Origin of the sequence: Cellulomonas sp. Leaf334 (assembly GCF_001424195.1) — a bacterium.
Classification (GTDB): domain Bacteria; phylum Actinomycetota; class Actinomycetes; order Actinomycetales; family Cellulomonadaceae; genus Cellulomonas.
In genome coordinates, this window is sequence record NZ_LMOO01000001.1 from 1,367,702 (window position 1) to 1,424,190 (window position 56,489).

Consider the following 56,489-nt stretch of genomic DNA (forward strand, 5'->3'; position numbering starts at 1 on the left):
CGACGCCGTCATGACGGTCTGCCGGGTCGGGTCGTCCTGGTCCAGCTCGGCATAGGTCTTGCCGTCCGAGGCCTCCAACGCGTGGGTGTTGATGATGTCGGCCTGGAACCAGGCCTCCCACGGGGTGTCGACCAGCTGCCCCCCGAACGCCTGGGCGTCGTCCGAGACGGTGATCTTCTCCGCGGCGAGGTTGCTGGCCACCGCTCCCCAGGTCACACCACCGGCGATGATGAAGATGATCCCGAAGATGATCGTCAGCAGCCCCAGAACGCGGACCGCTTTGGAGCTCCCCGTGGTCGTGGTCGTCGTCATGTCTCCCCTTCCGAACCCCCAACGGACGGGCCCGAACCCCCTGGACCCGGTAGGCCGCGAGCGGCCCATGACAAAGCGTCCAACACCACGACTGTAGTGCGATCTGACCTGGACGAATACGGCGAATCGCCGGGCATCGTCAGACGCGGGCGAGGTCCTGCGCGCGGCCGTACTCCGCCTCGGCGGCGGCCAGCACGTCGTCCCACCCGAAACGCGGACGCACGACGCGGTTGTGCGCGAGCATCCCGTCGAGCAGCCGGCCGTCGCGCGCCAGGTGGACGACGGCCTCCGTCATCTCCGCGTCGTCGGACACGAGCAGACCGTCGATGCCGTCCTCGACGAACTCGGCGATGCCCGTACCGCGCCGGGCGACGATCGCGAGCCCTGCGGTGCGGGCCTCGAGCGCGGCGATGCCGAACGCCTCGAGCTCGGCCGGGGCCAGGAACACGTCGGAGTCCGCGTAGGCGGCCCGCACCTGCGGCCGGGTCAGCCGGCCGCGCAGGTCGACCACGTGCTGCAGACCCTGACCCGCCACGGCGGACCTCACCCTGCCCTGCGCGGGGCCGGAGCCGATGACGGTCAGCCGCAACCGGTCCGGCGGCAGCCGCCGAGCGGCCTGCCCGACGAGCTCGACCAGGGGGACGGCCCGCTTGCGGGGTGCCAGGCGCATGGTCGACACGAGCCGCAGCGGCCCGCGCTCACCGGGACGACCCCGCCCTGCGGACAGGGTGGTCGGCGCCCAGACGTCGAGGTCGATCCCGTTGGGCATCACGGACACCTCGGTGCCGAACACCTCCCGCACGCGGGCCGCGGCGGCGTGGCTCACCGCACTGAGGGCGGCCGGTGTCCGCTGCCAGCGGGTGCGCTGCACGAGCGTCCGCAGGGTGCCGACGACACCGTCGAGCATGCAGTGCCACGTGATCGCGGTCGGCAGGCCGACGTCGAGGGCGATCCGGGCTCCGTCGTACGCGAACGGCGAGAGCACCCCGGCGTGGACGTGCACGACGTCGGGCCGCAGGTCAGCGAACGCCTCCCGCATCAGCCGCGGACCGACGGGGTTGACCGGCAGGTCGAAGGGGACCCGCGCCCCGAGGCGGTGGACGTGCACGCCGTCCTCGAGGTCGACGACTCCCCCGCGCTCGCCGCCGACGCCCAGGGTCGCGGTCAGCACGTGCACCTCGTGCCCGGCGGCGACCTGACGCGCGGCGAGGTCACCCACCTGGGACTCGATCCCGCCGGTGCGTGGTGCGTAGCAGTCGGAGACGTGGACGATCAGCACGGGGTCACCGTATCTGCGTGAACCGGACGTCCGTTCACGATCCCGCACACATCACCCGCGTGCGCCCCCGGCAGCCTCGATGCGCGCGAGCGCCTGGGCGTGCACCGTGCGCTCCAGCACGAACGACATCACGGGCACGACGCCCGCCGCCGCCATGGTCGCCAGCCGCCCGAGGCGCCAGCGCATCTTCGACCAGAGGTCGAAGACCGTCACCAGGTAGACGACGTAGATCCAGCCGTGCGCGTACGCGATCCACGCGCCGATGACCGGGTTCGGCGTCCCGGAGGCGTCGACGCCGTTCGCGTGGAACACGTACTTCAGGATCAGCTCGACGCACAGCAGCAGCAGGAGCGTCCCGGTGATCCAGGCCATCACGCGGTAGCGCAGCGTGGCACCGCGGGCCTTGCGGACCCAGGGATCGGTGCTCGTCGTGGTGTCGGTCACTGTCTCGCTCACTCCCACTCGATGGTGCCCGGCGGCTTGCTCGTCACGTCGAGGACCACGCGGTTGACCTCGGGCACCTCGTTGGTGATCCGGGTCGAGATGACGGCCAGCACGTCGTACGGCAGGCGGGTCCAGTCGGCGGTCATCGCGTCCTCGGAGGACACGGGGCGCAGGACGACGGGGTGCCCGTAGGTCCTGCCGTCGCCCTGGACCCCCACGGACCGGACGTCCGCGAGCAGCACCACCGGGCACTGCCAGATGTCCCGGTCCAGGCCGGCGCGGGTCAGCTCCTCGCGGGCGATCACGTCGGCCGCCCGCAGGATGTCGAGACGCTCCGCCGTGACCTCGCCGATGATCCGGATGCCGAGGCCGGGCCCGGGGAACGGCTGGCGCCAGACGATCCCCTCGGGCACGCCCAGCTCCAGGCCGACCGCGCGCACCTCGTCCTTGAAGAGGGTGCGCAGCGGCTCGACCAGGTCGAACTGCAGGTCGTCCGGGAGGCCGCCGACGTTGTGGTGCGACTTGATGTTCGCCGCGCCCTCGCCCCCACCGGACTCCACGACGTCCGGGTACAAGGTGCCCTGGACGAGGTACTTGACCTCCTCGTCGGAACCCTCGACGACCTCCCGCGCCGCGTCCTCGAACACCCGGATGAACTCGCGGCCGATGATCTTGCGCTTGGTCTCGGGGTCGGTGTGCCCGGCGAGCGCCCGCAGGAACCGCTCGCGCGCGTCGACGACCTTGAGCTGCACGCCGGTCGCCGCGACGAAGTCCTTCTCGACCTGCTCGGCCTCGCCCGACCGCAGCAGGCCGTGGTCGACGAAGACACAGGTCAGCTGGTCCCCCACGGCCTTCTGCACGAGAGCGGCCGCCACGGAGGAGTCGACCCCGCCGGACAGGCCGCAGATCACCCGCGCGTCACCGACCTGGGCGCGGATCTTCTCGACCTGCTCCGCGACGACGTTCCCCGCGTTCCAGTCGGGGGTCAGCCCGGCGCCCTCGTAGAGGAAGTTCTCGAGGGCCTTCTGCCCGAGCGGCGAGTGCTTGACCTCGGGGTGCCACTGCACGCCGAACAGGCGCCGGGCACGGTCCTCGAACGCCGCGACGGGGCTGCCGGACGACGTCGCGAGGACCTCGAAGCCCTCGGGCGCGGCGTGCACCGCGTCGCCGTGGCTCATCCACACGGTCTGCGACGCCGGGCTGCCCGACAGGACCGTGCCGGCGGAGGTGACCTCGACGGCCGTGCCGCCGTACTCGCGCTGACCGGTCTGCGCGACCGTCCCGCCGAGCGCCGCAGCCATCGCCTGGAACCCGTAGCAGATGCCGAGCACGGGGACGCCGGCCTCGAACAGTGCCGGGTCCACGAACGGGGCACCGGTGGCGTACACCGACGACGGGCCGCCGGACAGGATGATCGCGGCGGGATCCTTGGCCAGCAGGTCCGCGACGGACGCGGTGTGCGGCACGATCTCGGAGTACACGTTGGCCTCGCGGACGCGTCGCGCGATCAGCTGCGCGTACTGCGCGCCGAAGTCCACGACGAGCACGGGACGGTGGGTGGTGGCGGCCGGGTCAGGCGTCTGCGTCACGCCGCAAGGGTAGTCGGCGCCCGGAGGTGACCGTGCACGGCGAGCGACCTCACGGCTCCGTGACCGGGACGTCGGTGATCCGGAACCGTCCCGGCACGTCGATGTCGACGGAGTCGCCGCCGAGGTCCGGCCACAGCACCGTCACGTGCAGGGACTCGCCCTGCGCGACCTGCTGGTCGAGGAACCGGTCGGCGATCACCGCCCGCCGGTCCGCCTGACCGTCGACCCCCTCCTCGACGACGTAGTCCCCCGGGTAGAGCCGCCCGCCCGCACCCAGCAGGCTGGCCGAGTACGCGCCCGCCGTCGTCGTCAGCGAGCCCAGCCCTCGCTCGAGGTCCCTGCCCTCCGCGAAGCTGCCGAAGAGCCCGACGACCTGGCCCGTGCCCGGGGACGTCCGCTCGACCTCGAGCGAACCCACGAGATAGCCCTCGGCACGCACGACGGAGGTCGCGGTGACGTCGTACCCGGCCGCGTCGAGCTCGACGGACACCGGCTCGCCGCCCGACGACACCGGGGCGTCGGGCTCGGGCACCGGAGCGACCGCGGGGACGTCGACGGCGGCACCCGCGTCCGCCGTCGTGAACCGGATCTCGACGCGGCGGTTGACGGCGCGCTCCTCGGGGGACGACCCGGACGCGACCGGTTCGCTCTCTCCCCTGCCGTCCACGACGACCGTGAAGCCGTCCCCGAGCACGGGCGCGAGTCGGTCGGCCACGGACTGCGCCCGCCGGACCGACAGGTCCTGGTTGTAGGCGTCGGTGCCCACGTCGTCGGTGTGGCCGACCACGGTGACCTCGCCGGCCAGCCCGCTCGTGGCGATCTGCTCGCCCGCGGCGTCGACGACCGCCGCGGCCTCGGGCGTGAGGACGAACTCGTCGGTCGCGAAGAGCACGTCCGAGGCGAGGGTGACGGTGGCGGCGTCCCCCTCGACGCGCGCGGTCGACGAGTCGTCGTACGCCACCGTGAAGACGTCGATGCCGGCGGACGGGTACGTCACGGCGCCCTCCGCACCGAGGTCCTCGGGCGTCGTCGGCAGGGTAGCGACCTCCTCGACCGGGACACCGGCCACGAGCCCGAGGTAGGGGAACAGGACCGCGATCTCGGGCGAGGTCGGCGCGGCGTAGACGACCTCGGCCGTCACCGACGCGCCGGGCGTCAGGGTGAGCAGCTCGTGCGTCGAGACGGACCGGCTCCTCGCGTCCTGGGCCGGGTCCGACACCGTCGACGCCGCCAGGTCGAGCAGCCGCACCTGGCCCAGGTTGAACATCGAGGCCGGGTCGTGCAGCAGCAGGCTGAGCGGGAGGGACGTCCCCTCCGGCGCGTCGGCCGGCATCGTGAAGCCGATCGTCACCAGCGCGGCGTCGCCGGCGACCTGCACGGGCTGCACCGTGATCTCGATCGGCAGCCCGAGGTGCTCGACCTGCACCGTCACCGGACCCGGGGCCGACGACGCGGTGGGGGACGCCGTCGGGGTCGGCGCCGGAGCGGGCGGACCAGCGGTGCAGGCCGCCAGCCCGAGCATGGCCGAGAGCGCGAGAGCGGCTGCCCTGCGGTACTGGTGGTGCACGGTCATCCCTCGACCGGTGCGCCCGCGGCGCGAGAACCGGCCGGCGGCGCGGTGACGCGCCGCAGCACCAGACCGAGGCCGAGCAGGAAGGCCGCGAAGACGAAGGCACGCCACCCCAGCTCGCCCCGGGTCCCGTCGCCCGGGTCGACCGAGGTGCCGACCGTCGTGAGGCCGCCTCCGACGCAGGTGGCCGACGAGGACGCGGGCTGTCCCTGCGTCGTCGTGAGCCAGACCCACGGCCCGCTCCCGTCGACCGCCTCCACCTGCGTCGGGCGACCCTCGACGGGGCCGACCGGCAGCACGTCACCGCCGCCGGTCGTGCAGGTCACCTCGGACAGGTCGACGCCCGGCTGTCCCCACAGCGCCCTGCCGTGGATGGTGTGCCGCACCTCGATGGCAGCGCCGGCCGCGACGGTCTGCAGGATCTCCACGGGCGGTGTCGGCCCCCAGGTCGTCCGGACGAGCGAGAGGACGCCGATCAGGACGAACACCGGTGCCGCGATCAGGGCACCCGTCCCGAGGAGGCGCGCGGTCCGGTGGACGCCCGAGGCCGAGAAGGTCGCTGGAGCGCTCACCGTGCGAGGACGTGGTGGTGGGCCGGCTCGTTGCGCATTCTCTCGACTCTCCATGGTGTGGGCGACGCCGTGCACTCGAGCGTGGGTCGAGGAGCGCCGCCACAATGTACTCGTCCGGCGGGTCGCTCCCGCGGGGCGTGGCCCGGAAAACCGTTCGGCGCTGTCAGTACCGGCCCGTAACGTTGACGCCCGTGCGTTCCCTCCCCCTCGACGACCCCGGCACCCCGCCTCTGAGCGGGCCCGTCGCGCTGCTCTGGTGGCTGGCAGGTCGGCAGTGGGGCATCCTCCTGACCGCCGTCGGGCTCGGCATCCTGCAGTTCGCCGCCCAGGCGTTCACCCCGTACGTCGTCGGCCGGGCGGTCGACGACGGGCTGGAGTCCGGCTTCGGTCCGGACCTGTGGCGCGCGTGCGGCACCCTGCTGGCCATCGGTGCCGTGGTCATCACGACGTCGGCGATCGGTCACCGGTACGACGTGAACAACTGGCTGCGGGCGGCGTTCACGTCGTCGCAGCTGGTCGGCCGGACCGTCGCCCGGTCGGGCCACACGATCACCAAGGAGCTGCCGACCGGTGAGGTCGTCTCGGCCGTCGCCAACGACGCGCTACGCATCGGTGAGGTCTTCGCGCTCGCTGCCCACTTCCTCGGCAGCCTGGTCGCGTACGGCATCGTCGCGGTGCTGATGCTCCGCGTGTCGGTCCCGCTGGGCCTCGTCGTCGTCCTCGGGCTGCCGACGGTCGCGGCGATCCTCGGCCTGCTCGTCAAGCCGCTGTCCCGCCGGCAGGCGGCACAGCGCGAGGCGTCCGGACGTCTGACGACGCTCGGCGCGGACACGGTCTCGGGCCTGCGCATCCTGCGCGGCATCGGCGGCGAGAACGTCTTCACCGGCCGGTACCGCACGCAGTCGCAGGAGACGCGGCGCCGCGGTGTCGAGGTCGCCAAGACGCAGTCGGTCCTCGACGCCCTCCAGGTCCTGCTGCCGGGCGCGTTCGTGGTGACGCTCATCTGGCTCGGCGCCCACATGGCGCTGGCCGGCACCATCACGCCCGGCCAGCTGGTGGCGACGTACGGCTTCGCGGCGTTCCTGTCGTGGCCGGTGCAGAACGCGACACAGATGCTCCAGGCGGCGACGCGGGCGCACATCGGCGCGACCAAGGTGGTCAAGGTCCTGCAGGTCGTGCCCGCCACGGGCGCGACACCGGGCACCGCCGCGGCGCCGGACCGGCACGTGCCGCTGGTCGACGAGGTCAGCGGGCTGCACCTGGAGCCCGGCCGGGTGGTCGCGCTGGTCAGCGCGGACCCCGACGAGTCCGCCCGCATCGCCACGCGGCTCGGCAGGTTCGACGACGACGCCGAGAAGGACACCCCGGTGCGCCTCGGCGGCGTGCTGCTGTCCGACCTCGACAAGGACGTCGTGCGCGAACGGATCGTCGTCGCGGAGGCCACCCCGCACCTCTTCTCGGGGCTCCTCGAGGAGGAGCTCGACGTGCGCGGGTCGGCCACCCAGGACGACCTGCTGCGCGTGATCGCGACGGCCGACGCGCAGGACGTACTCGACTCGGTGCCCGACGGCCTCGCCGGCGAGCTGCCCGAGAAGGGCCGCTCACTGTCCGGCGGGCAGCGGCAGCGCGTCGCCCTCGCCCGGGCGCTGCTCATCGACCCGGAGATCCTGGTGCTCGTGGAGCCGACCAGCGCGGTCGACGCCCACACCGAGGCCCGGATCGCTGCCCGGCTCGCGGACGTCCGGCGCGGCCGCACGACGCTCGTGGTCACCGCCAGCCCGCTGGTGCTCGACCACGTCGACGAGGTCGCGTTCGTGCAGGGCGGTCTCGTGCGCGCCCGCGCCACCCACGACGACCTGCTCGCGCACGGCGCCGACGACCTCGAGGTCGCCCTCGCCTACCGAGCCGTCGTGGGGCGGCAGATGGACGAGGAGCCCGACGAGAGCATCGCGGACGACGAGCGGTTGTACGAGGAACTGATGGTTGGGCAGTCTGCCCGAGAGAACAGGGCCGGAGGACAGTCATGAAGCTCCCCATCGCCGACACGGCGACGGTCCGGGCGTACACGGGCGTCCTCTTCCGCAAGCACCGGCGCCCTCTGATCCTCATCGCGGTGCTGCACACGCTCGCCGCGACCGCGGGGCTCGCGGGTCCGTGGCTGCTCGGCATGCTCGTCGACGCCGTCACCGGCGGCACCACGGCGACGTACATCAACACGCTGATCGTCGTCGGCGCCGTCGCCGTCCTCGCGCAGACCGTGCTCATCCGGTTCGCGCAGCGGGCGTCGATGGTGTTCGGCGAGGAGGTGTTCGCCGAGCTGCGCGAGGAGTTCATCGAGAAGGTCACGGCCCTGCCGCTGTCCGTCGTCGAGCGGGCCGGCACGGGTGACCTGGTGGCGCGCACGACGAACGACGTCAACAAGCTGCAGCACGCGGTGCGCTTCGGCGTCCCGCGGGTGATCGTCGCCGTCGTGACCATCACGCTCACGATCGTGGCGTGCCTGATCCTCTCGCCCGTGGTCTCGCTCGCGATGTTCATCGGCGTGCCCACGCTGCTGCTGATCGTGCGCTGGTACCTCAAGCGCGCCACGCCGGCCTACCAGCGCGAGTCGGCCGCGTACGCGGTGCTGAACGGGACGATCACGGAGTCCGTCGAGGGCGCCCGCACGGTCGACGCCCTGCGGCTGGGCCGACGGCGGACGGGCCGCGTGGACGCCGACCTGCGGGAGGCGTTCGAGGCCGAGAAGGTGACGCTGCGCCTGCGCACGATCCTGTTCCCCGGCATCGACGCGGCGTTCGTCCTGGCGCCGGCCGCCGTGCTGCTGTGGGGCGGCTACCTCGCGTCCGAGGGCTACGTGACGGTCGGCGCGGTCACCACGATCGTGCTGTACACGTACCAGATCACCGGCCCGGTGTGGGAGCTGATCTTCTGGGTCGACGAGATCCAGGTGGCGGCGACCTCGCTCGCGCGCATCGTCGGAGTCCAGCTGGTCGAGCCCGACCGCCGGACGCGTCCGGGCACGCCCGTCGACGAGGACATCGCCTCCCGGGGGCTGACGTACGCGTACCGCGAGGGCCACAACGTGCTGCACGGGATCGACCTCGACCTGGCCGCGGGTGAGCGGCTCGCCGTCGTCGGACCGTCCGGTGCCGGCAAGTCCACGCTCGGGCGGATGCTCGCGGGCATCCACCCACCCACCGACGGCACGGTCACGGTCGGCGGCGTCCCGCTGATCGACCTGCCGCTGGAGGAGCTGCGCGGGCACGTCGCCCTGGTCACCCAGGAGCACCACGTGTTCGTCGGGTCGGTCGCCGACAACCTGCGCCTGGCGCAGGTGGACGCCGACGCGGCCGCGCTCGAGCGGGCGCTCCGGGCGGTCGACGCGTGGGAGTGGGTGCAGGCGCTGCCCGAGGGGCTGGAGACCGAGGTCGGCTCGGGCGGTGCCGCGCTCACGCCGGCGCAGGCCCAGCAGATCGCGCTGGCCCGGCTCGTCCTGCTCGACCCGCACACGCTGGTGCTCGACGAGGCCACGTCGCTGCTGGACCCGCGGGCGGCCCGGCACCTCGAGCGCTCGCTGTCGGCCGTGCTCTCCGGCCGGACCGTGGTCGCGATCGCCCACCGCCTGCACACCGCGCACGACGCAGACCGGGTGGCGGTGGTCGACGGCGGCCGGATCACGGAGATCGGCCCGCACGACGAGCTGGTCGCCGCCGGGGGCGACTACGCCGCGCTGTGGCACTCCTGGCAGCACGACGCCGTCTGAGGGGGACGCCCGTCGAGCCGCACGCAGTCCGTGCGGCTCGATGGGCGGATTCGTCCGAATCGGTTAGGTTGCGTGAGGAACTTCTCATCATCGGAAGGCTCTCGCGTGCACCTCACCCGACGCCGATCGCGGGCGACCGCCGCCCTGGTCGCCTCCGCACTCGCGGTCCCCGCCCTCGCCACCGCGCTCACGGTCGGCACCCCGACGCCGGCCGCGGCGATCAGCTTCTGCGGCGTGCCCGGCGACCCGACGCAAGGGTTCACGGTCCTCGTCGAGGGCGACGCGTCGATGGCCGGCTCGGAGATCGAGGGCACGCTGGGCGTCGGCGGTTCGCTGTCCTGGGCGTCGACGTTCGACGTGCGGCACTCGACCGGCCTGACACCTCCGGACTACGACCTGCCGACGCTCGACGTCGGTGGCACGGACCTGCCGGTGCGTGTCTCGGCCGGCGCGTACGACCTGGCGGTGTCGCAGGGCATCCTGCAGGTGGGCTCGGCTGCGGACGACCCGGCCTGGCCGCGGGGCGAGATGTTCGCCGGCGCGCAGACCTGGACGACCTTCACCCTGCAGGGCCAGGAGGTGTTCATCGCGGACGGCACGAGCCAGGCGCGCGTCGTCCCGCCGAACCCGCCCGCGCCGGCCGACGACCTCGCCGCCTGGGTGGCCGCGAACATCGGACCGGTCGACGTCACCCCGGTGACCAGCGGTTTCCCGACGCTCGACGCCATGGCGGACGCGGTCGCCGACCTGCCCGGGGCGAACACCGGCGTCTCGGCGGTGACGCTCACGGGGAACGCCCCGGAGAAGCAGCTCGAGCTCGTCGACGGTGACCTCAACGTGCTCTCCGTGACGCCCGAGCAGTTCGACGGCGTGACCGCGCTCAACTTCACCGGCGCCGTACCGTCCTCCACCACCGGGCTGATCGTGCGGATGTCCGGCGGCACCGAGTTCAGCATCCCGCGGTTCAACGGCGCGAACGACTCCGGCACGAACAACCTGTTCGCCCCGTGGGTGCTGTGGAGCTACGACGAGACCGGACCGCTGACGATCTCGAGCCAGGACCGGATCACCGGGACGATCCTGGCACCCCGGGCCGACCTGACGCTGGAGAACTCGAGCCCAGTCGAGGGCCAGGTGATCGCCGCGACGCTGACCAAGGCAGGCGGCTCCGGCGAGATCCACCACTACGCGTTCGAGGGGTGCGTCCCGGACGACGCCACGACGGTCGGCACGGTGCAGCTCAGCAAGACCCTGGTGGTGGACGGCACCTTCGACGCCCTGCCCCACAACGTGTTCGTGCAGTACTGGGTCGACGGGGTCCGGCAGCTGCCCGACCTGTCGGTCGAGACGGACGGCACCGTGCTCGGCCCGGCCACGGTCCCGTCAGGGACGGTCGTCGAGCTCGGGGAGGCCACGCCGGCGACCGTGCCGGGCGGAGTCTGGCAGACGCCCGTCTGGACCGTCACGGGAACGACGACGATCGCACCGACCCAGCCGGGCGCCCAGGTCGCGTTCGTCGTCGACGAGGATGCGGAGATCGCCGTGACCCTCACCGACACCCTCGTCGGGCAGGGCCGGTTCAGCGTCGCCAAGTCCGTGGACGACGCCGGGCTCGGTGCACCGGCCAGCTTCACCTTCCAGTGGTGGGTGGACGACGTGCAGCAGTCGCCCGACCTCGTCGTCGCCTCCGACGGCACCGTGCTCGGTCCGGTCGACGTCGCTCCGGACAGCGTCGTCGAGCTGGTGGAGGTCCTGCCCGCGGACCCGGTGGGCGGCACCTGGACCGCCCCGACGTTCGCTGTCACCGGCGGCACGACCGCAACTCCGGAGCACGGTGGCTTCGCGTTCACCGTGGGTCGCGGCAGCGCCGTGAGCGCGGTGCAGGTGACCAACGTGGTCGAGCCCGACGTCGCGCCCGTGCTCGGCGGCTTCGCCGTACGGAAGGTCGTGACCGGCGCTGCGCCAGCGGGCGCCGTCTTCACGGGGACCTGGTCGTGCAGCGCACCAGGCGCCTCCGGCGCGTCCTCCGGCGCGTGGTCCGTGGCGGGCGGCGGCACGGTCGTCGTCGACGGGTTCCCCGTCGGGACCATCTGCACGGTGGCAGAGGACGCGGACCAGCCGGGCGGGGCGTTCACCTCGACGCTCTCCCCCGCCGGCGGCCGGGTGGTCGTCGCCGCCGGGGACCCCGCGGTCGTCGGCCTCGTCACCGCGACCAACAGCTACGCCGACACGTCGGACGACGGCGCCGAGCTCGCGGCGACCGGGGCGGACGGCGTGGACGGCACCGCCCGGGCCGCTGCGCTCGCCCTGCTGCTGGGAGCGGCGCTGACGGTTGCCGCCCAGCGCGCACGTCGTCCTGCGCTGCAGCGAGACTGAACCGGGCGAGCCACCGTCGGTGGAGAATGCACGCATGATCCACCCCCTGACCCTGCGCGGCGGAGTCGTCGTCCCCGACGACGCCCTCGCGTGGCGCTTCTCGCGCTCCAGCGGGCCAGGGGGTCAGTCCGTGAACACGACCGACTCCCGCGTCGAGCTCACGGTCGACCTCGCGCGGATCCCGTGGACGAGCCCGACGCAGCAGGACCGCGTCATGGACCGCCTGGCCAGTCGCCTGCGTGGTTCGCTGCTCACGCTGAGCGCCCAGGAGTACAGGTCCCAGCTGCGCAACCGCGAGGCCGCGCTCACGCGGGCGCACGCCCTCCTCGACGACGCCCTCGCTCCCCCGGGCCCGACGCGCCGCGCCACCCGGCCGAGCCGGGGGTCGCAGGTCCGCCGCGTGCAGGGCGAGCAGAAGCGCCGCGCGGTCAAGGAGCTGCGGCGACGTCCTCCGCTGGGCTGAGACCGGACCCGCGGGCCTCGTCGCGGACGAGCCGGAGCCAGAGCAGCACCGCGAACGCACCGAAGATCCACCACTGGGCGGCGTAGGCGAGGTTCTGGATGTTGAGCCCGGCACCGGGCTTCGTCGGCGGGTCCAGCAGGGTGACCGCGTCGGACTGCGCGGGGTCCGACGCCGAGACCACGAGGTACCCGGTGTAGATCGGGCCGCCCCAGGAGTTGAGCAGCTCGGCCGAGCTGATGGCGTCGGTCTGCCCGTCGGCGACCCCGGTGCCGGCCTGCTCGGACGCCTGCAGGTAACCGGTCACGTCCACGGTCCCGGCGGGAGGTGTGTCAGCGTCGGCGGGTGTCGCCACCCAGCCGCGCACCACGGGGAGCACGGACCCGTCGGTCGTGGTCAGCGGGGTCAGGACGAGCAGGCCGGTCGTGCCGTCGTGCGCGCGGCCGGTCACCAGCAGCTGGCCGCCCGCGTCGTAGGTCCCGGTCACGACGACCTTGCGGCCGACGAGGTCACCGGTGAACGTGGTCTGCGGCACCAGCACGTCGTCGATCGGGACGGCGGCGGCCGCGACGAGCTCCGCGGTGTGGCGTTCTGCCGCGGCGGCGCCGTGCACCTGCGCACGGTCCAGCTGCCACGCGCCGAGGCGGGCGCACAGTGCGGCGGCGGCGAGCAGGAGGACCAGCAGGACGACCATCCGGGGTCGCACAGCCGCGCGGAGCATCGTCGTCGGCGGGCGCCGCTCGGCCTGCTCCCACGCGGGGACGACCCGCTGCGGCTCGTCGTGACCGGACGCGTCCGCGCGCTCGGGCGCGACGGCTGCGGGGGTCTGCTCGGTCACGTCTCACGGTACCTCGCAGAGCGGGTCCGGCCGGAACCGGGCAGAGCCGCCAGGATCGGCCCAGAACCCCGCTGACCTGCGCAGAAACCCCCACCGCCCGCCCCCGGACGTTCGGCGTGCGTTCGCCCACACCTCCTGCGCCGACGCGCGGAGTGCGGTTGTATGACATGTGGGCCCGCGCACGCGACACAGGACCAACGACCCTCGTCCGGGACGTGCGCCCGCAGGAAGGCTGGCACCGCGCCGGTGGCACGCCGGAACGACGACTGGGGAGCGCGCATGAGCACGACGACGTCGGCACGCAGCACGTGGCAGACCGGGAGCGGCACGGTGGTCGACGCCGACACCGTGGCCCGCATCGACAAGTGGTGGCGCGCCGCCAACTACCTGTCGGTGGGGCAGATCTACCTCCTGGACAACCCGCTCCTGCGGGATCCGCTCACGCGTGACCACGTCAAGCCGCGGCTCCTCGGCCACTGGGGCACCACGCCCGGGCTGAACTTCCTGTACGCGCACCTGAACCGGGCGATCGCGGAGCGCGAGCAGTCGACCATCTACGTCACCGGCCCGGGCCACGGCGGACCGGGACTCGTCGCCAGCGCCTATCTCGACGGCACGTACTCGGAGTTCTACTCGGACATCACCGAGGACACCGAGGGGATCCACCGGCTGTTCCGGCAGTTCTCGTTCCCGGGTGGCATCCCCAGCCACGTCGCGCCCGAGACGCCCGGGTCGATCCACGAGGGCGGCGAGCTCGGCTACGCCCTGAGCCACGCCTACGGTGCCGCGTTCGACAACCCGGACCTGCTCGTCGCGACCGTCATCGGCGACGGTGAGGCGGAGACCGGGCCGCTGGCCACGAGCTGGCACTCCAACAAGTTCGTCAACGTCGAGAACGACGGCGTCGTGCTGCCGATCCTGCACCTCAACGGGTACAAGATCGCCAACCCGACCGTGCTGGCGCGCATCCCCGACGACGAGCTCGAGTCGCTCATGGTGGGCTACGGCCACAAGCCGCACATGTTCGTCGCGGGCTTCGACGAGGAGTCGCACGAGGACATCCACCGCCGGTTCGCGACGCTGCTCGACGAGGTGCTCGACGAGATCGCGGAGATCAAGCGCAGCGCGCACGCGGGCAACGAGCAGCGTCCGCAGTGGCCGATGATCGTGTTCCGCACCCCCAAGGGCTGGACGGGGCCGGACTACATCGACGGGAAGAAGACCACGGGGTCGTGGCGGGCGCACCAGGTGCCGCTGGCCAACGCCCGTGACACCCCCGAGCACCTGGACGTGCTGCGGCAGTGGCTGGAGTCGTACCGGGTCAACGAGCTGTTCGACGAGAACGGCCGGCTGCACGACGACATCCGAGCGCTCGCGCCGACGGGTGCCCTCCGGATGAGCGACAACCCGCACGCCAACGGCGGGGTGCTGCTGAAGGATCTGCGCCTGCCGGACTTCCGCGACTACGCCGTGGACGTCCCGGTGCCCGGCGGCTCGATGAGCGAGGCGCCGCGCGTGCTGGGCGACTGGCTGACGGACGTCATCCGGCTCAACCCCGACAACTTCCGGATCTTCGGTCCGGACGAGACGGCGTCGAACCGGCTGCAGTCGGTGTTCCAGACCACGGACAAGCAGTGGAACGCGGAGTTCTTCGGGGCGGACGTCGACGAGCACCTGGCGCGCGCCGGCCGGGTGCTGGAGATGCTCAGCGAGCACCAGTGCCAGGGCTGGCTCGAGGGCTACCTGCTGACCGGGCGGCACGGCCTGTTCAACTGCTACGAGGCGTTCATCCACATCATCGACTCGATGTTCAACCAGCACGCCAAGTGGCTGAAGGTCACCAACGACATCCCGTGGCGCCGCCCGATCGCGAGCCTGAACTACCTGCTGTCCAGCCACGTCTGGCGCCAGGACCACAACGGCTTCAGCCACCAGGACCCGGGGTTCATCGACCACGTGGTCAACAAGAAGGCTTCGGTCGTCCGCGTCTACCTGCCGCCGGACGCCAACACGCTGCTGTCGACGTACGACCACTGCCTGCGCAGCCGGCAGTACGTGAACGTGGTCGTCGCGGGCAAGCAGCCGGCCCCGAACTTCCTGACGATGGACCAGGCGATCGCGCACTGCACGCGCGGTCTGGGCATCTGGGACTGGGCGGGCTCGGAGGTGCCGGGTGAGAAGCCGGACGTCGTCCTCGGTGCCGCGGGTGACGTGCCGACGCTCGAGGTGCTCGCGGCGGCGGACATCCTGCGCCGCGAGCTGCCCGACCTGAAGGTCCGGGTGATCAACGTGGTCGACCTCATGCGCCTGCAGGACTCGCGCGAGCACCCGCACGGGCTGTCGGACGCGCAGTTCGACGGGCTGTTCACGTCCGACCGGCCGGTGATCTTCGCGTACCACGGGTACCCGTGGCTCATCCACCGGCTCACCTACCGCCGCCACGGCCACAGCAACATCCACGTGCGCGGCTACAAGGAGGAGGGCACGACGACCACGCCGTTCGACATGGTCATGCTCAACGACCTCGACCGGTTCCACCTCGTCATCGACGTCATCGACAACGTGCCGTCCCTCGGCAGCTCGCAGGCGAACCTGCGCCAGAAGATGGTCGACGAGCGCCTGCGGGCCCGCGAGTACACCCGTGCGTTCGGCGACGACCTGCCCGAGGTCCGGGACTGGGTCTGGCCCGACGCGCAGGACCAGGCCGACTCGGGGCAGGTCCAGGCGACGCTGTCGACCGGCGGGGACAACGAGTAGCACCCACCTGTCCGTGGGGCGGGCGCCGCTGCCCGCCCCACGGTCCCGTTCCACCCGCACCACCGCATCGGAGACGCCCCCGTGGCCCGCAGCATCTACGTCACGTCCCCCGAGGGGGACTCCGGCAAGTCCATGGTCGCGCTCGGCCTGGTGGACCTGCTGGCCCGCACCGTCCAGCGGGTCGGGGTGTTCCGCCCGGTCGCCAGGTCCACGGACGTCCGCGACTACGTGCTCGAGCTCCTGCTCCACCACGACGGCGTCGACCTCACCTACGACGAGTGCGTCGGGGTGACGTACGAGCAGGTCCTGGACGACCCGGAGGCCGCGCTCGCGCAGATCGTGTCCCGGTACCACGACGTCGAACGGCGCTGCGACGCGGTCGTCGTGGTCGGCACCGACTACACCGACGTCGCCGGCCCGACCGAGCTGGCCTACAACGCCCGGATCGCCGCGAACCTCGGCGCGCCGGTGGTGCTCGTCATCAACGGCGGGCACCGCAAGCCGGCGGTCGTCGCACAGGTGGCCGACGTCGTCGTCACGGAGATGCAGGCCAACCACGCCCAGGTGGTGTCCGTCGTCGCCAACCGGTGCGCCCCGGGCTCGGTCAGCGGCGTGCGCGACGCCCTGCGCGACGGCACCGGGCTCCCGTCCTGGGCGGTGCCGGAGAACCCGCTGCTCACCGCGCCGACGGTGCGCCAGCTGTCCGAGGCGGTGCGCGGGACGCTCATCGCCGGCGACGAGGACCTGCTCTCGCGCGAGGTGCTCGACGTCATCGTCGGCGCCATGTCCGTCGAGCACCTGCTGGGCAAGCTGACCGACGGGTCCGTGGTGATCACGCCGGGCGACCGGTCCGACGTGCTCCTCGGCCTGCTCATGGCGCACCAGGCCGACGGGTTCCCGTCGCTCGCCGGCATCATCCTCAACGGCGGGTTCCGGCCCGCACCGCTGATCGCCCGCCTGGTCACGGGGCTCGGGAGCAGGTTGCCGATCCTGTCCACCGAGCTGGGCACCTTCCGGTCGGCGAGCGCCGTCGGGGACACCCACGGGCGCCTCACGGCCGACTCGCAGCGCAAGGTGGACACCGCCCTGTCGCTGTTCGAGCAGCACGTCGACGGCGCTGCGCTGCTGGCCGCGCTCGACGTCGAGCGGCCCGAGGTGGTCACCCCGCTGATGTTCGAGTTCGCGCTGCTGGACCGGGCCCGGTCCGACCGCCAGCACGTCGTGCTGCCCGAGGGCGGTGACGACCGGATCCTGCGCGCCGCGTCGACCCTGCTGCAGCGTGGCGTCGCGGACCTCACGATCCTCGGCGACGAGCCCGCCATCCGCGCGCGCGCCACCGAGCTGGGCCTCGACCTCGACGACGCCGCGATCATCGACCCGCACGACGGCGAGCTGCTCGAACGGTTCGCCGTCGAGTACACCGAGATGCGCAAGCACAAGGGCATGACCGTGGACCGGGCGCGGGAGATCGTCTCGTCGGTGTCCTACTTCGGCACGATGATGGTGCAGCTCGGGCTGGCCGACGGCATGGTGTCCGGGGCCGCGCACACCACGGCGCACACCATCAAGCCGTCGTTCGAGATCATCAAGACCACCCCGGGCGTCGGCAGCGTGTCCAGCGCGTTCCTCATGTGCCTGGAGGACCGCGTGCTCGTGTACGCCGACTGCGCCGTCATCCCGGACCCGACGGCGGAGCAGCTGGCCGACATCGCGATCTCGTCGGCGGGCACCGCGCAGCAGTTCGGCATCGAGCCGCGCATCGCGATGCTCTCCTACTCCACGGGCGAGTCGGGTTCGGGCGCGGACGTGGAGAAGGTCCGCACGGCGACCGCGCTGGTCCGCGAGCGGCGGCCCGACCTGTCGGTCGAGGGTCCGATCCAGTACGACGCCGCCGTCGACGCGTCCGTGGCCAAGACGAAGATGCCGGACTCGGCCGTGGCCGGACGGGCGACCGTGTTCGTGTTCCCCGACCTGAACACGGGCAACAACACCTATAAGGCGGTGCAGCGTTCCGCAGGCGCCGTCGCCATCGGCCCCGTCCTGCAGGGTCTGCGCAAACCGGTCAACGACCTGTCGCGCGGCGCGCTGGTGCAGGACATCGTGAACACCGTCGCCATCACGGCGATCCAGGCGCAGGGGGACCCGTCATGACCGCGACCAGCAGCCACCCGGGGTCCGTCCTCGTGGTGAACTCCGGCTCGTCGTCGATCAAGTACCAGCTGGTCGACCCGGTCGGGGGCGAGGCGATCGCGTCGGGGATCGTCGAGCGGATCGGCGAGGACGAGGGCTCGGTCCGCCACACGTACGGCGGCACCACCACGGAGCGCACGGACGCGGTCGCCGACCACGGCGCAGGCCTGCGGGCCGTGCTCGCGCTGTTCGAGGAGGTCGGTCCGGACCTCACGCAGGCGCACGTGGTGGCGGTCGGCCACCGGGTGGTGCACGGCGGCGCGGTCTTCGGCGCGCCCGTCGTCGTCGACGACGAGGTGGTCGCCCAGATCGACGCCCTCTCCCCCTTGGCTCCCCTGCACAACCCGCCCAACCTCACCGGCATCCAGGTCGCCCGCGAGCTGCTGCCCGACGTGCCGCACGTCGTCGTGTTCGACACCGCCTTCTTCCGCACCCTGCCCGAGGCGGCCGCCACGTACGCGATCGACCGGGACGTCGCGCGCGAGCACGGCGTGCGCCGGTACGGGTTCCACGGGACGTCGCACCAGTACGTGTCCGGCACGGTCGCGCGCGTGCTCGGGCGCCGGCTCGAGGACCTCAACCAGATCGTGCTGCACCTGGGCAACGGTGCGTCGGCGTCGGCGGTCCGCGGGGGCGTCGCGGTCGAGACGTCGATGGGCATGACGCCGCTCGAAGGGCTGGTCATGGGCACCCGGTCGGGTGACATCGACCCCGCGGTCCTCATCCACCTGCAGCGCAACGCGGGGCTGTCGGTCGACGAGGTCGACGACCTGCTCAACCGCCGCTCCGGCCTCAAAGGGCTGGCGGGCGAGAACGACTTCCGCGAGCTGCACGCGCTGGTCGACTCCGGTGACGAGGACGCGTCGTTGGCGCTCGACGTCTACCTGCACCGGCTGCGCAAGTACGTCGGCGCCTACTGCGCGGTGCTCGGCCGGGTGGACGTCATCACGTTCACGGCCGGCGTCGGCGAGAACGACCCCGTCGTCCGCGCCCGTGCGCTCGAAGGCCTGGAGCCCCTCGGCATCGCGGTGGACCCGGAGCGCAACGCCGGCCGCAAGAAGGAGCCGACGATCATCTCCCCGGACTGGACCAGCACCCTGGTCATGGTCGTCCCGACGAACGAGGAGCTCGCGATCGCCCGCCAGGCGATCAGCACGATCGAGGCGGCCGGCTACGAGGGCACGAGCGACGAGTCGGACCCGACCCCGGCGGCCACGGGCCACGCCTGACGGTCACGCGAACGCCGGATCCCCCGCGAGCAAGCCGTCAGTGCCGCGGCGGCTCGACAAGCAGCACCCATGGCTCGCTCAGCGTCGAGCGGTCAGGCGCTCATGCATCACGGCAGGCGGAGGCGTTTCATCGTGCGCAGGACCTCCGTGTAGACGCGGGGCCAGGTGTCCGTGCCCAGGTCGAAGAGGCGGTGCAGGCCGACGCCGGGGGCGCCCAGGACGCCGTGCGCGCCGTGCTGGACCGCGACCGTCTGGACGCGCGTCGTCTCCCAGAGGCCCTCGCGCCCGTGCCGGCTGCCGATGCCCGACGCACCGACGCCACCCTGGGGCGCTGCGACCGAGCCCCAGGTGGCCACGTACCCCTCGTTGACGTTCACGGTCCCGGTGCGCACCCGGGCGGCGATCGCGGCACCGCGACGGGTGTCCGCTGTCCAGATGCTCGCGTTCAGGCCGAGGTCGCTGTCGTTCATCGCCGCGACCGCCTCGTCGTCGGACGCCACCCGGTAGATGCTCACGACCGGACCGAACGTCTCCTCGCGGGCGAGCCGCGCCTCGTTCGGCACGTCGGTCAGGATGGTCGGCTCGTAGAACCACGGCCCGAGGTCGGTGCGGTGGACGGCCCCGGTGAGGACGGTCGCCCCGTGCCCGACGGCGTCCTCGACGTGCTCGACGACGGTGGCCAGCTGCGCGGCGGACGTGAGCGAGCCCATGTCCGAGCGGTAGTCGAGCCCGGACCCGAGGCGCACCTCGCGCGTCCGCCGGACGAACGCGGCGGTGAACTCGTCGGCCACGTCCTCGTGCACGTAGATCCGCTCGATGCTCACGCAGACCTGCCCGGCGCCGACGAAGCACGCGCGGACCGCCCCCTCGGCGGCGACCTCGACGTCGACGTCCTCCGCGACGTACATCGGGTTCTTGCCCCCGAGCTCGAGGGTGACCGGCACGAGTCGTTCGCCCGCCTGCGCGGCGACGACCCGCCCGGTGCGGGTGGACCCGGTGAAGCTCACGTGGTCGACGTGCTCGACGACGGCCCCCCCGATGGTCGGGCCGTCGCCGACGACCACCTGCAGGAGCCCCTCGGGGAGCCCGGCCTCCTCCATCAGCTCCGCCGCCCACAGCGACGTGAGGGCCGTCTGCGGGTCGGGCCGCAGGAGCACGGCGTTGCCGGCGACCAGCGCAGGCAGCACGTCGCCGAGCGTGAGTGCCAGCGGGAAGTTCCAGGGCGCGACGATCCCGACGACGCCGACGGGGTGCCGCAGCACGCGCACGCTGGTCAGGCCGGGCAGCAGTCCCGGCACCCGGCGCGGCGCGAGGTAGCGGCCGGCGCGCGCCGCGTAGTGCCGGGCGACCAGGGCGATGTCGCAGACCTCCTCGAACGCCGAGACCCGGGCCTTGCCGGACTCCAGCTGGATGAGGTCGAGCACGTCGCTCTGGCGTTCGAGCACCAGGTCGTGCACGCGGGACAGGACGGCTGTCCGGTCGCGCAACGGGCGGGCCGCCCAGAGCCGTTGCGCCGCCCGCGCGTTCTTCGCGGCGCGGGCCACGTCGTCCGGCGTGGACAGGGGGATCGCGGCGATCGGGCTGCCCGTGAACGGCGCGTGCGACGTGAACACCCCCGCGCGGGGCGAGGTCACCACCCGGCGCAGGAGCGGTCGGACGTCGTCCGGCTCGAGCACGTAGGTCGCGAGCGGGTCGGTCTCGGGGTCGTGGAGCTCGATGTGTCCCGGGTCGTGGGCCATAACCGCGAGGGTACGCGCGCGACTGCAGAAATCCGCGCGCGCACCGTCGTCCGGCCTGTCGCGCCTACGCGCCCAACGTCTCCCGCACGTCCGCGTGCAGCAGCCCGACGACGGCGGCTCGCCCCTCGGCAGCCGAGGGTGCCGCGAGCGCGGCGGCCGCCATGGTGGCGCACTCCGCGGTGGTGTGGTGCCGCAGCGCGTACCGGACCGCGGGGACGGCACCGGCGGACATGGACAGGCTGGTCACGCCGAGCCCGACGAGCACCAGCGCGAGCACCGGGTCGGAGGCGGACTCCCCGCAGACGCCGACGGGCTTGCGCGCCTGCTGACCGGCGCGGGCGGTCGCGTCGACGAGGTCGAGGACGGCCGGCTGCCACGGGTCGAGCAGGTCGGCCAGCTCGCCGCGCAGGCGGTCGGTCGCCATCGTGTACTGCGCGAGGTCGTTGGTGCCGAGCGAGACGAAGTCGACCTCGGCGAGGATCTCCTGCGCGCGCAGGGCGGCCGCGGGCACCTCGATCATCACGCCGACCGTCGCGACACCCGCCGCGCGTGCCCGTCGGGCGAACTCCCGCGCCTCGGCTGCGGTGGCGATCATCGGCGCCATGACCCACGGGGTGGTCCCCGTCGCGGCCTGCGCGTGCGCGAGCGCCTCGAGCTGGGTGTCCAGGAGCTCCGGGTGGGTGCGCACCAGGCGGTAGCCGCGCACGCCGAGGGCGGGGTTCTCCTCGTCGGGCTGCGTCGCGAAGGCGAGCGGCTTGTCGGCGCCCGCGTCGAGCGTGCGGACGACGACCTTGCGGTCCCCGAACGACCGCAGCACACGGGTGTACACGGCGGTCTGGTCCTCCTGCGTCGGCGCCGTGGTGCTCTCCAGGAAGAGGACCTCGGTCCGGAACAGCCCGACGCCCTCGACGCCACCACCGGCGACGCGGGCGGCGTCCTCGGCGGTGCCGATGTTGGCGAGCAGCGCGATCGCGCGGCCGTCGGCGGTGGCCCCGGGCGCCGTGTCCGACTCGAGCGTCCGCTCGACGGTCGCCCGCCGCTCCAGCTCGGCCCGCTGGTCCTCGGACGGGTCCACCGTGACCGTGCCGTCGGCCGCGTCGACGGCCACGTCGGCACCGTCCGCGAGCGCGGTCGCACCGGCGACCCGCACGATGCACGGCAGCCCGAACTGTCCGGCGATGATCGCCGTGTGGCCGGTAGGTCCGCCCAGCTCGGTCACGATGGCGAGCACGTTGGTCAGGTCGAGGGCGGCCGTGTCGGCGGGGGCGAGATCCTTGGCGACGATGACGGACGGCCGCTCCAGCGACGGGACGCCCGGCGCGGGCAGTCCCATCGCCGCCGCGACCACGCGGTCACGGACCGAGCGCAGGTCGGTGACGCGTTCGGCGAGGTACCCGCCGGCGTTCTCGAACATCGTCGCGAACATCTCGACGATGCCGTCGATCGCACTGACCACCGGCTCGCCCGCGTCGATGCGGGCGAGGACCTGGGTGCGCAGCGCGCGGTCGTCGGCCATCTGCGCGGTGGCCGCGAGGACGTCCTTGACGGTGCCCGTGGACCGTCCGGACTGCTCCCGCAGGCGGGCGGCGACGTCGGCGAACGCCTGCTCGACGTGGGCGTGCGCGGTGGCGACGTCGGCCGGGACCCCGTCGACCAGCAACGGGGCGTCGGCGGCGACGTGCGGTGCGGGCCGGACCTGGGCGACGGGCCCGACGACGGCGCGTCGCCCGACCCCCACGCCCTGGAGCACGTGACCGATGGCGGCCGTGCTCGCGGCACTCATGATGCTTCCTCCGCGTCGAGGTCGGTCGCCAGGAGGTCCACGAGCCCGTCGAGCGCGGCGTCGGCCCCCTCGCCCTCGGCGGTGAGCGTGACCTCCTCGCCGCTCGGCACGCCGAGCGACATGACGAACAGGATGCTGCCGGCGTCGACCGGCTCGCCGCCCGGGCGGGCGATGGTGACGGGCAGCCCGGTCTCGGCGACGGCCTGCGTGAAGAGCATGGCGGGGCGGGCGTGGAGGCCGACGCGGGAGGCGACGGCGACGGTGCGCTGCGGCATGGGAGTTCTCCGTTCGGGGGTCAGGGTCAGGCGGCGGTGGAGACGAGCGCTTGGGCGTCGGCGGCCTGCTCGGCCGTGACGATCTCGTTCGGCTTGGCGCTCTTCAGGGCGACCACCAGCCCGGCGGTGACGACCATGCCGACGGCGACGGCCATGACGAACCCGAGCGGGTTGGAGATGAGCGGGAGGACCCAGATGCCACCGTGCGGGGCGCGGACGCCGGAGCCGGCCGCCATGACCAGTGCCCCGGTGACGCTCGACCCGACGAGCGAGGACACGATGACGCGCCACGGGTCGGCCGCCGCGAACGGGATGGCTCCTTCGGAGATGAACGAGAGCCCCAGCAGCCACGCGGCCTTGCCGTTCTCCTGCTCGGCGTGCGTGAACAGCTTCTTGCGCACGGTCGAGGCAAGCGCCATGGCCAGCGGGGCCACCATGCCGGCCGCCATGACCGCGGCCATGATCTGGTACTGGACGGCGTCGGTGGCCAGGCCCTCGGTCGCCAGACCGGTGACGGCGAACGTGTAGGCCACCTTGTTGATCGGGCCGCCCAGGTCGAAGCCCATCATCGCGCCCAGGAGGGCACCCAGGAGGACCAGGTTGCCGCCGGACAGCCCGTTGAGCCAGCTGCTCAGACCGTCCATCAGACCGGCGATCGGCTGCCCGAGGATGAGGAACATCACCAGGCCGACGACGAACGACGACAGCAGCGGGATGACCACGACCGGCATCACGCCGCGCACGCCCTTCGGCACCTTCCAGCGGCTGATCCACAGGGCGAGGAACCCGGCCAGGAAGCCGGTCACCAGCCCGCCGAGGAAGCCGGCGTCGACCAGCACGGCGATGGAACCGCCGACGAAGCCGGGCACCAGCCCGGGCCGGTCGGCGATCGCGTAGGCGATGAAGCCGGAGAGCACGGGCACGAGGAAGGCGAACGCGACCGCGCCGGTCCGGAACAGCAGCGCCGCCCAGTCCATGCCGTTCGCGGCGTTGAAGTCGTTGAGCAGGTGCTCCACCGGGATGGCGGTCACGTCGATGACGCCCTGGGCGCCGTCCGCGAACTGCGCGACCATGAACCCGAGGGCGATGAGGATCCCACCCGCGGCGACGAACGGGATCATGTACGAGACACCCGTCATGAGCCACTGCCGGATCCGGGTACCGACCCCGGCGTTCCGGTCGACCTTCGTCACCGGGGCTGCCGTGGGTGCAGCCGGCCCGCCGGCCGGCACGCCCGCCTCGACGGCTGCGACGGCTGCGGCGATGACGCCCGGGGCGTCGTGCACGGCCTTCTTGACGCCGACGTCGATGAACGGCTTGCCGGCGAAGCGGTCCTTGTCCTTCACCTCGAGGTCGGCGGCGTAGATGACCCCGTCGGCCGCGGCGATGATCGCCGGGTCGAGCGGTGTGGAACCCGCGGCGCCCTGCGTCTCGACGTGGACCTCGTGCCCGGCGGCCTTGCCGGCCTGCTCGAGGGCCTCGGCGGCCATGTAGGTGTGCGCGATGCCCGTGGGGCAGGAGGAGACGGCGACGAGCTTCATGCGGGGACCACCTCTCGGGTGACGATCTCGGCCACGGTCGTGGCATCCGGGGCGTCCTTGAGGGACGTGCGGAAGGACTCGTGGACGAGGCGGCGGGCGAGCGCCGCGAGGATCTTGAGGTGGTCGCCGTCGCCCGCGTCGGGGGCGGCGATGAGGAAGACCAGGGTCGCGGGACCGTCGGGCGCCCCGAAGTCGACCCCGGCGGGGACCTTGCCGACCGCGAGGCTCGGCACGGTCACGTGGCTGGACCGGGCGTGCGGGAGGCCGATGCCGCCGGGCATGCCGGTGGCCATCTGCGCCTCGCGGGCACGCACGTCGGCGTGGAACCCGTCGGCGTCGGTCACGCGACCGGCGGCGTGGAGGAGGTCGATCAGCTGGCGGGTCGCGTCGTCGCGGTCCGTGGCGACGAGGTCGACGGCGACCAGGTCCGGGGTGATCAGCGGGGTGCTCACGTCACAGCTCCTTGAGGGCGAGTCGGGGATCGGGGTTCTCCACGACCCGGACGGCGTCCAGGTCGATGTCGGTGGGGCCGGGGACGGCGGTACCGGGCAGCAGCACGGCTGCCCGGCCGAAGGCCACGGCGGTGCGGAGGCGGTCGGCGGGCGACCCGTCCGCGACGAGGAAGCCGGCGAGGGTCGAGTCCCCCGCGCCGACGGTGGACAGCGGGACGAGCGGCGGACCGCCCGCCCACCACACGCCGTCGGCGAGCACGAGCAGGGCGCCGTGCGCGCCGAGGCTGACGAGGACGGCGCGGGTGCACGCCGCGATGACCTCGCGGGCGGCGTCGACGACGTCCCCCACGGTCGTGAGCTCACGCCCGACGAGCTCGGCGAGCTCCTCGTCGTTGGGCTTCACGAGCGTGAGCCCGCCCTGCCGGACGGCACGCGTGAGCGGCACCCCGGAGGTGTCGAGGACGAACGGCACGCTGTACCGGGCGGCCAGGCCCGCGACCTGCACGAAGAACGTCTCCGGCGCGCCGAGCGGCAGGCTGCCCGCGCACACCAGGGCCGCGGGCCGCGTCGCCAGCTGCGTCTCGAGCGCGGCGAGCAGCGCGTCGACCTCGTCCGGCGTGAGCCTCGGGCCCGGTGCGTTGATCTTGGTGGTCACGCCCGTGCCCTCGACGAGCGTGAGGTTGCTGCGGGTGTGGTCCACGAGCGGGACGGCCAGCGTCGGGACGTCGATCTCGGCGAGCATCTCGATGAGGCGGGCACCGTCGGCGCCGCCCGTGGGCAGGACGGCAAGGGTCGGCACGCCGTGCCGGACCAGCACGCGGGAGACGTTGATGCCCTTGCCGCCGGGGTGCAGGTGGCCGCCGTGCGCCCGGTTGACCTCGCCGACCCGCAGCCGGTCGACCTCCAGCGCGCGGTCCAGGCTCGGGTTCGGCGTCAGCGTGACGATCATGCGGTCACCACCCGGGGGCCGGCGGCCTCGAGCTCCTCGACGAGCTCGGGTTCCACCCCGCTGTCGGTGATGATCGTGTCCACCAGGGACAGCGGCACGACGTGCGCGAACTCGACGCGGCCGATCTTGGAGTGGTCCGTGAGCACGACGGTGCGCCGCGCGTTGGCGACGAGCGCCCGCTTCACGGCGGCCTCCGCGAGGTCCGGCGTGGTCAGTCCGTGCTCGACGCTCAGCCCGTTGGTGCCGAGGAACGCGACGTCGGCGTGGATGTCGGCCAGCTCGCGCTCGGCCCACGACCCGACGGCGGCGAGCGTCCGGCCGCGCACCGTGCCGCCGACGAGGTGCAGCGTGAGGTTCGGCCGCATCGCCAGCACCATCGCGACGGGCAGGGCGTGGGTGACGACCGTGAGCTCGCGGTCCGACGGCAGGAGCTCCGCCAGGCGGACCGTGGTGGTGCCGGCGTCGAGGATCACAGCACCGCCGTCGGGCAGCTCGTCGAGGGCGGCCTTGGCGACCCGCTCCTTCTCGCCGGCGAACCGGGTCTCGCGGTCCGCGACGCCGGGCTCGAAGCCGAGGCGCTCGACGGGGATGGCGCCGCCGTGCACCCGCCGGACCAGGCCGTGGCGCTCGAGCACCGTGAGGTCGCGACGGATGGTCTCCGGCGTGACGTCGAGGTCCTCGGCCAGCCGGTTGACGTCGACCCGGCCGTCGGCGCGTGCCGTGGCGAGGATCTGCTGGTGCCGCTCGGGTGCGTACACATCGACTCCGTCGTCCTGCGCGCCGGCCCTGACTCCGGCGTCCACTTCGTCCAGGGTGCGCCCGGTCACACGCCAATGTCAAGAGATACGGACATATTCGGCGGTAACCAAATGTTGATTCGGGCATGATGCCTGATCAGTACGCTTCCCCGGACATGCAGAGACGCCCGGGTACGCCCGTTTCGGGGCGCCACCGGGCGTCGTCGGAAGGATCAGTGCGGCTGGTAGGGGCTCACGACGACCTCGACCCGCTGGAACTCCTTGAGGTCGGAGTAGCCGGTCGTCGCCATCGCGCGGCGGAGCGCCCCGACGAGGTTGAGCGTGCCGTCCGCGGTGTGCCCGGGGCCGAACAGGATCTGCTCCAGCGACCCGGCGGTGCCGACCTCGACCCGCTCGCCGCGGGGCAGCTTCGGGTGGTGCGCCTCGGGTCCCCAGTGCCAGCCACGGCCTGGCGCCTCGGTCGCCCGGGCCAGCGCGGCACCGAGCATGACCGCGTCCGCACCGCACGCGACCGCCTTGACCAGGTCGCCCGAGCGGCCCACTCCACCGTCGGCGATGACGTGCACGTACCGGCCGCCGGACTCGTCGAGGTAGTCCCGTCGGGCCGCGGCCACGTCGGCGACCGCCGACGCCATCGGCGCGTGGATGCCCAGCGAGAGCCGGGTCGTGTGCGCCGCACCGCCGCCGAAGCCGACGAGGACCCCCGCCGCACCGGTGCGCATGAGGTGCAGCGCCGCCGTGTACGTCGAGGCCCCGCCGACGATCACCGGGACGTCGAGCTCGTAGATGAACCGCTTGAGGTTGAGCGGCTCCACGCGGCCCGACACGTGCTCCGCCGAGACCGTGGTGCCGCGGATGACGAAGAGGTCGACGCCCGCGTCGACCACGGTGCGCCAGAACTCGTTGGTGCGCTGGGGCGACAGGGCGCCCGCCACGGTGACACCCGCGGCACGGATCTCCTTGAGGCGGGCGGTGATCAGCTCGGGCTGGATCGGGGCCGCGTAGATCTCCTGCATCCGCGCGGTGGCGCGAGCGCTGTCGAAGGTCGCGATCTCCGCGAGCAGCGGGGTCGGGTCCTCGTAGCGCGTCCACAGGCCCTCGAGGTCGAGGACGCCGAGCCCGCCGGCCTGGCCGAGCGCGACCGCCGTCGCGGGGCTCATCACCGAGTCCATCGGGGCCGCGATGATCGGCAGGTCGAAGTGGTAGGCGTCGATCTGCCAGCCGACCGACACCTCCTCGGGGTCGCGGGTCCGCCGTGACGGGACGACCGCGACGTCGTCGAAGGAGTAGGCGCGGCGTCCGCGCTTGCCGCGGCCGATCTCGATCTCGTTGCTCACCGGGCAAGGCTACCGGGGCGCGGCACCGGTGCCCGATCCCGCGGCACGCGGACCACCCTCCGCGGCAATGTCGGACCTCGGTGCGAGTCTGGACGCAGCACAGCACAGAAGGAGCACCACGAGATGAGCTGGACGGACGGGCCGCTGCTCGGCTTCGACACCGAGACCACGGGCGTCGACGTCGACCACGACCGCATCGTCACCGCAGCCCTCGTCCGTCGCGACGCCGCCGGCACCCACGTCCGCAGCTGGCTGATCGACCCCGGCGTCCCCATCCCGGACGCGGCGGCAGCCATCCACGGCGTCAGCACCGAGCACGCCCGCACGCACGGCCGCCCTCCGCGCGAGGCGCTGGAGGAGATCGCCACCGACCTGGCCGAGGCGCTGCGCGGTGGCGTCCCGGTCGTGGCCTACAACGCCTCCTTCGACCTGTGCCTCCTCGATGCGGAACTGCGCCGGCACCGCCTCAGGACGCTTCCCGACCGGTTGTGCAGCGACGCGCGCCCCGTGATCGACCCGCTGGTGCTCGACCGCGCGGAGGACCGGCTGCGCGAGGGCAAGCGCAAGCTCGTCGACCTCTGCGGCTACTACCAGGTGGTCGAGTCCGGGAACCTGCACACCGCCGACGTCGACGTGGTCGCCACGCTCGACGTGCTGGAGCGGATCGTCGGACGTTTCCCGCACCTCGCGACGCTCGACCTCGACACGTTGCACGAGTACCAGTCGACCGCGCACCAGGCGTGGGCCGAGAGCTTCAACGCGTGGCGCGTCGAGCAGGGTCTCGACGGCCCCGGAGCGTCGGACGTCTGGCCCGCGCGGGAGCCCGTCGGAACCCTCTGGTGAGACGTGGGTCATATCGCGGCTGAGTTCAGCCGGGCGCTGGGTGACGGATCCGACCGATTCGACGACACGCCTCGACGTGGCGATATCTCATCCATGAGTTAACGTCGTCCCCATGACGACGACCATCACCCCGGTCCCGACGAGCACCGGATCCTTCCCGGTCATCCAGGACCCGCTCGCGCACGTCGGCTCCCTGGTCCGCTCGGCCCGCCAGCACCGCGGCCTCACGCAGGCCCAGCTCGCGGAGCGCCTGGCCACCAGCCAGTCCGCGATCCACCGCATCGAGCAGGGCGCGCAGAACGTCAGCCTCGAGATGCTGACCCGCATCGGTGCCGCCCTCGACTCCCCCATCGTCACGCTCGGCGGCCCCCAGCGCACCCACCTGCGTGTCCAGGGCGGCCAGACCCTGAGCGGCCGGATCGACGTCAACACCAGCAAGAACGGCGCCGTCGCCCTGCTGTGCGCCTCGCTGCTCAACCGGGGCACCACGCGGCTGCGGAACGTCGCCCGCATCGTCGAGGTCGACCGGATCGTCGAGGTGCTGCGCTCCGTCGGCGTCCGCGCCACCTGGTCGACGGACGGCCGCGACCTCGAGATCGTCGTCCCGCGCCACCTCGACCTCGACGCCATCGACGTCGACGCGGCCCGCCGCACCCGCTCGATCATCATGTTCCTGGGCCCGCTCCTCGGGCTCGAGGACGAGTTCCGGCTCCCCTACGCGGGCGGCTGCGACCTCGGCACCCGGACCGTCGAGCCGCACCTCATCGGCCTGCGACCCTTCGGCCTGGACGTCACCGCGACCGCCGGCGACTACCACGGTCTCGTCACCCGAGGCGGTGGGCAGGAATTGTCCATCGTCCTCACCGAGCGTGGCGACACCGTCACGGAGAACGTCATCATGGCCGCCGCCGGCCGCGAGGGTGTCACCACCATCCGCAACGCGAGCCCCAACTACATGGTCCAGGACCTGTGCTTCTACCTGGAGCTGCTCGGGGTGCGCATCGACGGCATCGGCACCACCACCCTGCGCGTGCACGGCCTGGCCGCCATCGACGCGGACGTCGAGTACGCGGTCTCCGAGGACCCGGTCGAGGCGATGAGCCTGCTCACCGCCGGCATCGTCACCGGTTCCGAGATCACCGTCGGCCGCGTCCCGATCGAGTTCATGGAGATCGAGCTCGCGACGCTCGCCGAGATGGGCCTGCGCTACACCCTCTCCGACGAGTACGCCGCCGCCAACGGCCGCACCCGCCTGGTCGACGTGACGGTCCACCCGAGCGACCTGCGCGCACCGATCGACAAGATCCACCCGATGCCGTTCCCCGGGCTGAACATCGACAACCTGCCGTTCTTCGTCGCGATCGCCGCGTGCGCCGAGGGTTCCACCCTGGTCCACGACTGGGTCTACGAGGGACGCGCCATCCACCTCACGGACCTCACGCGCCTCGGCGCCGACGTCCGCCTCCTCGACGCCCACCGCCTGCAGGTCAGCGGCCCGACGCACTGGTCCGGTGCGGAGGTCTCCTGCCCGCCTGCCCTGCGTCCCGCGGTCGTCATCCTGCTCGCGATGCTCGCCGCCAAGGGCACGTCCGTGCTGCGCGACGTCGACATCATCGCCCGCGGCTACGAGCAGCTCCAGGACCGCCTGGTCGAGCTGGGCGCTCAGATCGAGACGTTCCGCGACTGAGCGTCGCCCTCCAGATACGTTCGGAGCTCGGCCATCGTGCGGCCGAACGCCGACTGCAGGTCGACCCCGTAGGCGTCCGCCAGCGACATCACGGACCACAGGCAGTCGGCGAGCTCGTGCGCGAGGGCCTCGTCGAGGTCGGCGCGCGGCCGCACCCCGGCCTTGCCCTGGACCAGCTTCGCGAGATCACCGACATCCCCGAGGAACCCGAGCATGAGCTCTTCGTGACTCCAGCTGCGCCCGTACTGCGCGATCTCCCGCGCGGCGTACGCGTCCCGAACGGCCCGAGCTTCGGCCTGCATCTCCTGGAACTCCACGGGCCCCAGTAAAGACCCTGCTGGTCAGCGGCCCGTGTAGTTCGGCGCCTCGACGGTCATCTGGATGTCGTGCGGGTGGGACTCCTTGAGCCCGGCCGCGGTGATCCGGATGAACTGCCCGCGGTCCTGCAGCTGCGGGATCGTGTGCGCGCCGACGTAGAACATCGACTGGTGCAGCCCACCGATGAGCTGGTGCGCCACCGCGGACAGGGGTCCGCGGTACGGCACCTGGCCCTCGATGCCCTCGGGGACGATCTTCTCGTCGGAGGACACGTCGGCCTGGAAGTACCGGTCCTTGGAGTAGGAGATCCGGCCGCGGGACGCCATCGCGCCCAGCGAGCCCATACCGCGGTAGTGCTTGAACTGCTTGCCGTTGACGAACACGAGCTCGCCCGGCGACTCGTCGCAGCCGGCCAGGAGCGAACCGAGCATCACGGTGTCGGCCCCCGCGACCAGGGCCTTGGCGATGTCCCCGGAGTACTGGAGCCCACCGTCGCCGATGACCGGCACTCCGGCGGGCTTGCAGGCGCGCGCGGCGTCGTAGATGGCGGTGACCTGCGGGACCCCGACGCCGGCGACGACGCGGGTGGTGCAGATGGAGCCCGGTCCGACGCCGACCTTGACGGCGTCGACCCCGGCCTCGACGAGCGCCTGTGCACCGGGGGTCGTCGCGACGTTGCCCCCGATGACCTGGACGTGCCGGGTCGCGGGGTCGGCCTTGAGCCTGCGGACCATGTCGAGCATGAGCCGCGCGTGGCCGTTCGCCGTGTCGACGACGAGCACGTCCACGCCGGCCTCGGCGAGCGCGGTGGCCCGCTCCCAGGCGTCGCCGAAGAACCCGATGGCGGCGCCGACGACGAGCCGACCCTCGGGGTCCTTCGTGGCGTCCGGGTACTGCTCGGTCTTCACGAAGTCCTTGACGGTGATGAGCCCGCGCAGGATGCCCGCGTCGTCGACCAGCGGGAGCTTCTCGATCTTGTGCTTGGCCAGCAGGGCCGCGGCGTCGTCGCGCGCGATGCCGACCGGTGCGGTGACCAGCGGCATCGGCGTCATGATGTCGCGGACGCGGCGCGTCTCGAAGTCGCTCGGAGGGACGAAGCGCAGGTCGCGGTTGGTGATGATGCCGAGCAGCAGGCCGTTCTCCGCGATGACCGGCAGGCCGGACACCCGGTAGATGCCGCACAGGTGGTCGAGCTCGGCGAGCGTCGCGTCGGGCGAGACCGTCACCGGGTCCGTGATCATGCCGGACTCGGAGCGCTTCACCAGGTCGACCTGGTGGGCCTGGTCCTCGATGGACAGGTTGCGGTGCAGGATCCCGATGCCGCCCTGGCGCGCCATCGCGATGGCCATGCGCGACTCGGTGACGGTGTCCATCGCGGCCGACAGCAGCGGGACGCGCACGGTGATCTCGCGCGTCAGGCGCGAGGACGTGTCCACCTCGCTGGGGATGACGTCGGTCTCCCCCGGCAGGAGGAGCACGTCGTCGTAGGTGAGCCCGATGCGGGCGAACGGGTCGGCAGGCGAGTGCTCCGTCATCCGGCAAGGATACGCGGACGCACGCGTGCTGAGGTCCCGCCTACTGGATCCGTCCTACTGGATCCGTCCTACTGGATCAAGCCTCTGCGCAGACCGATGGCGACCGCCTGGGCACGGTCGTTGGCGCCGAGCTTGCGGAACAGCCGGCGCGCGTGGGTCTTGACGGTGTCCTCGGACAGGTAGAGCTCGGCACCGATCTGGGCGTTGGACCGCCCGTGGCTCATGCCGGTGAGGACCTCGATCTCCCGCTTGGTCAGCGGGACGCCCGGGATCGCGCCCGTGGTGGGCACGCCGACGGGAGCGCCGTTCGCGTCGGGAGCCGTGACGGAGGGGTTGCCGTTCGACGGGGTGCGCAGGTCGCTGGCCCGGAAGCCGCCCTGGCTGGGCACGTCGACCGACGGCCGCGTCGGGGGCTGGACGGGGAGCACCGGGCTGGCCAGCACGTGGGCGGCCACCGCGGAGAGCTCGGCGCGACCGACGTCGGGCGCGAGGAAGCCACGAGCACCGAGGGCGAGTGCGCGGTCGAGGGCGACGGTGTCGTCCGGCAGCGCCAGCAGCACGATCGCAGCCGACGGCGCCACCGCGCGCAGCCGGCGGATCGCCTCGATCGCGCCGGGCGCCGCGAGGTGCGCGTCCAGCAGCACGACCGTCGGCGGCATCCGCCGCGCGAGGCTCAGCAGCTCGTCGACCGTGGACGCTGCTCGCACCGGACCGAGCGCGGGCACGCCGATGGAGGTCACGACGAGCCGCTCTCGAACGACCGCCGAGCCGTGACAGACCACGACTCCCGCCATGTTGTTTCCCCTCTCGGGCCCCGTGCGGGCCACCCTGAGTCCTATCGGCCGAGGATCACGCTGAAGTTAGCCGGAGAGACCAACCGCACTCTTCGTGGGCGGGGCTTCGTCCGCCTGTGCGCCACCTGGGTGGAATGTCTCCCCCGCTCGGCGGCGATCTCACCCGTCCACGCTCGCGGTCGCGACGGCGAGAACCTCGTGCAGCAGCCCGGTGAACGTCCGTGCCCGGTGGACCGAACGTCCGAGCGGGACCGCTCCCGCGGCCCGGTCGGGCACCATCACGAACTGCGGCAGGGCCGGCTGCTCGCGGGCCAGCCGGTCCACCACCTCGAGGTCGGCGTCGCCACGCTCCCCGAGCATCACGACGGCCCGCGCCCGGGTCATCGCCGTGAGCTCGACCGCGTGATGGGGCCCCACGGGCCCTCCGACGATGCGTGCGTCGACGCCCTGCGCCGCCAGCGCCCCGGCGAGGACGTGCGCGACGAGCGGCCGTGCCTCGCGTGCGGCGACCAGCACCAGGACGACCGGTCGGCGTCCGACGCCGATCGGGACGGGCCGCTCCCGGAGGGCGGCGAGCACCCCGGCGTGGACTGCGAAGGTCGCGTCGACGCCGGGCAGGTCGACGACCGTGCGCCGGGCGAGGGCGGCGAGCACCGGCTCGACCAGGCTCGTCCACCAGAGCACGACGTCGATGGTGCCGTCGAGCGCGAGCAGCCGAGCGCACCGGGCGACGTCGCCGGCGAGCGCAGCGTCGACGACGGCGGTCGGTGTCGTCGGCGACGCGTCGGCGGCGGTCGTGACAGGGCCGGCGACGACGTCCGTCGCGAGCGCGATCCGCGCGGACTCGACCGGGGCGACGCCGTCGAGCGTGAGCCGGCGCATGATCAGCAGCCGCTCGACGTCGGTCGCCGAGTAGCGACGGTGCGCGCCGGCGGAGTGCTCGGACGGCCCGAGCCCGTACCGGCGGTCCCAGGTGCGCAGCGTCGCGGGGGCGACCCCGAGGCGGCGGGCGACTGCGGCGACGGCGAGCGCAGGCGTCGGCGTGGCCGCCGGTTCGTCGTCGTCGCGCGTCACCATGGCGCGATTCTGCCAGGCCGACACGATTCGGCCCGATCTACGCGTGTCGTCGCCGACACGCCGACCTGCGGCAACATCCGCAATCGCGCCATCACGCGAATGTGTGACACACCCTTGAACAACTTCTGGCGCGGTTGTAACGTCCTCCTCAACGCGTCACCCCGGTGGACATCACCGGACATCCGTGTTCACAACTTTTCGGGGCGTCCGCTACCGCGGTATCGCACCAGAGCGACTCAGGAGGAACACACATGGCCGAGATCTCGCGCCTCCCCGGACCGGTGATGGACCTGTGGGAGTGGCAGTTCGACGGAGCCTGCCGTGACGAGGACCAGGACCTGTTCTTCCACCCCGAGGGCGAGCGCGGCTCTGCACGCCGTCGCCGCGCCGAGGCGGCCAAGGCCATCTGCGCGACCTGCCCGGTGATCCAGGAGTGCCTGAAGCAGTCCCTCGCCGTCCGCGAGCCGTACGGCGTCTGGGGCGGCCTCTCCGAGGACGAGCGCGCCGCCGTCCTCGCAGAGCGTGGCCGCGCCACCCGCGTCGGCTGACCTCCGCTCGACCAGAGCCCCCCTCCCCGTCGGCACGACCGGGGAGGGGGGCTCTGGCATGTGCGCACCCCGCAGACGCCGGAAGGCCCCCACGGCAGCTGCCGTGAGGGCCTTCCGAGCGAGCGGGGCGCAGGCGCCCCTCAGCTCACTTGACGACGATCGCGAGGATGTCGCGGGCGGAGAGGATGAGGTACTCCTCGCCCGAGTACTTGACCTCGGTGCCGCCGTACTTCGAGTAGATGACCTTGTCGCCGACGGCGACGTCGAGCGGGATCCGGTTGCCGTTGTCGTCGACACGGCCGGGTCCGACCGCCAGGACCTCGCCCTCCTGGGGCTTCTCCTTGGCGCTGTCCGGGATGACGAGACCGGAAGCGGTCGTCGTCTCTGCCTCGAGCGTCTTGACGACGATCCGGTCCTCGAGGGGCTTGATGGAGACCGACACAGCGGACCTCCCCTTCGCATGTGAGTAGTTCTCTGAGGTTCGTGCGCGCTCATCGACCACGTCGTCGCGGGTGCCGTGGTCTGGAGCGCAGCTGGCACACTCACCGGGAGAGTGCCAGCCATCACTCTAGGAACCGGTTAGCACTCGGTCAAGGCGAGTGCCAACGAGCGGCCCATCACGCCCTGGAGCGAGCCCCTGCGTGCGAGGATCGCGGGATGGATCGCGACGGCATCGCCCAGCTGCTCAGCCCGGCGGGCTGGGCCCTGCTGTCGGCGCTGCCGCCGTACGACGAGAGCCGGACCCTGGCCCTGTCGGAGCGGATGCGCGACGAGGGGATCGACCCCGCCCTGGTGGCCGCCGCCCTGACGCAGTCCCGCCTGCGCGCCAAGGCCGCCGGCAAGTTCGGCACGTTCGCGGACGGCATGCTCTTCACGGCGGCCGGGCTCGAGCAGGCCACCCGGCTCAGCGTCGCGGCGCACCACGCGCGCCGGTACCGCGACGCGGGCAGCACACGGGTCGCGGACCTCACCAGCGGGATCGGGGCCGACGCGATGGCCTTCGCGGGCATCGGCCTGCGGGTGCTCGCGACCGACGTCGACGAGGCCACCGCCGCGATCGCGACCGTCAACCTGCGGCACTTCCCCGACGCCGAGGTGCGCCACGGCGACGGTCTCGACCTGGACCTCGAGGCGGAGGGCATCGACGGCGTCTACGCGGACCCGGCCCGTCGGACGTCGTCGGGCAGCCGCGTGTTCGACCCGGCCGCCTACGAGCCGTCGCTGGACGCCGTGCTCGCGGTCCGCGACCGGGTGCCTGCCCTCGGGCTCAAGCTGGGTCCCGGCATCCCGCACACCGCCCTGCCCGCCGACGCCCAGGCCCAGTGGGTCTCGGTGGACGGCGACGTGGTCGAGGTCGGGCTCTGGTTCGGTCCGCTCGCACCCGAGGGGCCCGGGCGCTCGGCGCTGGTCCTGCGCGACGGCGAGGCGCACGTCGTGCAGCAGACGTCCGAGGAGCGACCCCCGACCGGCACGCTCGGCGGCTACCTGTACGAGCCCGACGGTGCGGTGATCCGGGCCGGCCTCGTGGGTGAGACCGCCGCGCAGGTGCACGGCCGGCTGCTGGACGCCACGATCGCCTACGTGACCTCGGACGCCCTGACCGCCGTGCCCACGGCGACCGCGTACCGGGTCCTCGACGTGATGCCGTTCGGCCTGAAGCGGCTGCGCACCTACCTGCGAGGACGCGACGTGGGCAAGCTGACCATCAAGAAGCGCGGCACCGCGGTCGTCCCCGAACAGCTGCGTCGCCAGCTCGACCTGCGGGGCAGCGCCACGGCGACGATCATCCTCACCCGCGTGGCGGGCAGCCAGCAGGTGCTCGTGGTGGAGCCCGTCTGATGGCTGCGCCGGTCACCGTCCCGTTCGGGCACTCGGAGCGGTCCACCGTGGGCATCGAGTGGGAGGTCGCCCTCGTCGACGCCGACTCCGGGGACCTGCGGCAGGCCGCCGAGGCGATCCTCGCGGCGGTCCAGCCCCCCGGGGGCGGCGAGCACCCGCTGATCACCCAGGAGCTGCTGCTCAACACCGTCGAGATCCGGTCGGGCAAGTGCCGCACGATCGCCGAGGCGACCGCCGACCTGCAGCGGGCGCTCGACGAGGTCGAGGAGGTCGCGACGCCCCTGCGCATCCAGCTCATGGGCGGCGCGACGCACCCGTTCGCCAACTGGGCGCAGCAGAAGGTCACCGACAAGCAGCGCTACGCGACGCTCATCGACCGGACCCAGTGGTGGGGGCGGCAGATGCTGATCTACGGCGTGCACGTGCACGTCGGCATCGAGGACCGCGCCAAGGTGCTGCCGCTGTCCCGGGCGATGCTGACCGTGTTCGCGCACATCCAGTCCCTGTCGGCGTCGTCGCCGTTCTGGGGCGGCCGGGACACCGGCTACGCCTCGAACCGGGCGCTGCTCTTCCAGCAGCTGCCGACGGCCGGCCTGCCGTTCGCGTTCGAGGACTGGTCCCAGCTCGAGCAGTACGTCGGCGACATGATGCACACCGGGGTCATCGACCAGTTCGACGAGGTCCGCTGGGACGTCCGCCCGTCGCCGCGGTTCGGGACGCTGGAGATGCGGATCGCCGACGGCGCCTCGAACCTGCTCGAGGTCGCCGCGATCTCCGCCCTGACGCACTGCTTCGTCGAGCACTTCTCCTCGATGCTCGACCGCGGCGAGACCCTGCCGACGCTCCCGCCGTGGTTCGCGCAGGAGAACAAGTGGCGCTCCGCGCGGTACGGCATGGACGCGATCATCATCACGAACGCGGCCGGCGACGAGGAGCTCGTGACGGACGCCGTCGGACGCTGGCTGGTCGAGCTGGCGCCCGTCGCCGAGCGGCTGGGCTGCGCGGCCGAGCTCGAGCAGGTGCGGGTCATCCTGCGCCGGGGAGCCTCCTACCAGCGGCAGCGGGCCGTCGCCCGACGTCATGCGGGCGAGCTGGACGCGGTGGTCCGCTCGCTGGTCGCCGAGCTGAAGGCCGGACGGCCCCTCTAGCTTTCACGTCTTCGGTCAAGTCCTCGCTTGAGCGTGGCTGATCGCGCCCGGGCTGCGTGGCGTGGGCGTGGTGGTGCGCATGGGTCGTCTCGGCGNCTAGCTTTCACGTCTTCGGTCAAGTCCTCGCTTGAGCGTGGCTGATCGCGCCCGGGCTGCGTGGCGTGGGCGTGGTGGTGCGCATGGGTCGTCTCGGCGGGTGGGGTCGTGGGTCGGCAGGCTGATCAGTCGCCGTCGTGCGGCAGGCTTTCGTCTTCGCCGTGAGGACCCCAGGCCGGGCGGGCGGCAAGCTAGGTTGCGCCGTCGTGCGGCATAGCTATCACGCCGTCACCGCCCGGTCTGGTGCCGATTCTGACGGTAGCGCTGCTCGTCGAACTCGTCTTGTGTCGTCATCATCGCGTGAGCGAGCCGGCAGACGTGGCGGGCCAGGGCAACCCGGATCTGCATCGGCTTCATCCCGCGCGCTGCCAGCTCCTCGTGTCGGTGGATGAACGGTGCGCAATGCATCGACAGACCCCAGGCCATGTTCATCAGGGCGTCGCGGTGTTCGGGAAGGCCTTGGCGGCTGATCGCTCGGCGCCGCTCGATCGTCGAGGACTGGTAGGCCGAGGGAGCCAGGCCGGTCGCGCAGTAGAGCCGCTCGGGCGTGGGGAACCGGGCGATGGGCATGCTGAACGCCGCGAACGCCGCGGCCCGTGCGGTCTTGACCCCAGGCAGGCTGGTCAGGACCTGGCCCTCGGTGTCGGCCAGGAGCACCGCGATGTCCGCGTCGACGATCTCGATGTCTGCGCTCAACGCTCGCCAGCGAGCGACGCTGCGCTCGAGCCGCTCGACCCGGGCCGTGACATCGGCGGGCGGCGGCAGGCAGTCCTTCCAACGTGACGCCCAGAACACGGCGTCTGCCTGGGTGAGCCGCCCGGGCGCCCTGGCGATCAGCGAACGCGCCGCGACCGGTCTGGCGTCGAAGGCGATCAGGCAGTCCAGCACCGCCTGCCCAGCCACGCCGAACAGGTCGAGCTTGCGCCCGTGACCCGGTGGCGCCGACAAGCCCGGACACAACGTGTTGACCTGGTCGTGCAGCCGCTGCTGAGCGACCTTGCGTTCCTGGACCAATGCCCGCCGGGCCCGCACGGTCGCGAGCAGCGCCTCGTGCTGGTCGCCAGCCACCGCCCGGCCGTGGCCTTGGCGGGCCAGATAGGTCAGCGCGGCGCAGTCCCGATCGTCGGTCTTGAACCGGCGCGACCCGAGCTGGGCGCGCGCCGCCGCGGTCTCCGAGGGGGCGAACACGCGCACGGCGCCCGGGAACCGTCGGCCCAGCTCGCTGACCCATGCCCGGTGCAACGCCCCGGTGGACTCGATCGCGAAGATCGGCAGGCCCGCACCAGCGTGCTGACGGACCAGGCGATCGAGTTCCTCCAACCCTGGGCGAAGGACCGACAGCGACAACGGCTCGACCACCAGGCCGCCATCGTCCCTGCTTAACCAGACCCGATTGACCGCCTTACCCGGATCGATCGCGACGACCAGCGTCGTGACCGGCAACGCCTTCTGCAGCAGCAGCACCACGGCACCTCCCACCCGAGGACAACGTCACGACAGACGTTGCCCCTCGGGTGGGTCGAGATCTATCAGCTGTCGTTCATCCTCGTCCCATGGCGACGGCACTGGTGATCGGTGGCAGNAACGCCTTCTGCAGCAGCAGCACCACGGCACCTCCCACCCGAGGACAACGTCACGACAGACGTTGCCCCTCGGGTGGGTCGAGATCTATCAGCTGTCGTTCATGACGCCGACGAGACGGTGAACGACTCCGTCGGGCACGCCTGCGGGACCGAGTCGTCTACGAAGCCTCCGCCGAGCGCGATCGTGTCTCCGTCCTCGTACAGCTCACCTCGCCACTCCAGGCCTTCAGCCTTCATCGAGACGAGCTTTCGCGGGAAGATCGGCACCCACACCTCGCCGGTACCGGCCTCGACCACCGTCACGCAGTCCCCGTCGAGGTCGAGCGAACCCTCGAGCAGTGCCTGGTCACCGACTTCTTCGACCGTGTCATGAGTCGCGACCATCGGCCCGTCGTTGCCGGTGCCGCATCCGGCGAGGGCGAGAGAGAGCAGCAGGAGCGGCGCGGCACCGGGACGGAGCATCGTTTCAGCCTAGCCAGATCGAGACGCCCGAGTTCACGTAACTGAGCTTGGAGTAGATGGCGATGCTGCTGTTCCCACCCTTGTGGATGCCGACCGGAGTGCTGCCGACCAACCACGGCCCTCCGGAGTCGCCCGGCTGGCTGGCGGCGGACACGACCACGAAGACGGCACTGCAGGTGCCTCCGCACATGCTCGAGGGGGGCTGGTACGCGATGCTGGTGATCGTGCCGCACGCCCACCCGGTGGTCTTCCCGCGGTGGCACGCCCACGAACCCTGCGCGACGGATCCAGGCGCTCCGTACTGGAACGTCGTCGACGACGCCCGGAAGTAGCCGCGCACCAGCGAGTTGTGCGAAGCGACCCGGAAGTACGCCAGGTCGGCGAGCGAGTCATAGCGCTGCACAAGCGTTTTACGACGATCTGTGCCGATACTGCGGCGAACCCGTCCTGACTGCACGTGGCCTCACCTGCTACTTGTCTATACCTACTAGCGGGCATAGCCTGAGCGCATGGACGAGCCCCGCGACCCGCAGCTCCTCAAGGGAGTGCTCCCGATGCTCGTGCTCGCCCTCCTGACCGAGCGCGAGTCCTACGGCTACGAGCTGGTCACCCGGCTGCACGAGGGCGGTCTCGACGACCTGAGCGCCGGCACCCTCTACCCCGTGCTCAACCGCCTCGAACGCGACGGGCAGATCTCGTCGCGCCTCGTCGCCTCGTCCGCGGGCCCCGCCCGCAAGTACTACCTCCCCACCGACACGGGGGCCGAGCAGCTCTGGAGCACCGCACGCGCGTGGCAGCAGCTGGCCGTCACCGTCGACCACCTGCTCGCCCGCGCCACCCCGAAGGAGACGTCATGAGCTCGACACGCGACACCCTGGTCCGGGAGCTCTACCTCATGCGCTTCAGCTGGGCCATGCAGGACTACCCCCGGTACAAGCCGATCGTGCGCGAGCTGCGCACCGAGCTCACCGCGACCGCGGCGGAGGTCGGCATGCGGCAGGCGGTCGCCGACCTGGGCCACCCCCGGGTGCTGGCCGACGGCTACCTGAGCGAGCTCGGCCGGCCGGTACCCCGGTGGACCACCGGCGCCGTGTGGGGTGCGCTCGCGGTCGCCGCGGTCGCCTACCTCGCGATGGCGTACGCGGTGGGGACCCTCGACACGATCGAGCAGATGGGCGGGGGCACGCTCGAGCGCGTCTTCCTCGGCGCGACCACGACCTTCGTCGCCGAGAGCAGCACGCTCGCCGTCGAGTCCACCTTCACGTGGCAGGTGCTCGTGTTCTACGCCCTCGTCTTCACGGTGCCGTTCCTGCTGGGCGCCCGCGTGTGGCGGAGCTGGGCGAGTTCTCCCACCGGGCAGACGGTCGCGGCCTGACGGTCAGACCAGGACCTGGGTCAGGGGCATGGACGAGTCGACGGGCAGGTCGAGCGACGACGGGGGCAGCCCGCGCCGCACCACGGCCGCCCCGAGCGCCGCGATCATCGCGCCGTTGTCCGTGCAGTACCGGATCGGCGGGATGCGCAGCGTGATCCCGGCCTCGGCACACCGCTTCGCGGCCATGTCCCGCAGCTGCGAGTTCGCGGAGAAGCCGCCGCCCACCACCAGGGTGTCCACGCCGTGCGCGCGGCACGCCGCGATGGTCTTGGCGGTCAGCACGTCGGCGACCGCCTCGGCGAACGAGGCCGCGACGTCCGGCAGCGGCACCTCCTGACCGGAGTCCTGCCGCGCCTCGACCCACCGCGCGACGGCCGTCTTGAGCCCGGAGAACGAGAAGTCGGCGGCGTGCGCGGCCTGGTCCTTCGCGGCAGTGAGCCCGCGCGGGAAGCGGATCGCGGCCGGGTTCCCCTCGCGCGCCAGGCGGTCGATGTGCGGGCCGCCCGGGTACGGCAGGCCGAGCAGGCGGCCGACCTTGTCGAACGCCTCCCCCGCCGCGTCGTCGAGCGTCGAGCCGAGCTCGGTGACCCGCACGGTGTCGTCGAGGAGCAGCAGCGACGAGTGACCGCCGGAGACGACGAGCGCCATGACCCGCTCGGGGAAGGCACCGTCGACCAGCTCGTCGACGACCGCGTGCCCGATCACGTGGTTGACGCCGTACAGCGGCTTGTCGAGCGCGAGGGCGAGCGCCTTGGCGGCGGACGCCCCGACCGTCAACGGCCCGACCAGCCCGGGGCCGGCCGTCACGGCGATGGCGTCGACCTCGCCGAGCGAGACGTCGGCGGTCGCCAGCGCCCGCTCGATCGTCGGCACCATGGCCTCGAGGTGGGCGCGGGACGCGATCTCGGGGATGATCCCGCCGAACCGCGCGTGCTCGTCGACCGAGCTGGCGACGGCGTCGACCAGCAGGTCGTAGCCGCGCACGAGGGCGACGCCGGTCTCGTCGCACGAGGTCTCGATCCCGAGGACGAGGGGGTCTGCCATGCGCCCAGGATAGGCGGGCGCGGAGCTGTGACGACCGCCACCCCGCTGCTCGGAACAACCGTAGTTGGTTGACGCTTCAACCACACATGACCACTGACACCACAGTCCTCGACGGCCTCGACTTCCCGACGCCCGGCCTGGCCGTCGCGGACGACGTCGCCGACCTCCTGTTCCGCGCGGCCCGCACCGCCGCTGCGTTCACCCCCGACGAGGTCAGCGACGAGCAGATCGCCGCGGTCTACGACCTGGTCAAGTGGGGCCCGACCGCCCTCAACACGATCCCGCTGCGCCTCCTGGTCGTCCGCACGCCCGAGGCCCGCCAGCGCCTCGCCGCCCACATGAGCGAGGGCAACCGCGACCGCGTCCTGGCCGCCCCCGTCTCCCTCGTCCTGGCGGCCGACACGTCGTTCCACACCCACATCCCGACGCTCGCACCGCACATGGCCGCGCTCGCCGACGCCCTCGAGGGCCAGCCCGAGCAGCGCGAGTCGATGGCGCGCACCAACGCGCTCATCCAGGCGGGCTACCTGATCGTCGGACTGCGCGCCGCCGGCCTCGCGGCAGGCCCCATGGGCGGCATGGACACCGACGGCATCGACCAGGAGTTCTTCGCCGACAACGGCTGGAAGTCGCTCCTCGTCGTCAACGTCGGCCACGTCGAGGGCACCGGCACGCACCGTGCCCGCGCCGAGCGGCTCGGCTACGCGCAGGCGTCCCTGACCGTCTGACCCCTACGCCGTCCCGGTCGCGACCGGCCGGGACGGGTCGTTCGACCACTGCGACCAGGATCCGGGGTACAGGGCCGCGTCGACACCGATCGACGCCAGCGCCGCGACCTCGTGCGCGGCCGTCACGCCGGACCCGCAGTACACGGCGACCGGCCCCTCGACGGACCCGAACCGCTCCCGCAGGGCCGCGTCGGACATGAACCTGCCGTCGGGTCCGACGTTCCCGGCCGTGGGCACCGAGAGCGCGCCGGGGATGTGCCCCGCGCGGGGGTCGACCGGCTCGACGTCACCGGCGTACCGCTCTGCCGCGCGGGCGTCGAGCAGCGACCCGTCCCACGCGGCCGCCTGGTCGGCGTCGATCGTCGCCAGCGACCCAGGCTCCAGCACGACGTCTCCGGGCTCGGGCGTCACCGACCCGGCCTCGAGCGGCAGCCCGGCAGCGGTCCAGGCGGCGAGGCCGCCGTCGAGCAGCCGCACGTCGCGCACCCCCGCCCAGCGCAGCAGCCACCACACGCGGGCCGCGGACATCCCGCCGACCGCGTCGTACGCGACGACCGGCCGATCGGCCGTGACGCCCCAGCGACGGGCGGCCGCCTCGAACGCCGCGAGGTCGGGCAGCGGGTGGCGACCCTCCTGCGGCGAGGCCGGGCCGGCCAGCTCGGTGTCCAGGTCCACGAACACGGCACCCGGCAGGTGCCCGTCGAGGTGACGGTCGTGACCGTCCGTCTGCCCCAGCGCCCAGCGCACGTCGAGCAGCACCGGCGGAGCGGCGCTGTCCAGCTCCGCGCTCAGCGCGATGGCATCGACGATGACCGCACTCCTCGTCATGTCGGCTCCTCCCGGCCACGCAGGTCCAGCCGCATGGTCCACGCGTCGATGTTCCCCGGTTGGTAGTACGCCCGGCGCATGCCGAGCCGTTCGAAGCCGGCGCTCTCGTACAGGTGGATCGCGGCGTCGTTGTCCACCCGCACCTCCAGGAGCACGACGGCCGCACCGACCTCCCGCGCCCGGTCCAACAGGTTTGCGAGCATCCGCCGGCCGAGCCCCCGTCCCTGGAACCGCTCGTCCGTGCCGATCGTCATCACCTGCGCGTCGAACCCGTCGAACCACAGACCCGCGTACCCGACGAGCTCGCCCCCGACCGTCGCGCCCACGTACCAGCGCCCGGGGCCGACGATCTCCGCGGCGAGGCTCTCCGGGGACCAGGCGGCCGGGCCGAACAGCTCGACCTCCATGCGCTCCAGGGCGGGGAGGTCCGCGGGGGTCAGGACGCGGATGTCGTCGGGCTGGCCGGTCATCCGAGCACGCGCTTGCGCGCGGCCTGCGGCACGGCGTCGGGTCGACGCAGGTACAGCGGCTCCGTGCCGAGCGCGCGACCGTCCGCCACCCGCCCCAGGGCCAGACGAGCCAGCTCCGCCGGGTCGGGATCGAGGAGCCCGAACCCCTCCAGGTCCACCATGCCCTGCGCGGGCACGGGCTCGGCGCCGGCGACGACGACGGGCCCGGGGCTCTCCGGCCGGGACCGCGGCTCCAGCGCGTCGGCGTACAGCAGCGCGCCGCGCCCGACGGCCAGCGCCCCGGCGGTGCGGGAATCGGCCGCCACGTCCGCCGCCGCCGCGACCTCGGGTGCCACGAGCACCTCGATCCGACCCGCGTCGACGAGTCGATACAGCGCCCAGTACACCTCGCGGCGCCGGGCGTCCGTCGAGACGAGGACGTCCGTACCCGACGGCAGGGTCCGGGACGCCCGCAGCGCCACCGCGTCGAGGCTCGGGACGCCGTGGGCGGGGATGCCGAGGGCCAGCGCGAGGGTCCGCGCGGTGACGAGCCCGACGCGCAGCCCGGTGAACGGCGCCGGGCCCGTACCGACGACGACGGACGTGAGCTCGCGCCGGTCCACCCCGGCGTCGGCCAGGACGGCGGCGATCATCGGGGTCAGCAGCTCGGCGTGGTGCCTCTGCTGCGCGTCCGAGCGCTCGGCCAGGAGGACTCCGGCGTCGTCGGTGAGGGCCACCGCGACGGCGGCGGACGTGTCGAGGGCGAGGACGGGCACGGGGGTCAGCCTGCCACCGGGTCGACGTCGGGCAGCGCGACGTCCGCCCAGCGTGCACCGACGGCCCGCACGGTGACCACGCGCTCCCCCGCGGCGGCGTCGTCGAGGTCGTCGTCGTCCAGCGCTCCCCCGCGCGGGCGCTGCAGCGTGACCTCGAGCCGGTCCTGCGCGAGCGACTCGACCCAGCCCTCGCCCCACTCGACGACGGTCACGGCCTCGTCCAGGCTCGCGTCGAGGTCGAGCGCGTCCACCTCGTCGAGCGAGCCCAGCCGGTAGGCGTCGACGTGCACGAGGGTGGGCCCGTCGCCGAGCGGCGGGTGCTCGCGGGCGATGATGAACGTCGGCGACGCGACCTGGCCGCGGACGTGCAGACCGGCACCGATGCCCTGCGTCAGGGTCGTCTTGCCCGCGCCCAGGTCGCCGGTGAGCACGACGAGGTCGCCCGCCCGCAGGACCTCCGCGAGCGCGCGGCCGTACGCCCGGGTGGCGTCGGCGTCCGGGAGCGTGACCGTGATGCTCATGACACCGCCTCGCTGTCGACGTGCACCCGGGGCACACGTGCGCCGATCCGGGTGACGATCTCGTAGGAGATCGTGCCGGCGGCGACTGCCCAGTCCTGCGCGGTGGGTCCGCCGTCGCGCCCGGTCCCGAAGAGCTCGACGCGGTCCCCCGCCTGCTCGGTCGCCCCGGGACCCAGGTCGAGGACGACCTGGTCCATGCAGACGCGACCGGCGACACCGAGGGTGCGACCGCCGACCCGCACGGGCCCGCCGGGCTGCTCCTGCGTGCCCGAGGCGTGCCGCGGGATCCCGTCGGCGTACCCGAGCGGGACCACCCCGAGCACCGTGTCGTGCGTCGTGACGTACTGGTGCGCATACGAGACGCCGTGTCCGCCGGGCACCGTCTTCACGTTCGCCAGCTCGGCCTCGAGGGTCATCGCAGGCACCAGGCCGTAGTCGTCGTGCCCGCCGAGCTGCGGGACGGGTGACAGCCCGTAGACCGCGATACCGGGCCGCACGAGGTCGTAGTGGACCGCGGGGGTGGTCAGCGTCGCGGCGGAGTTGGCCAGGTGCCGGACCTCGAGCGCGACGCCGGCGTCCGCGACGGTCCGCAGCGCGTCCGCGAACACCTCACCCTGGTGCTCGACGGTCGGGTGCTCGGGCTCGTCGGCGAACGCGAGGTGGCTCCAGAGCCCGACGACCTCGACCGCTCCCTCCGCGCGCAGCCGCAGGACCTCGGGCAGGATCGCGGCGAGGTCGGCGGGGGTCAGCCCGTTGCGGCCGAGCCCCGTGTCCACCTTGAGGTGTGCCCGGGCCGGCCGGCCGGCGGCGCGCGCGGCAGCGGCGAGCTCGTCGAGCGCCCACCGCGCGGACACCGACACGTCCACGTCGGCGTCCACGGCCTCCCGCAGCGGTGCGCCGGGCGCGTAGAGCCAGGTGAGCACCCGGGCGTCGGTGATCCCGCCGCGCCGCAGGGCGAGCGCCTCCTCCACCTGCGCGGCCCCGAGCCACGTGGCACCCCCGGCGACGGCCGCCGCGGCGGTCGGCAGGAGGCCGTGGCCGTAGCCGTCGGCCTTGACGACCGCCATCACCTGCGCGGTGGGGGCGTGCGCGGCGAGCGACCGGACGTTCGAACGGACGGCCGCGAGGTCGACGACGGCGCGTGCGGGGTACCAGCTCACGGCGACCAGTCTCGCACCGGTCGTCAGCCGAGCAGGACGACGACGTCGGCGCGGACGGCCGTCGCCGCGACCAGCCGGGCGTTGTTCTCGTCCGGTCCGTGCGACCAGGCGCGCGCCGCCTCGGGTGACTTGCCGAACGCCTCGTGCCGGGCCACCAGCCGGACCAGCCGCAGTGCGTCGTCGGGCGCCAGGAACCACGACTCGTCGAGAAGGGCGGCGACGGGTGCGAACCCGTGCGCGTCCAGCAGCAGGTAGTTCCCCTCGACGACCACCAGCCGCGCCTCGGGCGGGACGGCGATGGCGCCGGCGACGGGGTTGCGCAGGTCGCGCCGGTACTCGGGCGCATAGACGATGCCGCCCGTCCCATCCGCGATGCGCAGACGCGTCAGCAGCGCCACGAACCCGTCGGCGTCGAACGTGTCCGGCGCCCCCTTGCGGTCCGCGCGCCCGATCCGCTCCAGCTCCGTCTGCGCGAGGTGGAACCCGTCCATCGGCACGACGACCGCGGCCGGTCCGACGGCGTCGGCCACCTGTGCGGCGACCGTCGACTTGCCGGCCCCGGGTGCGCCGACGATGCCCAGGATCCGCCGCGGTCCGCTCGCCAGCAGCTCGTCCAGGCGGGCGAGGAGGTCAGGAGTCAGCGTCACCGGCCCAGCAGCTCCGCGATCGTGCCCGGCAGCGCGTCCGCGACCGCCTGCGCCGAGATCGGGCCGCCGGGGTTGGCGCGGTGGGCGGCGCGGCCGTGCACCAGCGCGGCCGTCGCCGCGAGCGCGGCGGCGAGCGACGGGTCCTCGTGGACCGCGTCGACGGAACCGGCGAGCAGCGCACCCAGCAGGCCCGCCAGCACGTCGCCCGCTCCCGCCGTGGACAGCCACGCGGGCGCGTCGGCCTGCGCGTACGCGGCGCCCTGCGCACCCGCGACGACGGTCACCGGGCCCTTGAGCAGCACCGTCGCGCCGGTCAGCTCGTGCGCCCGCCGTGCCCACCGCAACGGGTCCGCCTCGACCGCGGCCCGGTCGACGTCCTCGCCGCGCTGCACCAGGATCCGCGCGAGCTCGCCGGCGTGCGGTGTCAGGACGGCGTGGGGGCCCACCCGGGCAGGCAGCAGCTCGAGCGCACCCGCGTCGACGACGGCCGCCTCGCCGTGCTCCAGCACGTGCTCGAACGCGTACCCGATGCGTCGCCGCTGCCCGGCGTCGTCCGGTGAGACCCCCGGCCCGAACACCCACGCCTGCACGCGCCCGTGGCCCACGACGACCTCCGGGTGGGCGGCCACCACCACGTCACCGACGTCGCCCAGGTACCGCACCATCCCGACGCCGGCCTGCACGGCCGCGCTCGTCGTGAGCACCGCCGCCCCCTGGTAGGCCCGGGAGCCCGCCACGACGCCGACGACGCCGCGCGTGTACTTGTGCGCGTCGCGCGTCGGTACCGGCCACAGGTCGGCGACGTCGCCGGGCTCGAGCCGGACCACCGCGGGCGCCTCCGGCAGGTCCAGACCGAGGTCGACCAGCTCGACGCGCCCGGCGGCATGGGTGCCGGGCGGCAGCAGGAGGCCGGGCTTGAGCGCGCCGAACGTCACCGTCAGGTCGGCGTCCAGGACGGTCCCGTCGCGACGCCCGTCGTCGACCCCGAGGCCCGACGGCACGTCGACCGCGACGACGAACGGGCGCCCGCGGTCCAGGACCGCCTGGACGAGCTCGCCCGCCGTCCCGCGCAGGCCCGCGCCGTCCGAGCCGATGCCGAGCAGCCCGTCCAGCACCAGGTCGGCGCCGCCGACCAGAGCCGTGGCCTCGTCGACCGACCCGTCGACCCGCAGCACCCGCCCGCCGGCTCGCTGGAGCGCGGCCAGACCCTCCTCGTGGACGCGGGACCCCGTCAGGACCGCATGGACCTCGACGCCGCGCCGGGCCAGCAGCGCGCCTGCGTGCAGGGCGTCGCCGCCGTTGTTGCCCGGTCCCGCGAGGACGACCACGCGCGCCCCGGCGACCGTGCCGCGCCGCTCGCGCAGGACCGAGGCCGTGTGCACGTGCAGCGCGAAGGCAGCCCGTTCCATCAGGGGGACGCCGGCCGCGAGCAGCGGCTCCTCGGCGGCCCGCACCTGCGCGGAGGTCCAGGTCTGCAGCACGTTCCTCATCCTGACGGGTGGGAGCGCATTCGCACGCGGGCACGGGCGACGAGGTCCGATTGCATCGATTCGATCCCACCACGCGCGAGCGCCGCAGCGCAGGTAACGTGCCCCGCATGCGCTTCGGACTCTTCATCCCCCAGGGCTGGCGTCAGGACCTCACCGGCATCGAGCCGCGCGACCACTGGCAGACCATGAGCAGCCTCGCCACCCATGCCGACCAGGGCGACGCCTACGACTCGATCTGGGTCTACGACCACTTCCACGCGACCCCTGAGCCCAACGGCGAGGCGACGCACGAGGCCTGGAGCCTCATCAACGCGTTCGCCGCGAGCACCAGCCGTGTCCGCCTCGGCCAGATGTGCACCTGCATGGCGTACCGGAACCCCGCCTACCTGGCGAAGGTCGCGACCACCGCGGACATCATCTCGGGCGGTCGTGTCGAGATGGGCATCGGCGCCGGCTGGTACGAGCACGAGTGGCGCGCGTACGGCTACGGCTTCCCGTCCGCGGGCGAGCGGATCGCGATGCTCGACGAGGGCGTGCAGATCTTCAAGCAGATGTGGACCAACGGCACCGCGACCCTGGCCGGCACGCACTACCAGGTCGACGGCGCCCAGCTCTCGCCGCTCCCCCTGCAGGTCGACGGTCCCCCGCTGTGGATCGCGGGCGGCGGCGAGAAGAAGACGCTGCGGATCGCCGCCGAGCACGCCGCCTACACCAACTTCGCGGGCGCCCCGGAGGCCTTCGCGCACAAGTCGGAGATCCTGCGCGGGCACTGCGCGGCCATCGGGCGCCCGTTCGACGAGATCACGCGGTCGTCCAACTACAACGTCGTCATCGGCTCCACGCAGGCCGAGGTCGACGACCGCTTCGCCTGGATCGAGGAGCACCTCAGCAACTCGATCCCGAGCTCGGCGCCGCGCGTCGCCGAGGAGTTCCGCAACGGCACCCTCGTCGGCACGCCCGAGCAGATCGTCGAGAAGCTCCAGGGCCTCGAGAAGCTCGGCATGACCTACGCGATCACCTACTTCGCCGAGGCTGCCTACGACCGCTCGGGCATCGAGCTGTTCGAGTCCGAGGTCATCCCGGCGCTGCGCTGAGGGGTCAGTCCCGCTCGGCGACCACCACGGCGGACGCGATCCCGGCGTCGTGCGATATGGACAGGTGGAACCGGTCCACACCGGCGGCGGCCGCCGCGGCGGCGACCGTCCCGCTGACCTCGACCACGGGCTGCGCACCGGCGACCCGCCGGACGGTCGCGTCCTGCCAGCTCATCCCCGCGGGCGCGCCGAGCGCCTTGGCGATGGCCTCCTTGGCCGCGAACCGCGCGGCCAGGGAGGTCTCGGGCATCTCCTGCTCCTCGGGCGTGAACAGCCGCGTCCGCAGCGCCGGCACCCGGTGCAGGGTGTCGACGAAACGCGCGACGTCGACGACGTCGATGCCCACCCCGACGATCACGCGACGATCACTCGACCGTGACCGACTTCGCGAGGTTGCGCGGCTGGTCGACGTCGAGACCCTTGGCCGTCGCGAGCTCGCACGCGAAGACCTGCAGCGGCACGACGGCCAGCAGCGGGGCCAGCAGCGTGGGCGCCTGCGGCACGAAGAAGACCTCGTCGGCGTAGGGCAGGACGTCGTCGTCGCCGTCCTCGGCGATCACCAGGGTGCGGGCCCCACGGGCGCGGATCTCCTGGATGTTGGACACGACCTTGGAGTGCAGGGAGTCGCGTCCACGCGGCGACGGCACGATGACGAACACCGCCTGCCCCTCCTCGATGAGCGCGATCGGACCGTGCTTCAGCTCGCCGGCGGCGAACCCCTCGGCGTGGATGTAGGCGAGCTCCTTGAGCTTGAGCGCGCCCTCCATGGCCACCGGGAACCCGACGTGCCGGCCGAGGAACAGCACCGACTTCGTGTCCACCATCGACCGTGCGGTCTCGCGCACCCGGTCGGCCCGGTCGAGGACGCGCTGGATCTTGTCGGGCATGGCGCGCAGCTCGGAGAGGATCTCCGAGACCTCGTCCGCGTACTTGTTCCCGCGCAGCTGCGCCAGGTACAGGCCCAGCAGGTACGCGGCGGTGATCTGGGCGAGGAACGCCTTCGTGGACGCGACCGCGATCTCGGGGCCGGCGTGCGTGTAGAGCACGGCGTCGGCCTCCCGCGGGATGGTCGAGCCGTGGGTGTTGACCAGGGCGAGCACCTTGGCGCCCTGCTCGCGTGCGTGCCGGACGGCCATGAGGGTGTCCATGGTCTCGCCGGACTGGGACACCGCGACGACCAGCGTGCGCTCGTTGACCACGGGGTCGCGGTAGCGGAACTCGTGCGCCAGCTCGACCTCGACGGGGATCCGGCACCAGTGCTCGATCGCGTACTTGGCGACGTGCCCGGCGTAGGCGGCGGTGCCGCAGGCGACGACGACGATCTTGTCGACCGACCGCAGGACGGACTCGTCGATCCGGATCTCGTCGAGCACGAGCCGGCCGTGCGCGTCGGTCCGGCCGAGGAGCGTGTCCGCGACGGCGTGCGGCTGGTCGTGGATCTCCTTGTCCATGAAGGACGCGAAGCCACCCTTCTCGGCGGCCGCGGCGTCCCAGTCCACCGTGTAGCGACGCGCCTGAGCGGGCTGGCCGTCGAAGTCCGTGACGGTGACGGAGGTCGGGGTGATGGTCACGACCTGGTCCTGGCCCAGCTCGAGCGCCTCACGCGTGTGCGAGATGAACGCTGCGACGTCGGACCCCAGGAAGTTCTCGCCGTCACCGATGCCGACGACGAGCGGCGAGTCGTGCCGGGCGCCGACGACCACGTCGGGGGCGTCCTCGTGGACGGCGAGCAGCGTGAACGTCCCGTGCAGCGTCCGCGCGACGGCGGTCATCGCGGCCGTCAGGTCGCCCGTCGTGGCGTAGGCGCGCGCGATGAGCTGCGCGGCGACCTCGGTGTCGGTCTCGGACGTGAACCGGACCCCGTCGGCCTCGAGCCCCGCCTTGAGGCTGGCGAAGTTCTCGACGATCCCGTTGTGGATCACGGCGAGCTTGCCGGCGACGTGCGGGTGCGCGTTCACGTCGGTGGGTCCGCCGTGGGTGGCCCACCGGGTGTGGCCGATGGCCGCCGTCGACTCCGGCAGCGGCCGCAGGTCCAGCTCTTCCACGAGGTTCGCCAGCTTGCCGGCCTTCTTCGCGGTGGCCAGCGTCCCGTCCGGACTGACGAGTGCGACGCCCGCCGAGTCGTACCCCCGGTACTCGAGGCGCCGCAGCCCCTCCAGCACCACGTCCAGGGGGCGGTCGCTGGCTACCTGGCTACCGACGTAGCCGACGATTCCACACATGGCCGCGAGTCTAGTCGGCGACTGCCGGCCCGCCCTGCCCCCTAGGACGCGGCCCGCAGGACCTCGAGCTCCGCCTGGTCCAGGATGTGCCCGTCCATCTGCACCAGCACGTCGCCCAGGGTGGTCCGCGCTGTGCCGGAGATCTCCTCGTCGAGCGCGTACACCGTGTACACGTACTGGTTTCCCTCGACGCACGGCCCGCCGTAGCTCCCGGTGCCGCGGAAGCTGTCCCCGACGATCCCGCCGTCGACCATCCCGTCGTCGGCGGAGTCCAGCCCCGTGGCGGACGGGTCGATGCCGGTGACGACCCAGTGCACATAGCTCGGGTGCGCGGGATCCGTGAAGGTCACGACGAACGACCGCGTCCCGTCGGGCACACCGTCCCAGGCGAGTGCCGGGGAGCGGTTGTCCCCCGCGCAGGTGGTGCCGTAGACGCCGGTCGCCCAGGCGGGGAGCGTCCCCGCGTCGTCGAGGTCGGGGCTCGTGAGGACGAGGTCGGGGGTCTCTCCCGCGTCCGCGACCCCGGCTCCGCATCCCGCCAGGACCCCGGCCACCAGCACGACGGCCGCCGCACCTCCCCGACGTCCGCCTCTTTCTCGTCCGTCCCGGACCGTGTGCGACATGTCGCCTCCTCGCGCGTCGTTCGCGTCGGGACGTCCGAGCGCGGCATTACGCTGTTATGGCCATAACGTAGTGATGTGACCACAGCGACGTCAACGCTGCCCCTGCGCGACCGGATCCTGGCCGAGACCGTCAAGATCCTCGGCACCGAGGGGCCGGCAGCACTCACCGTGCGCCGGGTCGCTGCCCTGTCGGGATGCTCGACCATCGGGGTGTACACGCACTTCGGCAGCAAGTCCGCGCTCGTCGACGCCGCGATCATGGAGGCGTTCGCCGGACTCGACCACGCCCTGGCGCCGACCGACGAGTTCCACGGCGTCGACCGGCTCCTCCGCGGCGCGCACGCCTACCGCGACTGGGCGCTCGAGCACCCGCTGGAGTACACGGTGATGTTCGCGCCCAGCATCACCGCCAACGACGCCACAGACGCGTCCGCACAGCGTGGCGGCCTGTCGCTCGACGACCACGTCGCCCGCACGCAGGACGCCGTGGACCGCGGTGAGCTCGCCGGCGACACCGAGACGATCGCCCGCAGCATCTGGTCCCAGGTGCACGGCTGGGTCATGACGGAGATCCTGCAGGCGGGCCCGGGCCGGGTCACGCCGACGGCCGCCGCCCGCGCGGAGTTCGACGCGGGCACGCGCGCGGTGCTCGTCGGCTTCGGAGCACCCACCGCCGTCGACCGGGCGCCGACCGTGCACGCGCCCCGCCCCACCACCGTCGCACCGGCGTCGCCCTACGTCGACCTCGACCGCGACGCCTGGACCCGACTCTCCGCCTCCACCCCGCTGCCCCTCACCGACGCCGACGTCGAACGCCTGGCCGGCCTCGGTGACCCGATCGACCTCGCGGAGGTCGACGCCATCTACCGCCCGATCTCCCGGCTGCTCGACCTGCACATCGAGGCGACCCGCGGGCTGCACGCCGCGTCGAGCACGTTCCTGCGCGAGGACGTCGGCGGGACCCCGTTCGTGATCGGCGTCGCCGGCTCCGTGGCCGTCGGCAAGTCGACGACCGCACGCCTGCTGCGCGAGCTGCTGGCCCGGTGGCCCGCGACCCCGCGCGTCCAGCTGATCACCACCGACGGTTTCCTCTACCCCAACGCCGAGCTCGAGCGTCGCGGGCTGATGGAGCGCAAGGGCTTCCCCGAGTCGTACGACCGTCGGGCTCTGCTCCGGTTCGTCTCCAAGGTCAAGGCCGGTCGCCCCGAGGTCCGCGTGCCCGTCTACGACCACCTGACCTACGACATCCTCCCGGGCCGCGAGATCGTCGTGAACCGCCCCGACGTGCTCATCGTCGAGGGCCTCAACGTGCTCCAGCCCGCCCGCCCGACCGCCGAGGGCACGTCGAACCTGGCGGTGAGCGACTTCTTCGACTTCTCGATCTACGTCGACGCCCGCACGAGCGACGTGCGCCGCTGGTACGTGGACCGGTTCCTCGCGCTGCGGCAGACGGCCTTCGCGCGGCCCGAGTCGTACTTCCACCGGTACGCCGCGCTCACCGACGACGAGGCCGTGGAGCGTGCCGAGCGGATCTGGGACTCGATCAACCAGCCCAACCTCCTGCAGAACATCCTGCCCACCCGCAGCCGCGCCACCCTGGTCCTGACCAAGGACAGCGACCACGCGGTGGAGCGGGTCCGGCTGCGAAAGCTCTGAGGGGGCTCAGCCCAGCTCAGCGTTGTGCCGTGGGCTCCGCCGGGATCACGAGCCGGACCGGGTACTGCTCGCGGTCCGTCTCCACGAGCGCGTCCAGCGCGGTCGACACCGCCGGCTGCGGCGAGCCGCAGCGGTCCGTCGGCCACACCGGGCGGATGGCGCGACCGAGGGCGTCGACCAGCCAGAGGGAAGGTGCGGAGACGACCGCGCTGCTGCACGTCCCGCCGCGCTGGGCCGACGGGCGCCGCAGCGCCGCGACGAGCGGGTCCAGGTCGCCCTCGCGACGGCTCGCCGTCAGCGCCACCCACGTCCCGGCCGAGTCCTGCAGGGTTCCGCCCGGTGAGCACACCACGACGCTGACCGGGAGGAAGTCGTCCGGCACGCGGCCGGCCTCGGGGGCGTCCGCGTGCGGGGTGCCCGCGCCACCGGACGCACCGGCGGCGATCAGGCCCAGGTCGGAGAGGACCTGCGAGGAGAGGCAGTCGGCCGCGCCGACGACGACCGCGGTGGGAGCCTCGCGCGCCGCCTGCTCGTCGGGAGCGCTGCACGCGCCGAGACCCAGCAGGAGGGCAGCGGGCAGTGCGAGGCCGACGGCCCACCGCGCACGCACGCCCATCTCGCCCCCTGTCTGCCTCCACCCATGCCGGCCAACACCCCCGGGGGTGTCGTCAGGCACGGGAGCGCCGACCGCGACGTCGACACAGTCAGAGGGTAAGCACAGTCATGGGCGAAATGACACGGTGATACCGGATCGTTAGGCGGCGGGGTCGGATCGTGAGCGTCCTGTGACCGGCGCGCTCGTCTGCGGCACGGGAGCGTCCGACTCGTCGGCCACCCGGAGCGCGGGACGGTGGTGGGTGAGCTTGCGGAGGACCCAGTCGACGACCAGCCCGATCGCGAGCCCACCGATGACGCCGACGGCCACCGCGACGAGCGTGTGGTCGTGCAGCCACGCCCCGGCACCGATCCCGATCAGGGCCGAGTAGCAGCCCCAGGTGACGGCGGCGATCGCAGTCAGGCCCATGAAGCGGCGCCGGCTGTAGGCGACCGCACCGGCGGTCATGTTCACCGCGACGCGGCCGATCGGGATGTAGCGGGCGGCGATGATGAACGCCGCACCCCGGTTCTCCAGCGCGTTCTCCGCCCAGTCGACGGCCGCCTGACCCTTCGGCGACCGCAGGAACCGCAGCTCGCGCACCTTGACCTTGGTGCCGATCTGGTACGCGATCTGGTCCCCGCTCCAGGCACCGGCTGCGGCCACCAGCATGATCAGCGCCAGGTTCGGCGTGCCCTCGGCCATGGCCACCGCGGACAGCGCGATGACGATCGACTCGCTGGGCACCGGCGGGAAGAACCCGTCGATCGTGGCGAACAGATAGAGCACGACGAAGATCCACGGGGAACCTACGAGGGCCAGGGCCCACCCCTCCAGCACGTGACATCAGCTCCTGCGTCGTGCACCCGGCGGCGATCCGCCCGGTGTCGTGCCTCCACGGTAAGTCGCCGTGCCCCCCCGAGACATAGGGGTGACCCCCGGTTCATCCCTGGTGCAGCCCCTATTCATCCCTGGGTCGGACCCCGGCTCCCCCTGCAGACTGGCACTCAGTCCAGCTCGAACGCGAGCGCCCGCGCCGCCGCAGCCGGTCTCGGCTCGGCCGCCCACCGTGCACCGAACTCGTCGGTGGCCGCGAGCGAGCGCAGCTCCGCACGGTCGAGGTACAGGGTCCCGGCCA

54 protein-coding genes and 1 pseudogene (2 of these 55 running past the window's edge) are annotated in these 56,489 nt (G+C 72.8%); 18 read left to right on the forward strand and 37 right to left on the reverse strand.

Annotation, left to right across the window (positions count from 1 at the left end):
* The 6 genes from ASF78_RS06055 to ASF78_RS06080 form a co-directional block, all read right to left on the reverse strand.
* A protein-coding gene (locus tag ASF78_RS06055) for an aromatic ring-opening dioxygenase LigA (protein ID WP_082494816.1) crosses the window boundary here: on the reverse strand, positions 1–312 show its 5' portion. Its footprint begins 258 nt before the window's first position; 312 of the gene's 570 nt are visible here — the first part of the coding sequence; the start codon lies at positions 310–312; its stop codon lies off the left edge, out of view.
* A gap of 139 nt (positions 313–451) precedes the next feature.
* Positions 452–1,591: a glycosyltransferase family 4 protein gene (locus ASF78_RS06060; RefSeq protein ID WP_056585739.1), complete on the reverse strand. Its 1,140-nt coding sequence runs from the start codon at positions 1,589–1,591 to the stop codon at positions 452–454.
* 51 nt (positions 1,592–1,642) lie between these two features.
* On the reverse strand, positions 1,643–2,047 hold the full coding sequence (locus ASF78_RS06065) for a DUF3817 domain-containing protein (protein ID WP_235518408.1): 405 nt from the start codon (positions 2,045–2,047) through the stop codon (positions 1,643–1,645).
* Complete coding sequence (gene guaA / locus ASF78_RS06070; RefSeq protein ID WP_056585743.1) at positions 2,044–3,624, reverse strand: glutamine-hydrolyzing GMP synthase; 1,581 nt, start codon at positions 3,622–3,624, stop codon at positions 2,044–2,046. Before guaA ends, ASF78_RS06065 begins: the two co-directional genes overlap by 4 nt.
* 49 nt (positions 3,625–3,673) lie before the next feature.
* Positions 3,674–5,197, reverse strand: a complete 1,524-nt coding sequence (locus ASF78_RS06075) for an OmpA family protein (RefSeq protein ID WP_056585745.1) — start codon at positions 5,195–5,197, stop codon at positions 3,674–3,676.
* Complete coding sequence (locus ASF78_RS06080; protein ID WP_056585747.1) at positions 5,194–5,766, reverse strand: hypothetical protein; 573 nt, start codon at positions 5,764–5,766, stop codon at positions 5,194–5,196. The genes ASF78_RS06075 and ASF78_RS06080 overlap by 4 nt, the downstream gene beginning before the upstream one ends.
* A gap of 191 nt (positions 5,767–5,957) precedes the next feature.
* On the opposite strand from ASF78_RS06080, the gene ASF78_RS06085 reads away from it, so the two are divergent.
* The 4 genes from ASF78_RS06085 to arfB all read left to right on the forward strand — a co-directional run bounded on the left by ASF78_RS06085 (position 5,958) and on the right by arfB (position 12,368).
* Complete coding sequence (locus ASF78_RS06085; RefSeq protein ID WP_056585749.1) at positions 5,958–7,793, forward strand: ABC transporter ATP-binding protein; 1,836 nt, start codon at positions 5,958–5,960, stop codon at positions 7,791–7,793.
* On the forward strand, positions 7,790–9,529 hold the full coding sequence (locus ASF78_RS06090; RefSeq protein WP_056585751.1) for an ABC transporter ATP-binding protein: 1,740 nt from the start codon (positions 7,790–7,792) through the stop codon (positions 9,527–9,529). Before ASF78_RS06085 ends, ASF78_RS06090 begins: the two co-directional genes overlap by 4 nt.
* 105 nt (positions 9,530–9,634) lie before the next feature.
* Positions 9,635–11,905, forward strand: coding sequence for a collagen-binding domain-containing protein (locus ASF78_RS06095; RefSeq protein WP_056585753.1), 2,271 nt, complete (start codon positions 9,635–9,637; stop codon positions 11,903–11,905).
* 34 nt (positions 11,906–11,939) lie between these two features.
* On the forward strand, positions 11,940–12,368 hold the full coding sequence (arfB, locus tag ASF78_RS06100; protein ID WP_056585754.1) for an alternative ribosome rescue aminoacyl-tRNA hydrolase ArfB: 429 nt from the start codon (positions 11,940–11,942) through the stop codon (positions 12,366–12,368).
* Here arfB and ASF78_RS06105 read toward each other — a convergent pair.
* Positions 12,334–13,203: an SURF1 family protein gene (locus ASF78_RS06105; protein WP_235518410.1), complete on the reverse strand. Its 870-nt coding sequence runs from the start codon at positions 13,201–13,203 to the stop codon at positions 12,334–12,336. The two genes, arfB and ASF78_RS06105, sit on opposite strands and share 35 nt — an antisense overlap.
* 279 nt (positions 13,204–13,482) lie before the next feature.
* Here ASF78_RS06105 and ASF78_RS06110 point away from each other — a divergent pair, with 279 nt between their 5' ends.
* The 3 genes from ASF78_RS06110 (at position 13,483) to ASF78_RS06120 (ending at position 19,379) form a co-directional block, all read left to right on the forward strand.
* The gene (locus ASF78_RS06110; RefSeq protein ID WP_056585756.1) at positions 13,483–15,960 is read left to right on the forward strand and encodes a phosphoketolase; all 2,478 of its coding nucleotides are present in this window, start codon (positions 13,483–13,485) and stop codon (positions 15,958–15,960) included.
* A gap of 81 nt (positions 15,961–16,041) precedes the next feature.
* A complete protein-coding gene (gene pta / locus ASF78_RS06115; protein ID WP_200940521.1) occupies positions 16,042–18,111 on the forward strand; it encodes a phosphate acetyltransferase in 2,070 nt (689 codons plus the stop codon).
* A complete protein-coding gene (locus tag ASF78_RS06120) occupies positions 18,108–19,379 on the forward strand; it encodes an acetate/propionate family kinase (protein ID WP_056585759.1) in 1,272 nt (423 codons plus the stop codon). The genes pta and ASF78_RS06120 overlap by 4 nt, the downstream gene beginning before the upstream one ends.
* Before the next feature lie 107 nt (positions 19,380–19,486).
* On the opposite strand, the gene ASF78_RS06125 is transcribed toward ASF78_RS06120, so the two are convergent.
* The 8 genes from ASF78_RS06125 to ASF78_RS06160 form a co-directional block, all read right to left on the reverse strand.
* Positions 19,487–21,118, reverse strand: coding sequence for a succinic semialdehyde dehydrogenase (locus ASF78_RS06125; protein ID WP_056585761.1), 1,632 nt, complete (start codon positions 21,116–21,118; stop codon positions 19,487–19,489).
* A gap of 64 nt (positions 21,119–21,182) precedes the next feature.
* Positions 21,183–22,901 carry a phosphoenolpyruvate--protein phosphotransferase gene (ptsP, locus tag ASF78_RS06130; protein ID WP_056585763.1) on the reverse strand — a complete coding sequence of 573 codons (1,719 nt, stop codon included), beginning with the start codon at positions 22,899–22,901 and terminating at the stop codon, positions 21,183–21,185.
* Positions 22,898–23,176, reverse strand: coding sequence for an HPr family phosphocarrier protein (locus tag ASF78_RS06135; protein WP_056023565.1), 279 nt, complete (start codon positions 23,174–23,176; stop codon positions 22,898–22,900). The genes ptsP and ASF78_RS06135 overlap by 4 nt, the downstream gene beginning before the upstream one ends.
* A gap of 26 nt (positions 23,177–23,202) precedes the next feature.
* On the reverse strand, positions 23,203–24,717 hold the full coding sequence (locus ASF78_RS06140) for a PTS fructose transporter subunit IIC (protein WP_056585765.1): 1,515 nt from the start codon (positions 24,715–24,717) through the stop codon (positions 23,203–23,205).
* Entirely contained in the window at positions 24,714–25,169 is a 456-nt protein-coding gene (locus tag ASF78_RS06145; protein WP_056585767.1) for a PTS sugar transporter subunit IIA, read from the reverse strand. Before ASF78_RS06145 ends, ASF78_RS06140 begins: the two co-directional genes overlap by 4 nt.
* A gap of 1 nt (position 25,170) precedes the next feature.
* The gene (gene pfkB / locus ASF78_RS06150; RefSeq protein ID WP_056585768.1) at positions 25,171–26,118 is read right to left on the reverse strand and encodes a 1-phosphofructokinase; all 948 of its coding nucleotides are present in this window, start codon (positions 26,116–26,118) and stop codon (positions 25,171–25,173) included.
* Positions 26,115–26,876: a DeoR/GlpR family DNA-binding transcription regulator gene (locus tag ASF78_RS06155; RefSeq protein WP_056585770.1), complete on the reverse strand. Its 762-nt coding sequence runs from the start codon at positions 26,874–26,876 to the stop codon at positions 26,115–26,117. The genes pfkB and ASF78_RS06155 overlap by 4 nt, the downstream gene beginning before the upstream one ends.
* A 212-nt stretch (positions 26,877–27,088) precedes the next feature.
* The gene (locus tag ASF78_RS06160) at positions 27,089–28,213 is read right to left on the reverse strand and encodes a GuaB3 family IMP dehydrogenase-related protein (RefSeq protein WP_055912249.1); all 1,125 of its coding nucleotides are present in this window, start codon (positions 28,211–28,213) and stop codon (positions 27,089–27,091) included.
* Between the two features lie 123 nt (positions 28,214–28,336).
* On the opposite strand from ASF78_RS06160, the gene ASF78_RS06165 reads away from it, so the two are divergent.
* Positions 28,337–29,056, forward strand: coding sequence for an exonuclease domain-containing protein (locus ASF78_RS06165; RefSeq protein ID WP_056585773.1), 720 nt, complete (start codon positions 28,337–28,339; stop codon positions 29,054–29,056).
* Positions 29,057–29,168: 112 nt separating this feature from the next.
* Positions 29,169–30,743 (forward strand): UDP-N-acetylglucosamine 1-carboxyvinyltransferase, encoded by a 1,575-nt coding sequence (locus ASF78_RS06170; protein ID WP_056585775.1) that lies wholly within the window; start codon positions 29,169–29,171, stop codon positions 30,741–30,743.
* Here the strand turns inward: ASF78_RS06170 and ASF78_RS06175 are convergent.
* The 4 genes from ASF78_RS06175 to ASF78_RS06190 form a co-directional block, all read right to left on the reverse strand.
* Positions 30,719–31,060: a MazG nucleotide pyrophosphohydrolase domain-containing protein gene (locus ASF78_RS06175; protein WP_235518413.1), complete on the reverse strand. Its 342-nt coding sequence runs from the start codon at positions 31,058–31,060 to the stop codon at positions 30,719–30,721. The genes ASF78_RS06170 and ASF78_RS06175 overlap by 25 nt on opposite strands.
* 24 nt (positions 31,061–31,084) lie before the next feature.
* Positions 31,085–32,596, reverse strand: coding sequence for an IMP dehydrogenase (guaB, locus tag ASF78_RS06180; RefSeq protein WP_056585777.1), 1,512 nt, complete (start codon positions 32,594–32,596; stop codon positions 31,085–31,087).
* A 68-nt stretch (positions 32,597–32,664) separates the two neighbouring features.
* Entirely contained in the window at positions 32,665–33,390 is a 726-nt protein-coding gene (locus ASF78_RS06185; RefSeq protein ID WP_056585779.1) for a response regulator transcription factor, read from the reverse strand.
* Between the two features lie 159 nt (positions 33,391–33,549).
* A complete protein-coding gene (locus ASF78_RS06190) occupies positions 33,550–34,467 on the reverse strand; it encodes a MerR family transcriptional regulator (RefSeq protein WP_056585780.1) in 918 nt (305 codons plus the stop codon).
* 251 nt (positions 34,468–34,718) lie between these two features.
* Between ASF78_RS06190 and ASF78_RS06195 the strand changes: the two genes are divergently transcribed.
* The gene (locus ASF78_RS06195; protein WP_056585781.1) at positions 34,719–35,015 is read left to right on the forward strand and encodes a WhiB family transcriptional regulator; all 297 of its coding nucleotides are present in this window, start codon (positions 34,719–34,721) and stop codon (positions 35,013–35,015) included.
* Between the two features lie 145 nt (positions 35,016–35,160).
* Here ASF78_RS06195 and groES read toward each other — a convergent pair whose 3' ends face one another.
* Positions 35,161–35,457, reverse strand: a complete 297-nt coding sequence (gene groES, locus ASF78_RS06200; RefSeq protein ID WP_055912235.1) for a co-chaperone GroES — start codon at positions 35,455–35,457, stop codon at positions 35,161–35,163.
* 215 nt (positions 35,458–35,672) lie between these two features.
* On the opposite strand from groES, the gene ASF78_RS06205 reads away from it, so the two are divergent.
* Positions 35,673–36,854 (forward strand): class I SAM-dependent methyltransferase, encoded by a 1,182-nt coding sequence (locus ASF78_RS06205; protein WP_056585782.1) that lies wholly within the window; start codon positions 35,673–35,675, stop codon positions 36,852–36,854.
* The gene (locus ASF78_RS06210) at positions 36,854–38,002 is read left to right on the forward strand and encodes a glutamate--cysteine ligase (RefSeq protein WP_056585784.1); all 1,149 of its coding nucleotides are present in this window, start codon (positions 36,854–36,856) and stop codon (positions 38,000–38,002) included. The genes ASF78_RS06205 and ASF78_RS06210 overlap by 1 nt, the downstream gene beginning before the upstream one ends.
* A 324-nt stretch (positions 38,003–38,326) precedes the next feature.
* On the opposite strand, the gene ASF78_RS06215 is transcribed toward ASF78_RS06210, so the two are convergent.
* The 3 genes from ASF78_RS06215 to ASF78_RS22265 form a co-directional block, all read right to left on the reverse strand.
* Positions 38,327–39,565 (reverse strand): IS110 family transposase, encoded by a 1,239-nt coding sequence (locus tag ASF78_RS06215; protein WP_056585786.1) that lies wholly within the window; start codon positions 39,563–39,565, stop codon positions 38,327–38,329.
* Between the two features lie 215 nt (positions 39,566–39,780).
* Positions 39,781–40,143 carry a hypothetical protein gene (locus ASF78_RS06220; RefSeq protein ID WP_056585789.1) on the reverse strand — a complete coding sequence of 121 codons (363 nt, stop codon included), beginning with the start codon at positions 40,141–40,143 and terminating at the stop codon, positions 39,781–39,783.
* Between the two features lie 4 nt (positions 40,144–40,147).
* Positions 40,148–40,546 carry a hypothetical protein gene (locus tag ASF78_RS22265; protein WP_156374052.1) on the reverse strand — a complete coding sequence of 133 codons (399 nt, stop codon included), beginning with the start codon at positions 40,544–40,546 and terminating at the stop codon, positions 40,148–40,150.
* 106 nt (positions 40,547–40,652) lie between these two features.
* On the opposite strand from ASF78_RS22265, the gene ASF78_RS06230 reads away from it, so the two are divergent.
* Positions 40,653–41,000: a PadR family transcriptional regulator gene (locus ASF78_RS06230; protein WP_056585793.1), complete on the forward strand. Its 348-nt coding sequence runs from the start codon at positions 40,653–40,655 to the stop codon at positions 40,998–41,000.
* On the forward strand, positions 40,997–41,518 hold the full coding sequence (locus tag ASF78_RS06235) for a hypothetical protein (protein ID WP_056585794.1): 522 nt from the start codon (positions 40,997–40,999) through the stop codon (positions 41,516–41,518). Before ASF78_RS06230 ends, ASF78_RS06235 begins: the two co-directional genes overlap by 4 nt.
* 3 nt (positions 41,519–41,521) lie before the next feature.
* On the opposite strand, the gene tsaD is transcribed toward ASF78_RS06235, so the two are convergent.
* Positions 41,522–42,562: a tRNA (adenosine(37)-N6)-threonylcarbamoyltransferase complex transferase subunit TsaD gene (tsaD, locus tag ASF78_RS06240; RefSeq protein ID WP_056585796.1), complete on the reverse strand. Its 1,041-nt coding sequence runs from the start codon at positions 42,560–42,562 to the stop codon at positions 41,522–41,524.
* Positions 42,563–42,648: 86 nt separating this feature from the next.
* Here tsaD and ASF78_RS06245 point away from each other — a divergent pair, with 86 nt between their 5' ends.
* On the forward strand, positions 42,649–43,290 hold the full coding sequence (locus ASF78_RS06245; RefSeq protein WP_056585798.1) for a malonic semialdehyde reductase: 642 nt from the start codon (positions 42,649–42,651) through the stop codon (positions 43,288–43,290).
* A gap of 3 nt (positions 43,291–43,293) precedes the next feature.
* Here ASF78_RS06245 and ASF78_RS06250 read toward each other — a convergent pair whose 3' ends face one another.
* Genes ASF78_RS06250 through ASF78_RS06280 form a run of 7 tightly spaced genes read right to left on the reverse strand, consistent with a single transcriptional unit; the run spans position 43,294 to position 49,161 of the window.
* Positions 43,294–44,118: a sulfurtransferase gene (locus ASF78_RS06250; RefSeq protein WP_056585800.1), complete on the reverse strand. Its 825-nt coding sequence runs from the start codon at positions 44,116–44,118 to the stop codon at positions 43,294–43,296.
* Entirely contained in the window at positions 44,115–44,588 is a 474-nt protein-coding gene (gene rimI, locus ASF78_RS06255; protein ID WP_056585802.1) for a ribosomal protein S18-alanine N-acetyltransferase, read from the reverse strand. Before rimI ends, ASF78_RS06250 begins: the two co-directional genes overlap by 4 nt.
* Positions 44,585–45,343: a tRNA (adenosine(37)-N6)-threonylcarbamoyltransferase complex dimerization subunit type 1 TsaB gene (gene tsaB, locus ASF78_RS06260; protein WP_056585804.1), complete on the reverse strand. Its 759-nt coding sequence runs from the start codon at positions 45,341–45,343 to the stop codon at positions 44,585–44,587. The genes rimI and tsaB overlap by 4 nt, the downstream gene beginning before the upstream one ends.
* A gap of 5 nt (positions 45,344–45,348) precedes the next feature.
* Positions 45,349–45,864 (reverse strand): tRNA (adenosine(37)-N6)-threonylcarbamoyltransferase complex ATPase subunit type 1 TsaE, encoded by a 516-nt coding sequence (tsaE, locus tag ASF78_RS06265; RefSeq protein ID WP_056585806.1) that lies wholly within the window; start codon positions 45,862–45,864, stop codon positions 45,349–45,351.
* On the reverse strand, positions 45,861–47,024 hold the full coding sequence (gene alr, locus ASF78_RS06270; protein WP_056585808.1) for an alanine racemase: 1,164 nt from the start codon (positions 47,022–47,024) through the stop codon (positions 45,861–45,863). Before alr ends, tsaE begins: the two co-directional genes overlap by 4 nt.
* A gap of 23 nt (positions 47,025–47,047) precedes the next feature.
* On the reverse strand, positions 47,048–47,671 hold the full coding sequence (locus ASF78_RS06275) for a nucleoside/nucleotide kinase family protein (RefSeq protein WP_056585809.1): 624 nt from the start codon (positions 47,669–47,671) through the stop codon (positions 47,048–47,050).
* Positions 47,668–49,161 carry a bifunctional ADP-dependent NAD(P)H-hydrate dehydratase/NAD(P)H-hydrate epimerase gene (locus tag ASF78_RS06280; protein ID WP_082494819.1) on the reverse strand — a complete coding sequence of 498 codons (1,494 nt, stop codon included), beginning with the start codon at positions 49,159–49,161 and terminating at the stop codon, positions 47,668–47,670. Before ASF78_RS06280 ends, ASF78_RS06275 begins: the two co-directional genes overlap by 4 nt.
* Positions 49,162–49,268: 107 nt before the next feature.
* Here ASF78_RS06280 and ASF78_RS06285 point away from each other — a divergent pair, with 107 nt between their 5' ends.
* The gene (locus tag ASF78_RS06285; protein ID WP_056585814.1) at positions 49,269–50,255 is read left to right on the forward strand and encodes an LLM class F420-dependent oxidoreductase; all 987 of its coding nucleotides are present in this window, start codon (positions 49,269–49,271) and stop codon (positions 50,253–50,255) included.
* A 4-nt stretch (positions 50,256–50,259) separates the two neighbouring features.
* Here ASF78_RS06285 and ASF78_RS06290 read toward each other — a convergent pair whose 3' ends face one another.
* The 3 genes from ASF78_RS06290 to ASF78_RS06300 are packed head-to-tail and all read right to left on the reverse strand — an operon-like array spanning position 50,260 to position 53,100.
* Positions 50,260–50,613, reverse strand: coding sequence for a holo-ACP synthase (locus ASF78_RS06290; protein ID WP_056585815.1), 354 nt, complete (start codon positions 50,611–50,613; stop codon positions 50,260–50,262).
* Positions 50,614–50,620: 7 nt separating this feature from the next.
* Positions 50,621–52,477, reverse strand: coding sequence for a glutamine--fructose-6-phosphate transaminase (isomerizing) (gene glmS / locus ASF78_RS06295; protein WP_056585817.1), 1,857 nt, complete (start codon positions 52,475–52,477; stop codon positions 50,621–50,623).
* Positions 52,478–52,518: 41 nt separating this feature from the next.
* Positions 52,519–53,100 carry a YbhB/YbcL family Raf kinase inhibitor-like protein gene (locus tag ASF78_RS06300; RefSeq protein WP_082494820.1) on the reverse strand — a complete coding sequence of 194 codons (582 nt, stop codon included), beginning with the start codon at positions 53,098–53,100 and terminating at the stop codon, positions 52,519–52,521.
* A gap of 75 nt (positions 53,101–53,175) precedes the next feature.
* Between ASF78_RS06300 and ASF78_RS22940 the strand changes: the two are divergent.
* Positions 53,176–53,670 (forward strand): annotated as a pseudogene (locus ASF78_RS22940) (TetR/AcrR family transcriptional regulator); the annotation flags it as partial.
* 123 nt (positions 53,671–53,793) lie between these two features.
* Positions 53,794–54,756 carry a type I pantothenate kinase gene (coaA, locus tag ASF78_RS22945; protein ID WP_056588255.1) on the forward strand — a complete coding sequence of 321 codons (963 nt, stop codon included), beginning with the start codon at positions 53,794–53,796 and terminating at the stop codon, positions 54,754–54,756.
* A 16-nt stretch (positions 54,757–54,772) separates the two neighbouring features.
* Here the strand turns inward: coaA and ASF78_RS06310 are convergent, their stop codons facing one another.
* The 3 genes from ASF78_RS06310 to ASF78_RS06320 form a co-directional block, all read right to left on the reverse strand.
* Positions 54,773–55,372, reverse strand: coding sequence for a hypothetical protein (locus tag ASF78_RS06310; RefSeq protein WP_056585822.1), 600 nt, complete (start codon positions 55,370–55,372; stop codon positions 54,773–54,775).
* A 138-nt stretch (positions 55,373–55,510) separates the two neighbouring features.
* Positions 55,511–56,191, reverse strand: a complete 681-nt coding sequence (locus tag ASF78_RS06315; RefSeq protein ID WP_235518415.1) for a DedA family protein — start codon at positions 56,189–56,191, stop codon at positions 55,511–55,513.
* A 167-nt stretch (positions 56,192–56,358) separates the two neighbouring features.
* Positions 56,359–56,489, reverse strand: partial view of a peptide deformylase gene (locus ASF78_RS06320; protein WP_235518416.1) — the final stretch only. The gene runs 496 nt beyond the window's last position; only the last 131 of its 627 coding nucleotides appear in the window; its start codon lies beyond the right edge, outside the window — the gene reads right to left on this strand; its stop codon occupies positions 56,359–56,361.

What these genes read in the sequence shown, in the direction of transcription:
- ASF78_RS06075 (WP_056585745.1), bottom strand. Translation starts at nt 5,197, where the DNA reads ATGACCGTGCACCACCAGTACCGCAGGGCAGCCGCTCTCGCGCTCTCG.
- ASF78_RS06090 (WP_056585751.1), top strand. Translation starts at nt 7,790, where the DNA reads ATGAAGCTCCCCATCGCCGACACGGCGACGGTCCGGGCGTACACGGGC.
- arfB (WP_056585754.1), top strand. Translation starts at nt 11,940, where the DNA reads ATGATCCACCCCCTGACCCTGCGCGGCGGAGTCGTCGTCCCCGACGAC.
- ASF78_RS06110 (WP_056585756.1), top strand. Translation starts at nt 13,483, where the DNA reads ATGAGCACGACGACGTCGGCACGCAGCACGTGGCAGACCGGGAGCGGC.
- ASF78_RS06120 (WP_056585759.1), top strand. Translation starts at nt 18,108, where the DNA reads ATGACCGCGACCAGCAGCCACCCGGGGTCCGTCCTCGTGGTGAACTCC.
- ASF78_RS06125 (WP_056585761.1), bottom strand. Translation starts at nt 21,118, where the DNA reads ATGGCCCACGACCCGGGACACATCGAGCTCCACGACCCCGAGACCGAC.
- ptsP (WP_056585763.1), bottom strand. Translation starts at nt 22,901, where the DNA reads ATGAGTGCCGCGAGCACGGCCGCCATCGGTCACGTGCTCCAGGGCGTG.
- ASF78_RS06135 (WP_056023565.1), bottom strand. Translation starts at nt 23,176, where the DNA reads ATGCCGCAGCGCACCGTCGCCGTCGCCTCCCGCGTCGGCCTCCACGCC.
- ASF78_RS06140 (WP_056585765.1), bottom strand. Translation starts at nt 24,717, where the DNA reads ATGAAGCTCGTCGCCGTCTCCTCCTGCCCCACGGGCATCGCGCACACC.
- pfkB (WP_056585768.1), bottom strand. Translation starts at nt 26,118, where the DNA reads ATGATCGTCACGCTGACGCCGAACCCGAGCCTGGACCGCGCGCTGGAG.
- ASF78_RS06165 (WP_056585773.1), top strand. Translation starts at nt 28,337, where the DNA reads ATGAGCTGGACGGACGGGCCGCTGCTCGGCTTCGACACCGAGACCACG.
- ASF78_RS06170 (WP_056585775.1), top strand. Translation starts at nt 29,169, where the DNA reads ATGACGACGACCATCACCCCGGTCCCGACGAGCACCGGATCCTTCCCG.
- guaB (WP_056585777.1), bottom strand. Translation starts at nt 32,596, where the DNA reads ATGACGGAGCACTCGCCTGCCGACCCGTTCGCCCGCATCGGGCTCACC.
- ASF78_RS06185 (WP_056585779.1), bottom strand. Translation starts at nt 33,390, where the DNA reads ATGGCGGGAGTCGTGGTCTGTCACGGCTCGGCGGTCGTTCGAGAGCGG.
- ASF78_RS06190 (WP_056585780.1), bottom strand. Translation starts at nt 34,467, where the DNA reads ATGGTGACGCGCGACGACGACGAACCGGCGGCCACGCCGACGCCTGCG.
- ASF78_RS06195 (WP_056585781.1), top strand. Translation starts at nt 34,719, where the DNA reads ATGGCCGAGATCTCGCGCCTCCCCGGACCGGTGATGGACCTGTGGGAG.
- ASF78_RS06205 (WP_056585782.1), top strand. Translation starts at nt 35,673, where the DNA reads ATGGATCGCGACGGCATCGCCCAGCTGCTCAGCCCGGCGGGCTGGGCC.
- ASF78_RS06210 (WP_056585784.1), top strand. Translation starts at nt 36,854, where the DNA reads ATGGCTGCGCCGGTCACCGTCCCGTTCGGGCACTCGGAGCGGTCCACC.
- ASF78_RS06220 (WP_056585789.1), bottom strand. Translation starts at nt 40,143, where the DNA reads ATGCTCCGTCCCGGTGCCGCGCCGCTCCTGCTGCTCTCTCTCGCCCTC.
- ASF78_RS06230 (WP_056585793.1), top strand. Translation starts at nt 40,653, where the DNA reads ATGGACGAGCCCCGCGACCCGCAGCTCCTCAAGGGAGTGCTCCCGATG.
- ASF78_RS06235 (WP_056585794.1), top strand. Translation starts at nt 40,997, where the DNA reads ATGAGCTCGACACGCGACACCCTGGTCCGGGAGCTCTACCTCATGCGC.
- tsaD (WP_056585796.1), bottom strand. Translation starts at nt 42,562, where the DNA reads ATGGCAGACCCCCTCGTCCTCGGGATCGAGACCTCGTGCGACGAGACC.
- ASF78_RS06245 (WP_056585798.1), top strand. Translation starts at nt 42,649, where the DNA reads ATGACCACTGACACCACAGTCCTCGACGGCCTCGACTTCCCGACGCCC.
- ASF78_RS06250 (WP_056585800.1), bottom strand. Translation starts at nt 44,118, where the DNA reads ATGACGAGGAGTGCGGTCATCGTCGATGCCATCGCGCTGAGCGCGGAG.
- rimI (WP_056585802.1), bottom strand. Translation starts at nt 44,588, where the DNA reads ATGACCGGCCAGCCCGACGACATCCGCGTCCTGACCCCCGCGGACCTC.
- tsaE (WP_056585806.1), bottom strand. Translation starts at nt 45,864, where the DNA reads ATGAGCATCACGGTCACGCTCCCGGACGCCGACGCCACCCGGGCGTAC.
- ASF78_RS06280 (WP_082494819.1), bottom strand. Translation starts at nt 49,161, where the DNA reads ATGAGGAACGTGCTGCAGACCTGGACCTCCGCGCAGGTGCGGGCCGCC.
- ASF78_RS06285 (WP_056585814.1), top strand. Translation starts at nt 49,269, where the DNA reads ATGCGCTTCGGACTCTTCATCCCCCAGGGCTGGCGTCAGGACCTCACC.
- glmS (WP_056585817.1), bottom strand. Translation starts at nt 52,477, where the DNA reads ATGTGTGGAATCGTCGGCTACGTCGGTAGCCAGGTAGCCAGCGACCGC.
- ASF78_RS06300 (WP_082494820.1), bottom strand. Translation starts at nt 53,100, where the DNA reads ATGTCGCACACGGTCCGGGACGGACGAGAAAGAGGCGGACGTCGGGGA.
- ASF78_RS06310 (WP_056585822.1), bottom strand. Translation starts at nt 55,372, where the DNA reads ATGGGCGTGCGTGCGCGGTGGGCCGTCGGCCTCGCACTGCCCGCTGCC.